At 60.6% G+C, this 57,671-nt stretch carries 47 protein-coding genes and 3 pseudogenes (1 of these 50 running past the window's edge); 26 read left to right on the top strand and 24 right to left on the bottom strand.

Annotated elements, in window-relative coordinates:
- Both BLU63_RS00250 and BLU63_RS00245 read right to left on the bottom strand, forming a co-directional pair.
- A protein-coding gene (locus BLU63_RS00250) for a MacB family efflux pump subunit (protein ID WP_083374645.1) crosses the window boundary here: on the bottom strand, positions 1 to 1,054 show its 5' portion. Its footprint begins 920 nt before the window's first position; 1,054 of the gene's 1,974 nt are visible here — the first part of the coding sequence; it begins with the start codon at positions 1,052 to 1,054; its stop codon lies beyond the left edge, outside the window.
- Positions 1,055 to 2,227, bottom strand: a complete 1,173-nt coding sequence (locus BLU63_RS00245) for an efflux RND transporter periplasmic adaptor subunit (protein WP_010458456.1) — start codon at positions 2,225 to 2,227, stop codon at positions 1,055 to 1,057. It abuts the gene before it with no gap.
- Positions 2,228 to 2,548: 321 nt separating this feature from the next.
- Between BLU63_RS00245 and BLU63_RS00240 the strand changes: the two genes are divergently transcribed.
- From BLU63_RS00240 to BLU63_RS00210, 6 genes and pseudogenes are all read left to right on the top strand, one after another.
- A complete protein-coding gene (locus tag BLU63_RS00240) occupies positions 2,549 to 3,031 on the top strand; it encodes a sigma-70 family RNA polymerase sigma factor (protein WP_042932216.1) in 483 nt (160 codons plus the stop codon).
- Between the two features lie 122 nt (positions 3,032 to 3,153).
- Complete coding sequence (locus tag BLU63_RS00235) at positions 3,154 to 4,491, top strand: lysine N(6)-hydroxylase/L-ornithine N(5)-oxygenase family protein (protein ID WP_083374644.1); 1,338 nt, start codon at positions 3,154 to 3,156, stop codon at positions 4,489 to 4,491.
- A gap of 378 nt (positions 4,492 to 4,869) precedes the next feature.
- Positions 4,870 to 5,205: pseudogene (locus BLU63_RS00225) on the top strand (cation transporting ATPase C-terminal domain-containing protein); the annotation flags it as partial.
- 103 nt (positions 5,206 to 5,308) lie between these two features.
- Entirely contained in the window at positions 5,309 to 5,719 is a 411-nt protein-coding gene (locus tag BLU63_RS00220; RefSeq protein WP_083374643.1) for a chemotaxis protein CheY, read from the top strand.
- Positions 5,720 to 5,861: 142 nt separating this feature from the next.
- Complete coding sequence (locus tag BLU63_RS00215; protein WP_042932214.1) at positions 5,862 to 6,482, top strand: response regulator transcription factor; 621 nt, start codon at positions 5,862 to 5,864, stop codon at positions 6,480 to 6,482.
- A 36-nt stretch (positions 6,483 to 6,518) separates the two neighbouring features.
- The gene (locus BLU63_RS00210) at positions 6,519 to 9,701 is read left to right on the top strand and encodes a response regulator (RefSeq protein ID WP_083377233.1); all 3,183 of its coding nucleotides are present in this window, start codon (positions 6,519 to 6,521) and stop codon (positions 9,699 to 9,701) included.
- 3 nt (positions 9,702 to 9,704) lie between these two features.
- On the opposite strand, the gene dkgB is transcribed toward BLU63_RS00210, so the two are convergent.
- Both dkgB and BLU63_RS00200 read right to left on the bottom strand, forming a co-directional pair.
- Complete coding sequence (gene dkgB / locus BLU63_RS00205; RefSeq protein ID WP_083374642.1) at positions 9,705 to 10,508, bottom strand: 2,5-didehydrogluconate reductase DkgB; 804 nt, start codon at positions 10,506 to 10,508, stop codon at positions 9,705 to 9,707.
- A 233-nt stretch (positions 10,509 to 10,741) separates the two neighbouring features.
- The gene (locus BLU63_RS00200) at positions 10,742 to 11,281 is read right to left on the bottom strand and encodes a PaaI family thioesterase (RefSeq protein ID WP_077748889.1); all 540 of its coding nucleotides are present in this window, start codon (positions 11,279 to 11,281) and stop codon (positions 10,742 to 10,744) included.
- A gap of 262 nt (positions 11,282 to 11,543) precedes the next feature.
- Between BLU63_RS00200 and BLU63_RS00195 the strand changes: the two genes are divergently transcribed.
- The 3 genes from BLU63_RS00195 (at position 11,544) to BLU63_RS00185 (ending at position 14,668) form a co-directional block, all read left to right on the top strand.
- Positions 11,544 to 12,410 carry a pirin family protein gene (locus BLU63_RS00195; protein WP_083374641.1) on the top strand — a complete coding sequence of 289 codons (867 nt, stop codon included), beginning with the start codon at positions 11,544 to 11,546 and terminating at the stop codon, positions 12,408 to 12,410.
- A 201-nt stretch (positions 12,411 to 12,611) separates the two neighbouring features.
- On the top strand, positions 12,612 to 14,054 hold the full coding sequence (locus BLU63_RS00190; RefSeq protein ID WP_010458478.1) for a mechanosensitive ion channel domain-containing protein: 1,443 nt from the start codon (positions 12,612 to 12,614) through the stop codon (positions 14,052 to 14,054).
- A gap of 173 nt (positions 14,055 to 14,227) precedes the next feature.
- Positions 14,228 to 14,668, top strand: a complete 441-nt coding sequence (locus BLU63_RS00185; protein ID WP_077748887.1) for a carboxymuconolactone decarboxylase family protein — start codon at positions 14,228 to 14,230, stop codon at positions 14,666 to 14,668.
- Here the strand turns inward: BLU63_RS00185 and BLU63_RS00180 are convergent, their stop codons facing one another.
- Together BLU63_RS00180 and BLU63_RS00175 are read right to left on the bottom strand one after the other, a co-directional pair.
- The gene (locus tag BLU63_RS00180; RefSeq protein WP_083374640.1) at positions 14,669 to 16,261 is read right to left on the bottom strand and encodes a DHA2 family efflux MFS transporter permease subunit; all 1,593 of its coding nucleotides are present in this window, start codon (positions 16,259 to 16,261) and stop codon (positions 14,669 to 14,671) included.
- Positions 16,258 to 17,379, bottom strand: a complete 1,122-nt coding sequence (locus BLU63_RS00175) for an HlyD family secretion protein (protein ID WP_083374639.1) — start codon at positions 17,377 to 17,379, stop codon at positions 16,258 to 16,260. Before BLU63_RS00175 ends, BLU63_RS00180 begins: the two co-directional genes overlap by 4 nt.
- Before the next feature lie 252 nt (positions 17,380 to 17,631).
- Between BLU63_RS00175 and BLU63_RS00170 the strand changes: the two genes are divergently transcribed.
- Together BLU63_RS00170 and BLU63_RS00165 are read left to right on the top strand one after the other, a co-directional pair.
- Positions 17,632 to 19,359 (top strand): ShlB/FhaC/HecB family hemolysin secretion/activation protein, encoded by a 1,728-nt coding sequence (locus tag BLU63_RS00170; RefSeq protein WP_083374638.1) that lies wholly within the window; start codon positions 17,632 to 17,634, stop codon positions 19,357 to 19,359.
- Between the two features lie 105 nt (positions 19,360 to 19,464).
- A complete protein-coding gene (locus BLU63_RS00165; protein ID WP_083374637.1) occupies positions 19,465 to 23,976 on the top strand; it encodes a hemagglutinin repeat-containing protein in 4,512 nt (1,503 codons plus the stop codon).
- Between the two features lie 49 nt (positions 23,977 to 24,025).
- On the opposite strand, the gene BLU63_RS00160 is transcribed toward BLU63_RS00165, so the two are convergent.
- From BLU63_RS00160 to BLU63_RS00135, 6 genes are all read right to left on the bottom strand, one after another.
- Positions 24,026 to 24,787 (bottom strand): SDR family NAD(P)-dependent oxidoreductase, encoded by a 762-nt coding sequence (locus BLU63_RS00160; RefSeq protein ID WP_010458484.1) that lies wholly within the window; start codon positions 24,785 to 24,787, stop codon positions 24,026 to 24,028.
- Positions 24,788 to 24,790: 3 nt separating this feature from the next.
- The gene (locus BLU63_RS00155; protein ID WP_010458485.1) at positions 24,791 to 25,612 is read right to left on the bottom strand and encodes an ABC transporter permease; all 822 of its coding nucleotides are present in this window, start codon (positions 25,610 to 25,612) and stop codon (positions 24,791 to 24,793) included.
- A 10-nt stretch (positions 25,613 to 25,622) separates the two neighbouring features.
- Positions 25,623 to 26,888 (bottom strand): ABC transporter permease, encoded by a 1,266-nt coding sequence (locus BLU63_RS00150; protein ID WP_010458486.1) that lies wholly within the window; start codon positions 26,886 to 26,888, stop codon positions 25,623 to 25,625.
- Between the two features lie 72 nt (positions 26,889 to 26,960).
- On the bottom strand, positions 26,961 to 28,001 hold the full coding sequence (locus BLU63_RS00145) for an ABC transporter substrate-binding protein (protein WP_010458487.1): 1,041 nt from the start codon (positions 27,999 to 28,001) through the stop codon (positions 26,961 to 26,963).
- 170 nt (positions 28,002 to 28,171) lie between these two features.
- The gene (locus tag BLU63_RS00140) at positions 28,172 to 29,278 is read right to left on the bottom strand and encodes an ABC transporter ATP-binding protein (protein ID WP_083374636.1); all 1,107 of its coding nucleotides are present in this window, start codon (positions 29,276 to 29,278) and stop codon (positions 28,172 to 28,174) included.
- Positions 29,275 to 30,672, bottom strand: a complete 1,398-nt coding sequence (locus BLU63_RS00135) for an aminotransferase (protein WP_231990929.1) — start codon at positions 30,670 to 30,672, stop codon at positions 29,275 to 29,277. Before BLU63_RS00135 ends, BLU63_RS00140 begins: the two co-directional genes overlap by 4 nt.
- 184 nt (positions 30,673 to 30,856) lie before the next feature.
- Between BLU63_RS00135 and BLU63_RS00130 the strand changes: the two genes are divergently transcribed.
- From BLU63_RS00130 to BLU63_RS00115, 4 genes are all read left to right on the top strand, one after another.
- Positions 30,857 to 31,744, top strand: coding sequence for a transketolase (locus BLU63_RS00130; RefSeq protein ID WP_010458491.1), 888 nt, complete (start codon positions 30,857 to 30,859; stop codon positions 31,742 to 31,744).
- Positions 31,741 to 32,739 (top strand): transketolase family protein, encoded by a 999-nt coding sequence (locus BLU63_RS00125; RefSeq protein WP_010458493.1) that lies wholly within the window; start codon positions 31,741 to 31,743, stop codon positions 32,737 to 32,739. Before BLU63_RS00130 ends, BLU63_RS00125 begins: the two co-directional genes overlap by 4 nt.
- Entirely contained in the window at positions 32,729 to 34,021 is a 1,293-nt protein-coding gene (locus BLU63_RS00120) for an aspartate aminotransferase family protein (protein ID WP_010458495.1), read from the top strand. Before BLU63_RS00125 ends, BLU63_RS00120 begins: the two co-directional genes overlap by 11 nt.
- 170 nt (positions 34,022 to 34,191) lie before the next feature.
- Positions 34,192 to 34,860: a GntR family transcriptional regulator gene (locus tag BLU63_RS00115; protein WP_010458497.1), complete on the top strand. Its 669-nt coding sequence runs from the start codon at positions 34,192 to 34,194 to the stop codon at positions 34,858 to 34,860.
- A gap of 196 nt (positions 34,861 to 35,056) precedes the next feature.
- On the opposite strand, the gene BLU63_RS00110 is transcribed toward BLU63_RS00115, so the two are convergent.
- Positions 35,057 to 36,238, bottom strand: a complete 1,182-nt coding sequence (locus BLU63_RS00110) for an acetyl-CoA C-acyltransferase family protein (protein WP_077748879.1) — start codon at positions 36,236 to 36,238, stop codon at positions 35,057 to 35,059.
- Positions 36,235 to 37,017 (bottom strand): enoyl-CoA hydratase, encoded by a 783-nt coding sequence (locus BLU63_RS00105; protein ID WP_010458500.1) that lies wholly within the window; start codon positions 37,015 to 37,017, stop codon positions 36,235 to 36,237. Before BLU63_RS00105 ends, BLU63_RS00110 begins: the two co-directional genes overlap by 4 nt.
- 228 nt (positions 37,018 to 37,245) lie before the next feature.
- On the opposite strand from BLU63_RS00105, the gene BLU63_RS00100 reads away from it, so the two are divergent.
- From BLU63_RS00100 to BLU63_RS00090, 3 genes are read left to right on the top strand one after another with little or no spacing between them, the layout of a single operon-like run.
- The gene (locus BLU63_RS00100; protein ID WP_010458502.1) at positions 37,246 to 38,349 is read left to right on the top strand and encodes a polyamine ABC transporter substrate-binding protein; all 1,104 of its coding nucleotides are present in this window, start codon (positions 37,246 to 37,248) and stop codon (positions 38,347 to 38,349) included.
- A 31-nt stretch (positions 38,350 to 38,380) separates the two neighbouring features.
- Positions 38,381 to 39,799: an aminotransferase gene (locus tag BLU63_RS00095; protein WP_083374635.1), complete on the top strand. Its 1,419-nt coding sequence runs from the start codon at positions 38,381 to 38,383 to the stop codon at positions 39,797 to 39,799.
- A 53-nt stretch (positions 39,800 to 39,852) separates the two neighbouring features.
- Complete coding sequence (locus BLU63_RS00090; RefSeq protein ID WP_371857860.1) at positions 39,853 to 40,689, top strand: helix-turn-helix transcriptional regulator; 837 nt, start codon at positions 39,853 to 39,855, stop codon at positions 40,687 to 40,689.
- A gap of 73 nt (positions 40,690 to 40,762) precedes the next feature.
- Here BLU63_RS00090 and BLU63_RS00085 read toward each other — a convergent pair whose 3' ends face one another.
- Positions 40,763 to 40,975: a hypothetical protein gene (locus BLU63_RS00085; RefSeq protein ID WP_083374633.1), complete on the bottom strand. Its 213-nt coding sequence runs from the start codon at positions 40,973 to 40,975 to the stop codon at positions 40,763 to 40,765.
- 179 nt (positions 40,976 to 41,154) lie between these two features.
- On the opposite strand from BLU63_RS00085, the gene BLU63_RS00080 reads away from it, so the two are divergent.
- From BLU63_RS00080 to BLU63_RS00055, 6 genes are all read left to right on the top strand, one after another.
- Entirely contained in the window at positions 41,155 to 41,715 is a 561-nt protein-coding gene (locus BLU63_RS00080) for a hypothetical protein (RefSeq protein ID WP_083374632.1), read from the top strand.
- A gap of 394 nt (positions 41,716 to 42,109) precedes the next feature.
- Positions 42,110 to 42,490 carry a DUF6124 family protein gene (locus BLU63_RS00075; RefSeq protein ID WP_042932872.1) on the top strand — a complete coding sequence of 127 codons (381 nt, stop codon included), beginning with the start codon at positions 42,110 to 42,112 and terminating at the stop codon, positions 42,488 to 42,490.
- 279 nt (positions 42,491 to 42,769) lie between these two features.
- The gene (gene srmL, locus BLU63_RS00070; RefSeq protein ID WP_083374631.1) at positions 42,770 to 43,921 is read left to right on the top strand and encodes a PheS-related mystery ligase SrmL; all 1,152 of its coding nucleotides are present in this window, start codon (positions 42,770 to 42,772) and stop codon (positions 43,919 to 43,921) included.
- Between the two features lie 242 nt (positions 43,922 to 44,163).
- Positions 44,164 to 44,664 carry a sigma-70 family RNA polymerase sigma factor gene (locus tag BLU63_RS00065; protein ID WP_010458519.1) on the top strand — a complete coding sequence of 167 codons (501 nt, stop codon included), beginning with the start codon at positions 44,164 to 44,166 and terminating at the stop codon, positions 44,662 to 44,664.
- Positions 44,665 to 44,704: 40 nt separating this feature from the next.
- Positions 44,705 to 45,679 (top strand): FecR family protein, encoded by a 975-nt coding sequence (locus BLU63_RS00060; protein ID WP_083374630.1) that lies wholly within the window; start codon positions 44,705 to 44,707, stop codon positions 45,677 to 45,679.
- Positions 45,680 to 45,787: 108 nt separating this feature from the next.
- Positions 45,788 to 48,211, top strand: coding sequence for a TonB-dependent siderophore receptor (locus tag BLU63_RS00055; RefSeq protein ID WP_083377231.1), 2,424 nt, complete (start codon positions 45,788 to 45,790; stop codon positions 48,209 to 48,211).
- A gap of 84 nt (positions 48,212 to 48,295) precedes the next feature.
- Here the strand turns inward: BLU63_RS00055 and BLU63_RS00050 are convergent, their stop codons facing one another.
- From BLU63_RS00050 to BLU63_RS00035, 4 genes are all read right to left on the bottom strand, one after another.
- Positions 48,296 to 49,447, bottom strand: coding sequence for an MFS transporter (locus BLU63_RS00050; protein ID WP_083374629.1), 1,152 nt, complete (start codon positions 49,445 to 49,447; stop codon positions 48,296 to 48,298).
- Between the two features lie 234 nt (positions 49,448 to 49,681).
- On the bottom strand, positions 49,682 to 50,338 hold the full coding sequence (locus BLU63_RS00045) for a carboxymuconolactone decarboxylase family protein (RefSeq protein WP_083374628.1): 657 nt from the start codon (positions 50,336 to 50,338) through the stop codon (positions 49,682 to 49,684).
- Between the two features lie 33 nt (positions 50,339 to 50,371).
- Positions 50,372 to 50,881, bottom strand: a complete 510-nt coding sequence (locus BLU63_RS00040) for a carbohydrate-binding module family 20 domain-containing protein (RefSeq protein WP_159454567.1) — start codon at positions 50,879 to 50,881, stop codon at positions 50,372 to 50,374.
- Positions 50,882 to 50,993: 112 nt separating this feature from the next.
- Positions 50,994 to 51,272, bottom strand: a complete 279-nt coding sequence (locus BLU63_RS00035; RefSeq protein ID WP_083374626.1) for a hypothetical protein — start codon at positions 51,270 to 51,272, stop codon at positions 50,994 to 50,996.
- Positions 51,273 to 51,363: 91 nt separating this feature from the next.
- Between BLU63_RS00035 and BLU63_RS00030 the strand changes: the two are divergent.
- Positions 51,364 to 52,144 (top strand): annotated as a pseudogene (locus BLU63_RS00030) (AraC family transcriptional regulator).
- A 46-nt stretch (positions 52,145 to 52,190) separates the two neighbouring features.
- The gene (locus BLU63_RS00025) at positions 52,191 to 53,183 is read left to right on the top strand and encodes a diaminopimelate epimerase (protein WP_083374625.1); all 993 of its coding nucleotides are present in this window, start codon (positions 52,191 to 52,193) and stop codon (positions 53,181 to 53,183) included.
- A 110-nt stretch (positions 53,184 to 53,293) separates the two neighbouring features.
- On the opposite strand, the gene codA is transcribed toward BLU63_RS00025, so the two are convergent.
- From codA to BLU63_RS32640, 5 genes and pseudogenes are all read right to left on the bottom strand, one after another.
- Positions 53,294 to 54,538 carry a cytosine deaminase gene (gene codA / locus BLU63_RS00020; RefSeq protein ID WP_083374624.1) on the bottom strand — a complete coding sequence of 415 codons (1,245 nt, stop codon included), beginning with the start codon at positions 54,536 to 54,538 and terminating at the stop codon, positions 53,294 to 53,296.
- A gap of 25 nt (positions 54,539 to 54,563) precedes the next feature.
- Positions 54,564 to 55,823, bottom strand: coding sequence for a cytosine permease (gene codB / locus BLU63_RS00015; protein ID WP_083374623.1), 1,260 nt, complete (start codon positions 55,821 to 55,823; stop codon positions 54,564 to 54,566).
- Positions 55,824 to 56,071: 248 nt separating this feature from the next.
- Entirely contained in the window at positions 56,072 to 56,905 is an 834-nt protein-coding gene (locus BLU63_RS00010; RefSeq protein ID WP_077748866.1) for an alpha/beta fold hydrolase, read from the bottom strand.
- Between the two features lie 215 nt (positions 56,906 to 57,120).
- Positions 57,121 to 57,477, bottom strand: a complete 357-nt coding sequence (gene queD / locus BLU63_RS00005) for a 6-carboxytetrahydropterin synthase QueD (RefSeq protein WP_008152165.1) — start codon at positions 57,475 to 57,477, stop codon at positions 57,121 to 57,123.
- Positions 57,478 to 57,560: 83 nt separating this feature from the next.
- Positions 57,561 to 57,671: pseudogene (locus BLU63_RS32640) on the bottom strand (patatin-like phospholipase family protein); the annotation flags it as partial.

Below are 57,671 nucleotides of genomic sequence, written 5' to 3'. Positions count from 1 at the left end.
GCAGGCTTCCCACCGCCGCGACGTCATCCAGGGTGACGATACCCCGCGGCGTTCGCGGGTTGGGTGATGAGCCACTGAGGTAAATGATGTTTGAGCCGAAGGCGCCCATTTGCGCCATGACCTGGCGTTTGCTGCCTTCGCCGACGGCCAGCATGACCACCACCGACGCCACGCCGATGATGATGCCGAGCAGCGTCAGCGCGGTGCGAAAGCGGTTGATCCACATCACCCGCCACGCCGCTTGTACGGCGTCGATCAGTTCGCCTTTCCAGGCCCCGGTCGCTTCGGCGCCTTCGGTCAGGCGCTTGCGCAGATCCACCGCTTGCAGCGCACCGGGGTTGGCCGAGGTTTGTGCTTGAGGGTTGTCCGCCGCGCTGTCGCTGATGATCAGCCCGTCGCGGATTTCGATGATGCGCTTGGCCCGGGCCGCGACTTCGCGGTCGTGGGTGATGAGGATGACCACGTGGCCCTGGCTCGCCAGTTCGTCGAGCAGGGTCATGACCTCGGCGCCGCTGTGGCTGTCGAGGGCGCCGGTGGGTTCGTCGGCGAGGATGATGTGGCCGCCGTTCATCAAGGCGCGGGCAATCGACACCCGTTGTTGCTGGCCGCCGGAGAGCTGGTGCGGGCGGTTGCCGGTGCGCGACGCCAGACCTAGGCGGTCGAGCAGGGCGGCGGCGCGGGCATGGCGTTCGGCGGCGGGCAGGCCTGCGTAGATGGCCGGCATCTCGACGTTTTCCTGGGCCGAGCCGGACGGGATCAGGTGATAACCCTGGAACACAAAGCCAAAGGCTTCGCGGCGCAGCCAGGCCAGCTCGTCGCTGTCGAGGGCGGCGACGTTTTGCCCGGCGAACCGGTATTCGCCCGAGGTCGGGCGGTCGAGGCAACCGAGGATGTTCATCAGCGTCGATTTGCCGGAGCCTGACGCGCCGACAATCGCCACGAATTCCCCGGCATGAATCGACAGGTCGATGCCGCGCAACACGTGAACTTGCGGTGAATCGCCGCCGCCGTAGGCTTTGCGGATGTCCTGCAGGTCGATCAGAGGCGTCTGCATTCAGCCGCCACTCCCGTCGGCCGTGCCGATCAGCAGGTGATCGCCTTCCTGCAAACCGTCGAGGATCTGCACCCGCAGACGATCGCTGATGCCGGTGCGCACGTCGCGCTGCTGGATACTGCCGTTCTCAGCGACGACCTGGGCAATTTGCCTATTCGCTTCAGTGCCGGCCTGCAGCGCTGCGACCGGCGCGGTCAGGGTGTTTTTTGCCTGATCCGAAACGAAGAACACCTGGGTGGTCATTTCCGCCATCAGCGCGTTGTCGGCGTTATCGACGTCCAGCAACACCGTATACAGCACCACGCGCGCGCTGCCGCTTTTGCTCGAACTGGCCGGGCTGCCGCCGCCCTGGCTAGTCTGGTCCAGTGGCTTGGGCGGCACCGGCAGAATCTGCCGCACGGTGCTGCTCCAACGCCGGTTGCCGCTGCTGAGGGTGGTGAACCAGGCGGTCATGCCGGGTTTGACGTGGCCGATGTCGGCTTCCGAAACTTCGGCCCACACCGTCATGGGCGACAACTTGGCGATGCGCAGAATCAACGGTGTTTGCTGCTGAGCGTTGAGGGTCTGGCCGACCCGGGCGTCGAGGGCGACCACGGTGCCGGCCATCGGTGCGTAAATCCGCGTGTAACCGAGTTCGGCCTGATCGCTGCGCAGGCTGGCTTGGGCCTGACGGATCTGCGCCTGGAACATGTCGATGCGCGCCTGGGTGGCACGCAGTTCGGCCTGGGCGGTTTGCACGTCTTCCTCGCGGGTCGCGCCGCCGGCCTTGAGGTTCTGCTGGCGCTGGAATTTCTGCCGGGCCAGTTCATGCTGGGCTCGTTGTTCCTGGAGCTGCGCTTTGAGGTTCTCGATGGAGAACCGGCCGGCGTCGAGCTTGGCCTGCTGGGTGGACGGATCGATCTCCACCAGCAGCTGGCCTTCCTTGACCACGTCGCCGACCTCCACATGAATCTTCTGGATCTGCCCGGACGCCTGCGCACCCACGTCGACATAACGCCGGGGCTGCAGGGTGCCCAGCGCGGTGACGCTGCTTTCAATGTCGCCACGACTGACTTGCACGGTGGCGAATTTATCCCGGCCCGGTGGGATCACTTGCCAGGCGGCGATGGCGATAACGGGGATCAGACAAAGTGCTACAAGCAGGGCGCGTCGGGTCTGTCGGGGACGTTTCATGCAGGGTTCCGGCCAATGGGTATCGGCCCGTCGTTCATCCTGCGCACGAAAAGCGGCGGCAGGCGGACGCTGTCGGGGGGCCGACAGACACGGGGAGCTGTCCTGTAAACGAGGAATGTCGCGGGGAATTTAGGTGCGGACACATACCGTTACAGGTGTAGCGCATGACTATTTATCAGGTAAGTCAAAGCAACACTTTAAATCTATATGAGAATTACTATAAATTACGCGACTCGAACTGCCACCATCTTGCCACTGCCCATTTGTGCGGTCGCGGAAGTGGCTCAAGGATAGAAACCGCACCCTGTGCGGCCGGGAGTCATGTTGGAAAACTACTATCGCGAGCTGGTGTGTTTCCTGAACGCCAGGCTAGGCAACCGTCAGGTGGCCGAAGATGTGGTGCATGACGCTTATCTGCGGGTGCTGGAGCGTTCCAGTGACACACCGATCGAGCAGCCCCGGGCCTTCCTTTATCGCACCGCGCTGAACCTGGTGATCGACGATCATCGCCGCAACGCCTTGCGCCAGGTTGAATCGCTGGACGTGCTCGACAACGAAGAGCGCTACTTCACCCCGTCCCCGCACAACTGCCTCGATCATGGCCAGCGCCTGGAAATGCTCCAGCGTGCCCTGGCGGAATTGCCGCGGCTGTGTCGCGAAAGTTTTCTGCTGCGCAAGATCGACGGCCTGTCGCACCCGGAAATTGCAGAGCACCTCGGTATCTCGCGCGCGCTGGTGGAGAAGCACATCGTCAATGCCATGAAGCATTGCCGCGTGCGGATGCGACAGTGGGACGCCCATTGATCCCTTCTCTCTAAATTTTTTTTCATTGTCCTCGTTCCTACTCAACAGACGACCTGCTGTCCTGCATCAGGTCACTTAGGCTTATTCCCCTTGTTGAGGGGTTCATCCAGAGGACACTGGAAATGACACAGGCAATTGCATCGCCCATCGTTCACGACCTGATCGGCGTCGGTTTCGGCCCTTCGAACCTGGCGCTGGCCATCGCTCTGCAAGAGCGCGGGCCAAGCCAGGGCGAGCTGGATGTTCTGTTTCTCGACAAGCAGGCGGACTATCGCTGGCACGGCAACACCCTGGTGACCCAGAGCGAGTTGCAGATCTCCTTCCTCAAGGACCTGGTGACCCTGCGCAACCCGACCAGCCCGTATTCGTTCGTTAACTACCTTAAGCATCACGGACGTCTGGTGGACTTCATCAACCTCGGCACCTTCTACCCGTGCCGCATGGAGTACAACGACTACCTGCGCTGGGTCGCCGGCCAGTTTGAAGCCCAGAGCCGCTATGGCGAAGAAGTGCTGACCATCGAGCCGGTGCTGTACAACCAGCAGGTCGAGGCGCTGCGGGTGATCTCTCGCGATACCCAAGGGCAGCAACACGTGCGCACCACCCGTTCGGTGGTGGTCAGTGCCGGCGGTACGCCGCGCATTCCCGAAGCGTTCAAGGCGCTCAAGGATGACGGCCGCGTGTTCCACCACTCGCAGTACCTGGCGCAGATGGCCAAACAGCCTTGCGTGAACAATCAGCCGATGAGCATCGCAATCATCGGCGGCGGCCAGAGCGCGGCGGAAGCCTTCATCGATTTGAACGACAGCTTCCCGTCGGTGCAGGTCGACATGATCCTGCGTGGCTCGGCGCTGAAGCCGGCGGATGACAGCCCGTTCGTCAACGAAGTGTTCTCCCCGGAGTTCACCGACCTGGTGTTCCAGCAGGCGAGCAGCGAGCGTGAGCGACTGGTCAACGAGTACCACAACACCAACTATTCGGTGGTGGACATTGACCTGATCGAACGCATCTACGGCATCTTCTATCGCCAGAAAGTCTCGGGTATCGCGCGCCACACCTTCCGTACGCTGACCACCATCGAAAAAGCCACCGCCACCGAGCGCGGCATCGAGCTGGCGGTGCGCAACAATGCCACCGGTGAAGTCTCGGTTCGTCTCTACGATGCCGTGGTATTGGCCACCGGTTACGAGCGCCAGATGCACCGCAAACTGCTGGCGCCGCTGGAGCAATACCTGGGTGATTTCGAGGTGGATCGCAACTACAAGCTGATCACCGACGAGCGCTGCAAGGCCGGCATCTATATGCAGGGCTTCTGCCAGGCGAGCCACGGTTTGAGCGACACGCTGTTGTCGATCCTGCCGATACGCGCGGATGAGATTGCCGGGTCGTTGTATGACCATGGCAAGCACCGTGGGCATAGCCGGTCGGTGGTGGATTTGTTGTTGGCCACTGCCAGCTAAATTTTCTGTGTCTGTTGACCCGTCATCGCGAGCAGGCTCGCTCCCACAATGGACCTGTGTTTGCAGGCCTGATGCGGGAGCGAGCCTGCTCGCGATGGGCCCTGAAGAACACCACAAATATTGAAAGCTGAACCCTTCCTGAAGAACCCCGCAATTCCCCCACCCGCCGCCGTTCCTTCGTTTACTCTCCAGAAATCGGGGCGTAAGCTTCGCGCGTTTTCATCAATAGCGGAGACCCTCAGTGGGGACTTGTTCGAGTGACAGTAGTCGGCCGGTTTCGATAACCGGCACCTTCCCGGCAAGATAACGCGCAGCCTGTTGCCGTTGTCTCGCCGATAAGCGAGCAGCGGAAATCCCGATCGCGGCCAGCTCTGGGCCTGGTACGTGTTCGACGGCAATACCCCGGTCCATCAAACGCTCTTCCAGTCCGGCTGGTTCGTGGTCGGGCTGCTGACCCAGACCTTGATCGTGCACATGATCCGCACGCCGAAAATCCCGTTCCTGCAAAGCCGCGCAGCCATGCCGTTGATGGTCATGACCGGGGTCATCATGGCCGTGGGGATATTCCTGCCGATGGGGCCGTTGGCGCACTACTTCAAACTTCAGGCGTTGCCGTCGCTGTATTTCGTGTTCCTGCCGCTGATTCTGCTGGCGTACATGGGGCTGACTCAGGCGGTGAAGGGTTTCTACATTCGGCGGTTTGGATGGCAGTAATGGCCGGAAACTGCGGTCTTTTAGGAAAAGTCCTACAGAAACATCTGTGCGCCTCCCGTAGCCTCGCCGCTTCAAAAATCAGCTATTCACACATGAGGCTACGATGCCGAATAAAGCCTTGCGCATCTTGATCGCCGACGAGCAACACTTTCACCGGATGCTGATCGAGCGGCTGTTCAATCAGCTCGATTATTACCGCGTGGCGCCGGTGCAGGACCTTGCTTCAATGCTGACCCTGGTCGAGTACGGTTGCGAGCCGTTCGACCTGGTGGTCGTCAATGCCGCGCTGGCGGCAGGCGAACTGGATTTGCTCAGCTATTTTCTCGATAACCGGCAGGTTCGCCACGCACTGATTTTCGACGGCCAACGGGCACAGTTGCCGACAATCCCGGCCAACCCGCAACCCAGGGTTCAGGTGAGTCACGCGGCGCTGCCTGATCTGCGCTGTATTCAGACGTTGCTGGCGATCATTGATCCATCGTCGCAGGAGCGTAATCAGCGGTACGCCGGGTGATTGCCGCATACCGTTCGTCGGTACTGTCATTTCTGACAGGTAGATTCTGCCTTTCTCCCATGCAACAGTCCTGGCGCAGCCGTTGCGTCTGCCCCGGCGTTATCCGACGGGCATTCGTTGAGTTTTTGCACAGGGAGTTGCCATGAAGAGAGCGATGATTGTGGACGATCATCCGGTGGTTCGCGCCGCAGTGAAACTTGTACTTGGGCGGGAAGGCTTCAAGCAGATTCATGAGGCGGCCAGCGTTGGGGAAGCGTTGACCACACTCCGTGAGCAACAAGTGGATCTGCTGATCCTGGATCTGGTGATGCCCGGCGGCAACGGCCTGGACCTGCTGGAGCGAATCAAGGCCTGCGACTGGAAATGCGTAGTGCTGGTGTTCACCTCGCTCGATCCACTGTTTTTCCAGGAGCGATGCATGCGCGGCGGCGCGTTGGCGTATGTCTCAAAAAACAACAGCCTGGAGCAATTGCAAAAGGCTGTGCACGCGTTGATGGCGGGCTACACCTACTTTTCGCAATTGCTGTCCAGACCGATGAACCCGCTGCAACACAGCGAAAAAAAGTTGATCGATACACTGTCCAACCGCGAGTTGACCATCTTGCAATACCTTGCCCGAGGCTTTTCCAACAAAGCGATCGCCGAAGCCATGAACCTGAGCCACAAAACCGTCAGCACCTACAAAACGCGCTTGGTCATAAAACTGGGGGTTGTGGCGGCAGTGCATCTGCGGGACTTCGCCATACGCAATAACCTGATCTGAGTGCGCCTGACCGTGCGTGTATGGCTGCTGCGCCTCATGTTGTGTCTCGTGCCGGCGGTATCGGCTATCGCCGGCGAGCCTGAGCGCTTGCAGTTGCTGGGGCGTTCCACGGTGGAGGGCTACGCGGTCGATCTGGATGAACAAGACCGGCAATGGCTGCGCAACAAGCGTGTGTTGCGCCTCGGGGTGAGCGGACCGGACTACCCGCCGTTCGAAGTGACGCGCAATCACGACGAGCTGGAAGGCATCACCGCCGATTACGCCATACTCGTTGCGCAACTGCTGAACGTACAGATCGAAGTGCTGCGTTATGTCACCCGAGAAGCGGCCATGGAGGCGCTTAGATTCGGCGAACTGGATCTGCTGGGCACTTCGAACAACTTTGAACTGGCCGACCCCGAGCTGATCCTGTCCAGCGCTTATGCTGAAGACCAGCCGATGCTGGTCACCCGACTGGACGAGCACATGCCCGTGGATCTGGCGGGTAAGCGCATTGCCATGGCCGATGATTACCTGCCGGCGCAGACCGTTGAATCGTTCTATCCCCAGGCCAGCCTGCAACGTTATCCTTCGACGCTCGATGCGCTCGGGGCGGTGGCGTATGGGCAGGTTGACGTATCCCTCGTAGACATCTTCAGCGCCAACTACCTGATCAACAATAACTACCTCAATGACATTCAACTGATGGGGCCGGCCAGCCTCGACGCTAACCCGTTCGGCTTCGCGCTGGCTCGGGACAACCTGGCGCTGAAGGACCTCATCGACAAGGCGCTGGTGGCGATCCCCATGGAGCAGCGCTCGATCATCGAGCAGCGCTGGAGCGCCGGCAGGGCGAAAGTGGCGGGACAGCAACGCGTGGATCTGAGTGAGAGTGAACAGCGCTGGCTGGATCAGCATCCGACGGTCAATGTGGGGGTTGTGGAGAATTTTGCGCCCTTGACGTTCTACGATCCCGAGGGCCGATTCAGCGGGTTGGCGGCGCAAATGCTGACGCTCATCAGCCAGCGTAGCGGTTTGAATTTCAACGTGTTGCGAGGCCAATCCCTGGACCAGCAGATCCAGCGACTCAAGGCCGGCGAGATTGACATCTTGCCCGCCATCATTCCCACGACCGAAGGCGTATCCGGGCTGCACTTTACCCGGTCCTATGCAGTCAATCCCTACACGCTGGTCAGTGCGACCACCTCCGGTAGTCCACAGACGCTGGGCGATCTGGCCGGTAAGCGCCTGGCGATTTATCCCCGTCACCCCATGCGCGCGTTCATTCAGGCACGGTCACCGCAGGTGCAGATGGTGGACGTACAAAACCCGGCCGAAGGTCTGGAGTCGGTGGCGAAGGGACAGGCCGATGCCGCGCTCAGTTCATTGTTCATGACCCGTTACCTGATTGCCCGGTATTACCAGGGACGTTTACGCATCAGCAGTACCGTGGGCGATGAACCGGCGCGCATCTCGATGGCAACCGGCCGTGATGAATCGGTGTTGAACTCGATTTTGAACAAGGCCTTGCTGAGCATTTCGCCCGAGGAAATGGACGATCTGGTCGCCCGCTGGAGCAGTGATGCGGTGGTCGATGACAGTTATTGGCTGCGCCATCGGCGAGCTATTTTGCAGGGGTTTGCGGCGGCCGGGGCGTTGTTGTTGCTGGCCTTGGGATGGATCGCCTGGCAGCGTCGGCAAATTCGCCAACGCCAGCAGTGGCTGCAGCAGTTGCAGCAGGCCAAGGACGTTGCGGACGATGCCAACCGTGCCAAAACCACTTTTTTGGCAACCATGAGCCATGAAATCCGCACACCGATGAGTGCCCTGATCGGGTTTTTGGAAATGGCCTGGAAGCGGGCAGAAGAGGGCGTTGCCGATCGCCGATCCCTTGAGGTCGCCGCTACGGCTGCTCAGCAGTTGCTGGCGTTGATCGGCGACATTCTGGATATCGCGCGCATTGAGTCAGGGCGTTTATCGCTGACGCCCGAACGTGCCAATCTGCGTGATCTGGTGGCGTCGATCTGCCGGGTCTTTGAAGGACTTGCCCGGGAAAGGCACTTGGCGTGGCGCGTCGATCTGGACCCGCGCAGCGACCGTGAGGTGCTGATCGACCCCACGCGCTTCAAGCAGGTGCTGTCCAACCTGTTGAGCAACGCGATCAAGTTCACCCGTGAGGGTGAGGTGAGTTTGACGTTAAGTGTGGTGTCCGGATTGTCAGGGCATCTGGGGGTCAATGTGCGCATTGAAGACACCGGCATCGGCATCAGCGCAGCTGACCAGAAACGCTTGTTCAGTCCGTTCGTTCAGGCCGGAAACAGCCAGCAATCCGCGAGCATGGGGTCCGGGCTGGGGTTGGTGATCAGTCAGGCGTTGTGCGAAATGATGGGGGGGCGGCTGGTGCTGCGCAGCGTCCTTGGCCAAGGCTCGCAAGTCGACATCAGCCTTTCGCTGATGGCGTTGAAGCCGTTACCACCCTGTGCATCAGTCGACAGCGGATCACCGATACCCACGCGGCCACTGACCATTCTGGTGGTTGACGATTACCCGGCCAATCGCCTGTTGCTCTCAAGCCAGCTGAGCTACCTGGGGCATCGCGTGATGGAGGCCGAAGAGGGCGAGCGAGGGCTGGAACTGTGGCGTACACACGAGTTTGATGTGGTCATCACTGACTGCAATATGCCGAAGCTCAGCGGTTATGAATTGACCGGTGAGATACGCGATGAAGAGCGCGCGTATGGCCTGCTGCCGACGCTGATCCTGGGTTTTACCGCCAATGCGCAGCCTGAGGAAAAGGTCCGGTGCCTGGAAGCGGGCATGGACGATTGTCTGTTCAAGCCGATTCGGCTGGCGGATCTGAGTAGTTGGTTGGCCGACCGGTTTGCAGAGACGACGAACGAACAACCCCCATCATCCGAGATCGATTTGAGCGAGCTGGAGCAATACGTCGGAGAAGACCGGACGTTGATCAATCAATTGCTGCGTGAACTGGCAATAACCAATCGCAACGACCGCGAACATCTGCTTCAAGCACACGCCGACAACAATCTCCCGGGTCTGCGAGACCTGGCGCACCGTATCAAGGGCGGTGCGCGCATGGTCCGTGCCCAACGGTTGATCGAAAGGTGCAAGGCGCTGGAACGTGCCTGCGCCGAAGGTCGTGCGACATCGATCGACGAAGCCGTCGATCAATTGCAGAACGCCATGCGAAGTCTCGATCAGAGCCTTGAGACAGGCTGACACTTAATCCCAGTGCGGCGCGATACCTTTGGGGCTGGTTAATCGATGGCCGCGATCCAGGCTGGCGATCAACGCCATGTCGGCTTCGCTCAACTGCAGGTCACAGGCTTTCAGATTGCTTTGCAGGTTGGCGCGTTTGGTGGAAGAGGGGATAACCGCGTACCCCGACTGCATGGCCCAGGCCAGCGTGACTTGGGCCGGGGTAGCCTGAAGACGAGCGGCGATTTGCTGGATGACCGGGTCTTTCAACACTTCGCCGTAGGCCAGGGTCATGTAGGACGTGATCTGGATGCCCTGGCGCCGGGCAAACTCAACGACCTTGCGGTTCTGCAGGTACGGGTGCAGCTCGATCTGGTTGGTCGCGATGTTCTCGGCACCGACCGCTGCAATCGCTTTTTGCATCAGCTCGACGGTGAAGTTGGAGACGCCGATCTGCCGGGTCAGGCCCAGTCGCTTGGCTTCGAGCAAGGCGCCCATGAACTCTTCGACCGGCACTTGATCGTCCGGGGACGGCCAGTGGATCAGCGTCAGGTCCAGGTAATCGGTCTGCAGTTTGCGCAGGCTTTCTTTGAGGCTGTCGATCAACCGGTCTTTGGCGAAATTGGCGATCCAGATTTTACTGGTGATGAACAATTCTTCACGGGCGATACCGCTGGCGGCGATGGCCTCGCCGACCTCGGCTTCGTTTTCGTAGATTTGCGCGGTGTCGATCACTCGGTAACCCAGCGCGAGGCCGGTGCTCACCGAATCGATGACCACTTGGCCTTGCAAACGAAAGGTACCAAGACCGAATGCGGGAATAGACATCAATGACTCCAAGGGTTGCAGTGGGAATGGACAGGAGTATCCCCGGCTGCCTCCCTGGGAAAAACCGCTGGATGGGCAAAGCAATGTTTACCGCAAGTCATGAATCGGGGGGCCGCCTGGAGGATTGAGGGTGTCTGGTCTGCCGTCTTCGCGGGCAAGCCTCGCTCCTACAGGGCGGCGTTGCGTTTGTAGGCGCGAGCCTGCTCGCGATGGCCACAACTCGGTCTCGGAATTTACCCCCGAGCCTCAAGAATCATGCAAGTCGTCGACCCCGTCGCATACAACCGCCCATCCACATCATAAATCCGCCCCTCGGCCAGCGCGGTGGAGCGGCCCAGATGCACAATTTTCCCTTCGGCCCGGACCGGTCCGCTGGCGCCGGTCAACGCCCGGACGTAGCTGATGCGCAAGTCCAGCGTCGTATACCCCTGGCCCTTCTTGAGCTGTGTATGAATCGCACAGCCCATGCACGAATCCAGCAAGGTCGCCGCGTAGCCGCCATGCACGCTGCCCAGCGGGTTGTAGTGCCGCGAATCCGGCGTGCCCTGGAAAATGAACAGCCCGGCCGACCATTCGATGGGGATGAAATCCATCAAGGCGCCGATGGGCGGTGAAGGCAGTGCGCCGTCGCCGATACCCTGGAAAAACTCGGCGGGTGACAGCGCGCTGACCTCAGCCATGGACAGGCTGCCCGGTCCGGCCAGACGCGAGCGCATGGCCTGTTCCTGGGCGATCCATTGGGCGAGGGTGGCGTCGCGGGTGGGGCTTTGCATGATGAGTTCCTCGAACGAGAGCGGATATTATGGTTGTAATTCCGATCGATATTATGTCCGAAATAAAAACTCCGCCAGCCCCGCGTGTCGAGTCGTCACACGCTATCGCCCAGGCGCAACTCCTCGCCGATTACCGGCCCTGTCGAAACCTTTGCCATCGTTCTCCAGGTAGAACGCTCAGGCTGATTTTTGCCGTCTAGTGGATTGAAGCGTTCGGTCTTAAGCTGAGTCCATTGCGTCAAACAACGAATTTGGAGGCAGGATGAAAAACATCATCGGTATTTACACCAGCCCGCGCACCCACTGGGTCGGCGACGGTTTCCCGGTTCGCACACTGTTTTCCTATGACAACCTGGCCAAACACATCAGCCCGTTTTTGCTGCTCGATCATGCTGGCCCCGCCGAATTCACCCCGACCACCGAGCGTCGTGGCGTGGGTCAGCATCCGCACCGCGGTTTCGAAACCGTGACCATCGTTTACAAGGGCGAAGTGGAGCACCGCGACTCCACCGGCAGCGGCGGCAGGATTGGCCCCGGCGATGTGCAATGGATGACCGCGGCGTCGGGGATTCTCCACGAGGAATTTCACTCCGAAGAGTTCGCCAGGACCGGCGGCACCCTGGAAATGGTGCAGCTGTGGGTCAACCTGCCGGCCAGGGACAAAATGGCCGATGCCGGTTATCAGACGATTCTCGATGGCGACATCCCGAACCTCCCGCTCAAGGACAAGGCTGGCAGCTTGCGCTTGATCGCGGGCGAGTTTGAGGGGCACACCGGTCCGGCGCGCACGTTCACGCCGATCGACGTCTGGGACCTGCGCCTCAACGGCGGCAAGTTGTTGACCCTCGACCTGCATGAAGGCCGTAACACCGCGCTGGTGGTGTTGCGCGGCACGGTTGAGGTCAACGGCCTGGAACTTATGCGCGAAGGGCAGTTGGCGTTGTTCGAACGCGATGGCCATCAGCTCAGCCTGGAAGCCAATGATGACGCCGTGGTGTTGCTGCTCAGCGGCGAGCCGATCGACGAACCGATTGTCGGTCACGGCCCGTTCGTGATGAACAGCGAGCAAGAGATTCATCAGGCCTTTGCTGACTTCCAGTCGGGCCGTTTCGGCCAGATGAGCGATTGAGCTCATTGTCTTGACGCTGGGCTGTGCCAACACTCATCCCTGTGGGAGCGAGCCTGCTCGCGAATGCGGTAGGACAGCCACCGACTCAGTGACTGTCTGACCGCCATCGCGAGCAGGCTCGCTTCCACAGTTTTTTGAGGTGTTATCAGATCCGCATTTACTCCTACACTGTGCCCATCCGTACATGGCTGGAGTTGTTTGATGCTGTCACTGCTTACCAATCACCCCTTGATCAGCGCGCTGGTCCTGATCCTGATTGATCTCGGCTTGTGGCGCTTGATCAGTGCCAACGGCAGCAACTGGAAACTGGTCGTGCGGCTGGTGATTTTTGCGCTGTTCAGCGTCTTGTTGTTCAACGAAGGCATGAACCCGCTGGAGCCGGCACCCTGGGCCGATAACGTACCGCTGCACCTGGCGGCCACGGGGTTGCAGATCGGCTGGTGGCTGTTCGGCGCGCGCACCCTGACGGTGTTGATCGGTGCAGTGATGATGCAACGGGTCGGGCACACGGGGCGGTTGCTGCAGGATCTGCTCGGTGCGGTGATCTTTCTGATCGCCGTCATCGCCGCCCTGGCCTATGTGCTCGAACTGCCGGTCAAAGGCGTGCTCGCGACCTCCGGTGCGTTGGCGATCATCGTCGGCCTGGCCTTGCAAAGCACCCTCAGCGACGTGTTCTCCGGGATCGTCCTCAACACCACCAAACCCTATCAACTGGATGACTGGATCTCCATCGACGGCACCGAAGGCCGGGTCACCGACATCGATTGGCGCGCCACGCGCCTGCAAACGTCCCAGGGCAGCATGGTGGTGATTCCCAACTCGCTGGCGGCCAAGGCCAAGATCATCAATTTCAGCCGGCCGAGCGATATGTTCGGCGTCTCGATCAGCCTGCAACTGAGCCCGCACGCGCGCCCGCAAACGGTGCTCGACGCGTTGGAGCGGGCGATGCAGGGTTGCCGTTATCTGCTGAGCAAACCGGCACCAAGTGTGGCGTTGAAAGGCTCGAGCGCCAGTGGCGTGGAGTACGAAATCAGTGGCTTCGTGGTCTCCATGGATCAGAAACGCATGGTGCGCAATCTGCTGTTCGACCTGGCGTACCGGCACTTGCAGGCGTCTGGTGTCAGCCTGTTGTCGAGCGTCGAGTCCAACGCGCCTGCCGTCCTGTCACGGCCACGGGCGTTGCTGGACAGTTCGAACATTTTCTCGACCCTGCGTCAGGAAGAGAAAGACACCTTCAGCCAGAACATGACCCTGCAAACCTTCCGCGCCGGTGACATGATCCTGCCGGCGGGTGAGGTCAGCGATCACCTGTTCATCATCGAATCGGGTGTGGTCTCGGTGCAGTTGAGCCGGGGCGGGGTCAAGTTCGAATCCGGGCGCATGGGCCCGGGCGAGGTGATCGGCGAGGGCGGGATTTTGTCCGATACCGCGCTGCCGGCGGAGTTCAGCGCCAAGACCGCCTGCAGCTTGTATCGCATCGAGAAGGACTACCTCAAACCGTGCCTGGATGCGCGTCATGACATCAGCGAAGCGATGACGGCGTTGCTGGATTTCCGCTTGCACAAGGCGCAGGCCCTGACCCAGGAAGTGCCGAAGGTGGTGGAGAAGAAAGGGTTTTTGCGCTGGTTGCGCAGTCGGGCGTAGGGATCTTCGGGGATGAGCACTGCGCGGTTCGTGAGCAGGCAAACCGCGTTTCAGCTCGCCAATCCATCATCGGCACATCCAATGGTCTCCTTGACTTTGGTGATATTGGTTATTTGTGAGAGGGGTGTGGGGGATTAACTTGGCTCCACCCCCATTTGGTATTGGAGTCCACCATGAAACCTCGCCTCGATTTCTACACCGCGTCCCCTGACGCACTCAAAGCCATGATCGCGCTGGAAGGCGCGGTTTCGAAGCTGCCGCTGGAAAAGACCCTGATCGAACTGGTCAAGCTGCGCACCTCGCAAATCAACGGCTGCGCCTTCTGCCTGGACATGCACAGCGCCGATGCGCGCAAGGGCGGTGAAGACGAGCGCCGTCTGTACACATTGTCGGCCTGGCGTGAAACGCCGTTCTTCACCCCGCGTGAACGTGCGGCGCTGGCGTGGACCGAGTCCCTGACGCTGCTGAGCCAGACTCACGCGCCGGATGAGGACTACGAACTGGCGGCGTCCGAGTTCAGCCCGAAGGAATTGGTCGACCTGACCGTGGCCATTACCACCATCAACGCCTGGAATCGCCTGGCGGTGGGTTTCCGCAAAATGCCTCAAGCCTGATCAATGAGCGTCTGCTGACGGCGCGGCCGGTGGCTGCACCTTGCGCATCAAGGGCACCATCGCCGTGGCAATGATGAAGCACACCATAATCATCAGAAAGGCGTCGCCGTAGGTCTGGGTCTGGGCTTCGCGGTAGGTCAGCAGCCAGAGTTGATGCAGGCTGGCGGTGACGCCGGCGTCGCCGCTCTGGCCGAGGGCGGCGAAGTTATTGCCGACCTGGGACAGCCATTGGTTCAGCGCTTCGTTGGTGCTGTTGAGGTTTTCCGCCAACCGGGTGAAGTGCAGGTTGGTGCGGTCGTTGAGGATGGTCGCACACGCGGCAATGCCGATGGCGCCCCCCAGGTTCCGCATCAGGTTGAACAGCCCCGAGGCATGTTTGAGCCGTGCCGGCGCCAGTCCGCCGAGGGTCAATGTCACCGCTGGCGGCACGGCCAATTGCTGGGCGATTCCGCGCAAGGCTTGCGGCAGCATCAGTTCTTTGGCCCCCCAGTCATGGGTGATCGGGCTGAAATCCCACATCGACAGCGCGAACAGACCAAGGCCGCTCATCATGATCCAGCGCAGGTCGATGCGATTGGCCAGAAAGGCGTACAGCGGAATCGCCATGATCTGGAACACTCCGGTGGAGAAAACTGCCAGACCAATGTCCAGCGCACCGTAGCCGCGCACCCGGCCGAGGAACAGCGGCGTCAGGTAAATGGTGGCAAACAGACCGATCCCGGTGACGAACGAGAAGAAACAACCGAGGGCGAAGTTGCGGTCCTTCAAGGCGCGCAAATCGACGATCGGGTTCGCCACATGCAAGGTTCGCCCGATGAAAGCCAGGCCGGCCAGGCCACTGATCCATGCCGTGGTCAAAATTGTGCTGTCGCTGAACCAGTTCCAGCGCGGACCTTCTTCGAGGGTGTATTCCAGGCAACCGAGAAACAGCGCCATGAACACCATGCTCAAGTAGTCGGCGCCCTTGAGCAGCGACAGTTCCGGCTGGTCGATTTTCACCAGCATCGGCACTGCCACCGCGACGAAAATCCCCGGCACCAGATTGATGTAGAACAGCCAGTGCCAGGATGAAATGTCGGTGATCCAGCCACCAATCACCGGCCCCAGGGTCGGTGCCAGCGAAGCCACTGCGCCGATGGTCGCGGCCGCGATCACCCGTTGTTTGCCGGTGAAGAAAAAGAACGCGGTGGTGAATACCAGGGGGATCATCGAACCACCGAGAAAGCCTTGCAGGGCACGGAAGGCGATCATGCTCTGGATGTTCCAGGCCGCGCCGCAGAGCAGGCTGGCCAAGGTGAATCCCACCGCAGAAGCGCAAAACAGCCAGCGCGTCGAGAACACCCGCGACAGCCAGCCCGACAGCGGGATCACGATGATTTCGGCAATCAGGTAACTGGTTTGCACCCACGCCGTTTCATCGGTGCCGGCCGAGAGTCCGCCGCCGATGTCACGCAGCGAAGCGGAGACGATCTGGATATCCAGCAGCGCGATGAACATGCCGATACACATGGAGGCAAAGGCGAAAACCTTGGTCGCCGTCGCCATGTTCGCGGCATTGAACGGTTGCGCGGGGGCGGCGAGGGCGCGGCTCATGGCGCGCGGGCCACGGCCGGGGTTGCAGGTTCCTTGCGAGTGTCCACTTCGGCGGTGACCGACAGGCCCGGACGCAGGTGGCCGAGCACGCCATCGGCCGGATCAAGCACGATGCGCACTGGCACCCGCTGAACGATTTTAGTGAAGTTGCCGGTGGCGTTTTCCGGCGGCAGCACGCTGAACTGTGAGCCACTGGCCGGCGCGAGGCTGTCCAGATGACCATGAAATTCCTGCCCGGAAAGCACGTCGGCATGAATAACCACCCGCTGCCCCGGATTCATGCGCGCCAGTTGATCTTCCTTGAAGTTGGCATCGACCCACAGGCCACTCGACGGTACCACCGACAGCAGTTGCGAACCGGCCTGGGCATAAGCGCCGACCCGCGCCCGACGATTGCCGATTACGCCGTCCACTGGGGCCTTCAGTTCGGTGTAACCCACGTTCAGTTGCGCCAGATCACGTTCGGCGTGGGCCTGCATCAGCGCGGCACGGGCCTGCTGCTTTTGCGTTGCGATCACGTTGAGCTGCCGCTGCGCCGCCAGCAGTTCGGCCTGGGCCCTCGAACTGAGGGCCTGAGCCGTTTTGAACGTCGCGTCGGCGCGTTGGGCGCTTTCCACCGAGACCGCATTACTGCCAACCAGTTTTTTGTAGCGCGCATTGTCGTCCCGTGAGCGAGCGGTTTCGGCGCCGGCGGCATCGATGCCGGCGCGGGCCTGGCCGATCACCGCGTGTTGCAGTTGTTCGGTGGCGTCGAGGTTGGCCAGCAACGCTTCTTCGGCGGCCACCGCGCCGTCGGCCCTGGCCAGGTCGGCGCGGTAGTCACGGGCGTCGAGGCGGATCAGCACGTCGCCGGCCTTGACCTTCTGATTGTCGGTGACCAGCACTTCTTCGATGTACCCCGCGACTTTCGGGCCGATCACTGTCACGTCGCCGCCAATATAGGCATCGTCGGTTTCTTCAATGAAACGCCCGGTGGTCCACCAATGCGTCGCGTACAGCCCGGCAAACACCAGGGCAGCGATGGCCGCCGTCAGCAAGATCAACCGTTTGAGCAGAGGAGACTTGGGTGTGCTCACCGGGACAGCGACGTCGGGTTCGAGGCTGGGCATGCTGGTCATTGAGTAAATACCTATGGGAAGCGGGTCTTTATTACGCATGTAATATGACGTAGGTAATATTTTGTGGCAAATGATTTCTGTTGCCAGTCGTCAGGGCGATGACAGCGGGAACGAACAGGAACGACAAGGAAACCAATTGTTTAAGAAATGTAAGCGTTGTAGGACGCGTCTTGCATTTGCGTAGGAACGATCTGACTATCACTCGCATTGATGGGGTGGCATTAAGCCATTTGATGATGACAGGGATGTTGAGTGCCGTATTCGTTTCGCGTTGTGCCTCGCCGTTGTTGCTCGCCTTGCACGCTGTTGTTGGCTTCGTTGTTGAGCCTGAGTGCTTCTGCACTCCAGGCGGCAGAGCCCTCCGCCCCAGGCCAGGAAGTGTTGCGCCAGCAACAACAGCAACAGCGCGATCTGCAACAGCTGCAACTGGAGCAGCGTCGCCGGCAACTGGAGCGCGGCAGCTTTGGTCCTGCGCCGGTCGCGCCGGCCGTCCCCGCCAGTGTGCCCGCCGATGAACGCTGCTGGCCCCTAAGTGGCACGCGTGTCGGTGGCGTCACCCTGATCAGCAGCAAGACCCTCGACGAGCGGATTAAGCCGCAACTGTCGTCGTGCATGGGCGTCGGCCAGATCAACCATCTGCTGGCGACCATCACCGGCCTGTATGTGGACGCGGGGTACATCGCCAGTCGGCCGTACCTGCGCAGCGCTCCGGTCGCCGGGCAATCGCTGGATATCGTGGTCGATGAAGGTTACGTCGAGTCCATCGAACTGGCCGACCAGCGCCTGCCGGTGTCCCTTGGTGGCGCCTTCCCTGGAATGCTCGGCAAGCCGCTGTACCTGCGCGATCTTGAGCAAGGCCTGGATCAGTTGAACCGCTTGCGTTCGCTTGACCTGACGGCCGACATAGCCCCCGGCTTGCAGCCCGGCGCCTCGCGGATCATCCTGCGTTCGCGCAGCAGCGGAGAGTCTCGCTGGGCGTTGGGCCTGGGCGTCGACAACCTCGGCAGCGCCAGCACCGGGCGTGATCGCGACACCCTGAGCCTGAGCCTCGACAGTCCGCTGGAGCTCAATGACGCCCTCAACGTGAGTGCCAGTGACACCCTCAATCGCGGTGATCGCTACAGCCGCAACGCCAGCGTTTACTACGCCATTCCCTACGGTTACTGGACCTACAGCGTATTCGCCAGCCATGCCGAATACCGCGCGCCGTTCAAGCTCAGCACCCTGAAATTCCACAGCAGCGGCATCACCGACCAGCTCAGCGTGCGCGCCGACCGGGTGTTGTGGCGCGATCAGAGCCATCAGTTCAGCGCCAACCTGCAACTGGCCCACAAGGACGTCGACAGTTATCTGGAGAACATTCGCCTCGGTATCCAGAGCCCGACCCTGACCGTGGTCGAAGCCGGTTTGAACCTGTTCTGGCTCAACAGCGCCGTGTGGAACCTGGACGTCAATTACGCCCAGGGCCTGCGCTGGTTCGGTGCCGATGACGATGCCCAGCGCCAGGTCAACGACCTGCCCAAGGCGCAGTTTCGCAAGTACCGCGCCGGTCTCAGCCAATGGCGAAACGGCCAGTTTGGTCAGCAGACATGGCAGTGGCAAAGCCAGTTGAACATTCAGTACAGCCCCGATCCGCTGCCGGCCATCGAACAACTGCTCGGCACCGATGATTCCGCCGTGCGCGGTTACCGGGTCAACAGTGCGTCCGGTGCCAGCGGCGCGATCTGGCGCAACACCTTGCGCCTGCCGTTGCGCAGCGATTGGCCGGTGCAAGTCACCCCGCGCCTGGGGCTGGACAACGGCTGGATCAAGGCCGACCACGGCACCCAGGGGCAACGCCTGAGCGGGGCCAGCGCCGGGGTGAACCTGAGCTGGAAAAACCTGCAAGTGGACGTCGATTACCAACGCAGCCTCAACACCCCCAGCGGTTTAAGGCATGAGCCAGAGACCTGGCTGATGCGCATGGGGTTGCAGATATGACCACCGACTCACCCGACACACATTCAGCCGTCGGACCTGTGCGCGACAGCCTCGGCAATCATCCCAACGCGCAACGTGATGCCGCACTTTTATTGAGAGGTTCCTATGCCTGAACAAACATTTGCGTTCCATCTTTCCCCTCGGGGAAAACTGCGCTGGGCGATTGCCAGCCTGTTCCTGATTGCCCATCTGCCAAACGCCCTCGCGGGTGGCGTGGTGGTCGCACCGGGCCCCGGCGGCACCGCACAACTGCAAACCCAGGGCGGAGTGCCGATCGTCAATATCGTTGCACCCAACGGCTCGGGCCTGTCGCATAACCAGTTCCTCGATTACAACGTTGATCGCCAGGGCCTGGTGTTGAACAACGCCTTGCAGGCCGGGCAATCCCAACTCGCCGGGCAACTGGCCGCCAACCCGCAGCTCCAGGGCCAGGCCGCGAGCGTGATCCTCAACGAAGTGGTCAGCCGCAACGCCTCGGCCATCAACGGTGCCCAGGAAATCTTCGGCCGCGCCGCCGATTATGTGTTGGCCAACCCCAACGGCATCTCGGTGAACGGCGGCAGTTTCATCAACACACCGAACGCCAATCTGGTGGTCGGCCGTCCCGAATTGAACGACGGCAAGCTGCAAGCCCTGAGCACCCGTGAGGCCTCCGGGACGTTGCAGATTCAGGGCGCGGGCCTGCAAAACCATGAGGGCTCGATCAACCTGATCGCCCCGCGCATCGACAGCCAGGGCAGCCTCAACGCTCGGGATCAGCTGAACCTCACCGTCGGCCGCAATCAGGTGGATTACGCCTCGGGCCAGGTGAAAACCGTGGACCCGGCCGGCAACACCACCGACCACCGCATCGACGCCAGCCTGTTTGGCGCCATGCAAGCGGGGCGCATCAACATCGTCAGCACCGCTGAAGGCGCCGGCGTGCGGGTCGGGCCGGTGCAGGTCGCGGGTCGCGAGGGCGTGCAGATTCACTCTGCAGGGGATTTGAGCATCAGCGGCCAAGCCGTCCCCGACAGCCTTGAGGTAATCCGGGCAGGCGTTCGCAGCAGCCAGGGTGACGTCCGCTTGCACAGTGGCAAGGACCTGACCCTGGCCGCCGCCGACGTCAGTGGCCGTGACGTCAAACTCGACGCCGGACGCAACTTGACCTTGAGCACCGTCGAAAGCCGCCGTCTCCAGGAGACGCGCGAAAACTGGAACAACAGCACCATCGGCATCACCTGGGAAACCTACGACCGCACGCAGACCGACAGCGATTCACGCCAGCACGGCAGCCAGATTCTCGCCAGCCGCGACGCGCAATTGTCGTCCGCTGGTGACACTGAACTGAAAGCGGCCAAGGTCAAAGCGGCGAACAATCTGACCGTGCAAAGCGGCGGCGATCTACGCCTGAGCGCCGCCACCGAAAGCCACACCCAGACCGATCAGGGCAACCACCGCAAACACTTGTGGAAAGCCGATTGGAACACCAGCAGCGAAGAGCAGCGCAGCATCACCAGCCACTTGGAGGGCGGCAACATCGCCCTGCAGACCGCCGCGTTATTGCGTTCCGAAGGGGCTGAGTTGAGCAGCGCCGCTGACATCCACCTCGCGGGCAAACAGGTGGAAATCACCAGTGCGAGCCGCACTCAGCGCACCAGCGACAACCGTTACTCGGGCGATCTGGTGGGCGGCGGTTTCTTTGGCAAGACCGGCGACGCCGATCAGGGCAAGACCCAGAACCAGGGCAGCAAAATCAACGCGGCCGGCAAGTTGATCGTCAAGGCGGACGACGTGCGGATCAGCGGCAGCCAGGTGCGCGGCGGTACCGAATCGAGCGTCATCAGCGACAAGGGTTCGCTGGTGATCGATGGCGTACAGGACACTTCTCACACCAACAGCCACGACAAGGACAGCAAGTTCTTCGGCATCACCAAGGACGAAACCCGGCAGAACGCCAAGGACAGCAGCACGGTGCGCAGCGAGCTGACCTCGGACAGCAACCTTGGGCTCAAGAGCGCCAAGGACATTGAGGTGGCCGGTTCCACGGTCAAGGCTGGCGGCAACCTGAGTGCTGACGCGGCGGGGGATGTGAAGGTGCATTCCGCGCAAGACACTCGCGACAGCAGCACAACCACCGAGACGCGTGGCTTCGATGCCTACGCCAGGGAAAACAGTCCGGACGCCGGGCAGTATCGTGCCGGTGTGCATTACGAAGGCAAGCAGAAAACCGTGACCGGCAACGACATCAAGCAGCAGGGCTCAAGCCTCAGCGGCGGCACTGTGCAACTGGCGGCGGGCGGCGACCTGACGCTCAAAGGCTCCGAGGTCAACGCCACACACGGCGACGCGACGCTGACCGGCAAGAACGTCTCGCTGCTGGCCGAGCAGAACAGCCACAGCACCTCGACGGATAAAACCGGCACCAGCGGCGGCTTCTACTACACCGGCGGCCTCGACCGCGCCGGCAGTGGCATCGATTTCGCGCACACCTCCTCGCAAGACACCACTGGCACAACCACCGCGCAAACCAGCAGCGTGCAGAGCAGCGGCAACCTGAACATCAACACCGGCAAACTGACCACCGAAGGCGCGCGTCTGGATGCCGGCAAAGGCCTGAATGTCGCTGCCGTCGAGGTAGACAATCGCGCTGCGCACAACACCGACAGCAGCACCCACAAAGACAGCAACTGGTCAGCGGACATCGGCGCCAACGTCGAGTACAAGGACATCGCCCGGCCGATCGCCGGAGCGGTCAAGGATGTGCTGGCCGGCAAGGTGCCGGACAAGGATGCGCTGGCCAACCTCGGTCAACCCAACGTCGGCATCGGCGTTGCGATCGGTCATCAGAACGCCAGCCATACCGAGCAAACCAGCACCGCCGTGGTCAGCCAGTTCAAGGGCGGCACCGTGGAGATGAACGTGGCCGGGACGTTGCAGGACCAGGGCACTCAGTACCAAGCGAGCACGGGCAAGGTCAACATCAACGCCGATACCTTGGTGGCGACCGCCGCGAATAACACCCACCGCAGGACCGATCAGGCGCTGGACGCCAAGGCTGATGTGCGGGTCTACACCAAGACCGGTGAGGACGTGAACGTCGCCGGCAGCGGTGCGGGTGGCAGCAGCCAGACGCGCAAGGACACGTCCACTGCTGTCGTCGGCAGCTATGCCGGCAGCAAAGGGGTGACCATCAATCTGCGTGGCGATGGCCAGTTCGAAGGCAGCCATTTCGATGGCGGGCAGGGCGGTGTCTCGATCAAGACCGGCGGTGACCTGGCGCTGAATCAGGCCACTGACCGCCAGAGCAACGACACCTCCAGCCTACGCGGCAACGGCTCGTTGAACGTCGGCACTGCACCGGGCACCAACGGCACCAATGTCGATCTGGGTGCGGGTTTCCAGCTCGATCACACCGGCAAACAAACCCGGGACAGCCAGGCGCAGGTGTCGAGTATTCAGGGTAAAGGTCCGGTGCTGTTGAGCAGCGGTGGCGATCAGATCCTGCAAGGGACGAAGGTCGACACGCGGGGCGGCATTGACCTGAAGGCTGGCGGCCAACTCGATCTGCAAGCGGCAACCGACACCCACACCGCGACCGGCAGCAACCTCGGCGGCGGCCTCAAGGTGGGCGGCAGCAAAACCAGCACGGAGATAAGTGCTGACCAGGGCGGCAACGTGAGCGGCAATTTCAACATCGGTCGGGTCAACGAAACGACACGGACTTTGACCGGTGGACAGCTCAACAGCCAGGGCAACATCGCCCTCGGTGGTGACGCGATCCACCTGCAAGGCACCCAGGTCAGCGCCCCGAGCGTCAGCCTCGATGCGCAGAGCGGCGGCATCCTCCAGGCGTCGGCCGAGTCCACACAGAACCGCACAAACTGGAATGTGGCACTGAATGCCGGCGGCAACCTGAGCAACAGCACACCGGTCGTCGCGGATGAAAAGCACGTCGCCACAAGTGATCACGGCTTCAATGCCGGGGCCAAGGTCGGCGTGGATTACCTGCAAGGCACGATCCAGCAGAACAGCCAGATCAAGGCTGACAACGTGGTGTTGAACAGCGTGGGTGATACTCGTCTGGCGGGTGCGCGGATTGATGCGACGACCGTCAGCGGCAAGGTCGGCGGTGACCTGAGCGTGGAAAGTCGCCAGGACAGCCAGACTAGCGCCAAGGTTGATGTTGACCTCGGCCTGACAGGCAAGAAGGTTGCACCAGCCGACAAGGACAAAGTGGCCGAGAACACCAAACCGGGCGGGACTGACTACAAGCCGACACTGAAACTAGATGGCGGTTACGCGCATAAGGACAGCGTCGGCCAGGCTTCCGGTATCAGTGGCAGCCAGGGTGTAAGTCTAAAGGTGGGCGGCGCCACGCAACTGAGCGGTGCACGGATTGCATCGACTGACGGCCGCGTGGGGCTCGGTGGTTCCAAAGTCACCACTGCCACCGTGAGCAACCGTGATTACGGGATCAACGCCGGTCTGGATTTGCCTGAAAAGGCAGAAGGTGAAGCCGGTAAACCGGTCGTTACAACCCCGGGTGAGCACAGCATCAAACTCGGTCCGGTCACCCTGGGCGGTCATTACGACAGCCAATCGTTACAAGCTGGGATCGACGAGAAAAATATCTAGGCTCCGCCTTCCCTGTGGGAGCGAGCACGCTCGCTTCCCCATTTGATTGTTAGCGGGAAACTTGCGGTGCGTGACTCGGAGGGGTTCTCAGCCCTGCCGTTTCACCACCGTCCACCGTCAACACCGTACCGTTGACGTAGCTGGACGCTGGCGACAGCAACCAGCAAATCGCCTGGGCCACTTCTTCGGGCGCGGCCAGGCGGCCTACGGGAATCCTTGCGGTCAGGGCAGCCAGACGAGGTGCGTCCTTCATGATCGCGTCCATCATGCGCGTGGCGATCTGACCGGGGCACACCGCGTTGAACCGTACGCTTGCGCCATATTCCAGGGCCAGCGCCTGCGTCATGCCAATCAAGGCCGCCTTGCTGGCGCAGTAAGTGGCCAGTCCCTCTTCGCCGGTCTTGCCGGCGATCGACGACACATTCACCACCGCTCCATGACCCGCCTGCAAGCCGGGCAAGGCGTGCTTGATGAAGAAAAATGCCGAGCGGGTGTTGACCTCGAACATCGTGTCCCATTCCAGTTGTGAGGTCTGTGTGAGCGCCTTGCGCCCGGCCATGCCGGCGTTGTTGACCAGACCTTGCAAGGAGCCGTTACCCAGTTCCAGTGCGCGGTAGACGACGCGTTGACAGTCGGCCTCTTGCCGCACGTCGCCCGCCACGAACGTGCTGCCCGGCAGGCGCTGGGACAGCTGCTCTCCCGCATCGACGTCACGTCCAGTGAACACCACTGACATGCCCTGGCCGATTAACTGCTCTACGGTGACGGCACCGATGCCCTGGGTGCCGCCGGTCACGATGTACATGCTCATAGGTTATTGCTCCTTGAGTTGGCGGGCGTTGCGTTGTGCTCGCAAGGTCAGCCAGGTAGTGGTCATCAGCCCGACAATGCCCACCAGTAGCAACAATGTCGACATGGCGAGAATCGAGGGGTCGATGGTGTCGCGTATGCCATCGAACATTTGCCGGGGCAAGGTCCGTTGGCTGGGGCCGCCGATGAACAGCACCACGACGATTTCGTCGAACGATGTCATGAAGGCGAAGAGTGCGCCCGATATCACACCAGGTGCGATGATTGGCAAAGCAATACCCGCGAAGGCCCGCACAGGTGAGGCGCCGGACATGGCGGCGGCCTTGAGCAAGGTCATGTCGAAACCCTGCAGGCTGGCGGCAACACTGATCAGGACGAAAGGCGTGGCCAGGACGGTGTGGGCCAGAATCAGACCGAACAAAGTACCTGTCAGGCCCAGTTTGCCGAAGAGAAAATACATGCCCAGCCCGGAGATCACAGGTGGGAAAATCATCGGTGAAATCAGCAGGCCGAGCATTCCGCTGGCGGCTGGCAGGTTGCGGCGTGCAAAGGCCAGCGCGGCCAGCGTTCCGAGCAATGTCGCCAGCAGTGTCGAGGCGATGCCGACCCACAGGCTGTTGCTCAGCGCTTGCATCCAGGGACCGCTGGTGAATACCCGTTCATACCATTGCAGGGAGAGTCCCGGGAGCGGGTAGGAGAGGAACGTGCCACTGCTGAATGAAATCGGTACCACCGCCAACAGTGGTGCGATCATGAAAATGCTCATCAATAGACCGAACAACACATGAGCCTTGCGGGCGAGGTAAGCCTGTATGAAATGGTTCATGGGAGCTCCTTCAGCGCAGGCCGGCAATCTGGCGAATACCCACCAGGCGCGCGGCCAGCAGGTAAATGACCATGACACAGGAAATCAGCACCAGCCCGAGTGCCGAGGCCATGCCCCAATTGACGGTGGTGTTGGTATAGAACGCAATGAAATAGCCAAGCATCTGTTCGCGGGCACTGCCCACCAGGGTCGGCGTCACGTAGTAACCCGCCGCGACGATGAACGTGAGCAGGGTGCCGGAACCGATCCCCGTCAAGGTCAGGGGCAAGTAGACCTGCATGAACCCGCGTATGGGATGAGCGCCGAGTGAGGCTGAGGCGCGCATGAAATGGGGCGGGATATTTTTCATCACGTTGTACAGCGGCAGCACGCTGAACGGCAGCAGGATGTGCACCATCACGATGTACACACCCGACAGGTTGAAAATCATCGGCAGCGGGTGATCGATCAGGCCGAAGCGCAGCAGTAACGTGTTGACGATGCCTTTGTCCTGCAGTACCACGATCCAGGCCGTGGTTCGTGCCAGCAACGAGGTCCAGAACGGCAGCATGACCGCCAGAAACAGCAAGACTTGCAGGGCCGGTGAAGCCTTGACCATCAACGCGGCAAACGGAAAGCCCAGCAACAGACACAACAGCGAGACTATCAGGGCGATTTTCAGGGTCTTGAAGGTCAAGTCCAGGTACACCCGCTGGCTTTCTTCGACCGGCGCGACACCTTGATCCGTTTGCTTCAAGTCCAGGGCGGCCAGCAGGTAATACGGCGTATAGGCCGGGGACGCGCGGCGAAAGTCCTCCCACACCTGTGGTGAAATCCAGCGTTCATCGATGGCGGCCAAACGCTCTCGGGCGCTCTGGCTTTCCGGGTTCGCCAGCGGCGTTCTGTAGGTCCGTGCGGTGTTCATGACCAGGAAGCGATAACCACTGTTCTCGTAGTTGAGGCGTCGTGCCGCCTCACCAATGACTGCATTGCTCGGGGCGTTGATAAAGTCTTGCTCGAGCGCATCGAACACCCGGTCAGTTGGCAGCGCCGTTGAATCCTTCGCCGGCTCGTCGACCATCGTCCTGATGGCCGTGGGGAACGCTTGTAGCAGTTCGGGATTGCTGACGGCCCGGTAGAACATCATGCCGATCGGCAGAGCGAAGAAAACACAGGTGTAAGCCAGCAGCGGCAAGAGCAGCAGCATCGAAACCCAGCGCTTGCGGCGACTGGATTGATAATGGGCGACGGCCAGCGTGTCGACGCAAGCCGGTGCATCTATTGAGGAAACGGACATAGTGAAACCCACCTTGATAAAACCATACTCGAACCGCGCCTCCGTCATCGGCGGCGCGGTCTTGAGGCCTGTTTACTGTGCGACCCAGCGGGTAAACCGGTTCATCAGGTCTTCCTCGTAGTTGACCCAGAACGGTGTATCGAGCAGCAGGGCATCTTTCATGTTGGCCGGGGCGTTGGGCAACGCGCTGGCCGTCTTCTCATCCATGGCCGCTATGGCCTTGCTGTTGACAATGCCGTAAGGAATCGCGTGGGCGAAATCGCTTTGGGCCTTGGCACCGAGGATGTAGTCGAGGAGTTGATAACTGGCGGTTTTGTTCGGGGTGTTCTTGATGATGGTCCAGTAGTCCATGCTGTACAGCTGTTGCTGCCAGATCAGTGGAAAATGGTTTCCCTGTTGATTGGCGATGGCGATCCGGCCGTTGTAGGCGGCACTCACGGCGATGTTACCGGCGGCCAGCCATTCCAGCGGCTGAGCGCCGGTTTCCCACCATTGGATGTAGGGTTTGATTTGGTCCAGTTTGGCAAATGCACGGTTCTGTCCCGCCGGGGTCGCCAGCAATTTATAGACGTCGGCCGGTGCGACACCGTCGGCCATCAAGGCAATTTCCAGGGTCATGCGTGCCTGTTTACGCAAGCCGCGTTTGCCTGGCCATTTCTGGACGTTCCAGAAATCAGCCCAGCTTTTCGGGCCGTCGGCGCCAAATTTTTTCGGGTCGTAGGTCATCACTTCGGACCAAACAAACGCCCCCACACCGCACTCCGAAAAGGCCTCGGGATTAACCTCGGGCGCATTCTTCAATTGTTTGTGATCCAGGTCTTCGAGCAGGCCCTGTTCGCAGGCCAATTCCATTTCGTTCTGGTCCATCTGCACCAGGTCCCACGTGGGATTACCTGACTCGACCATCGCTTTCTGTTTCGCCAGGCCGCCGCCGTAGCTGTCTTGAACCACCGGTTTGGCGCTTTGCGCGGCAAACGGTTTGAACCAGGCCTTGTCGAAAGCCTCCTGCGTGGCGCCACCGAAACCGACCACCGTCAGGTCGCGGGCCTGGGCGAGGGGGCCGGTCAGTGCCAGCGTGAGTACAAGGGCCAAGCGTGTTGAATGTGAGTGCATGGTGCAACTCTCCTGCTGAAGGAAAAGCAAATAGGGATTAGCGGGTGTACCGGCAGGAAAGCGGCTCAGGTCGAGTGATCGAAACTGTGCATAGTGATGACCTTCTTATTGTTGTGGGTGTGGTGTGTTTCGGTGGTGACAAGGGTTTTGGGTCAGGCGCGGAGCGGTGCTCAACCCTGCGCGAAAACCCGCGCGTCTTCGGGGCGCCAGCTAAAACCGATGCGCTGACCGTTGTTCAAGCCCTTGATGGCCTCATCGTTGGCGGTTTTCACAATCAGCGTGTCGTCGTTGTCCAGTTTCAAGTGAATGCGCAGGTGATCGCCCAGGTAGACACGGTCGGCCAGAGTTGCCTGATAGCTGTTCTGATTGATCGGGGACAGTCGGATGTTCTCCGGACGGATCAGCAGCTCGACTTTTTTCGAGGCGCCGATTGGCATCGTCACGCCCATGCCACGGGCCTCGAAACCAGCGTCAAGTGCGATCTCGACCTCATGCCCATGGCGTGCAACGAGACTCCCGCGCAATACATTGTTTTCACCGATAAACGTGGCCACGTAAGCGTTTTCAGGATGCTCGTACAGCGAAACCGGATCGCCGATCTGGGCAATATCACCTTGATGAAACACGGCTACCCGGTCGGACATGGTCAAGGCTTCGCCCTGATCGTGGGTCACGTACACCACCGTGACGCCGAGTCTTCGATGCAACTGTTTGATTTCGTACTGCATGTGCTCGCGCAGGTTCTTGTCGAGAGCGCCGAGCGGTTCGTCCATCAGGATGACCTGTGGCTCGAATACCATGGCGCGGGCAAGGGCGACGCGTTGCTGCTGGCCGCCGGACAACTCCGTGGGGCGCCGTTGCTGCATGTCATGCAACTGGACCATCTCGATCGCACGCTTGACCTTGCTCTGCACCTCGATGCGATTGAGTCCGCGCATTTTCAATGGATAAGCCAGGTTCTCGGCCACGGTCATGTGCGGAAACAGCGCGTAGTTCTGGAATACCATGCCCATGCCGCGTCGGTGTGCCGGGACGTTCTGGATCGGTTTGCCCATCATGCGGATTTCGCCGCGGGTCGGGGTTTCGAAGCCGGCAAGCATCATCAGCGTGGTGGTCTTGCCCGATCCGGACGCACCGAGCAGCGTCAGGAATTCTCCTTGCGCGATGGAGAGATTCAGGTCCTTGATGATCAGCGTCTTGCCGTCATAACTCTTTTGCACATGGTTGAGGTCGATCAACGCACCGGATGAGTCGAGGGAATGGGCGAGGCTATTCATGAGCAGTGTCCCGTGGCGTGATTGACGTCGTTCAGCGCGTCCGTCAGGCGGCTGACCAGTTCGCGCAGCTGTGTCGGTTCAATAATGAAAGGTGGCGCCAGGGCGATTGAATCGCCCATGTTGCGCACGATCAGGCCGTGCTTGCGTGCCGCCAGTTCGACCTGCGCGCCGATCGCCACCTGCGCCGAAAACGAGCGTCGCGATGACTTGTCAGCCACCAGTTCCAGACCCGCAACCAGCCCGATGCCGCGGATTTCGCCAACCAGAGGGTGGTCGAACAGTGGCGCCAGTTCGCCGTGCAGAACCTCACCCAACTGGCGGGTGCGGGCAGGGATGTCCAGCTCCTGGTAGATGGATAGCGTCTCAAGGGCGACGGCGGCGGCCACCGGGTGCCCGGAGTAGGTGAAGCCATGTCCGAAGCCGTTCAGTTGCTGGCTCTGTTCTTCAAGCACTCGGTAGACCGGGCCGCTGACCACGGTGCAGGAAATTGGCTGATAGCCCGCCGAAAGGCTTTTGGCGCAAGCCATCATGTCGGGTGCAAAGCCCATCGTCTGATGGCCGAACCACTGACCGGTACGACCAAAGCCACAAATGATTTCGTCGGCCAGCATCAGAATGTCGTAACGGGCCAGCAGTGCCTGTACCGCGGAAAAATAGCCGGATGGCGGGACGATCACGCCGCCGGCTCCCATGACAGGTTCGCTGATGAAGGCAGCGATGGTGTCTGCTCCTTCAGCCTCGATGCGTCGCTGCAAGTCGGCGACCAAGCGTTCGCAGAAGGCGGCCTCAGACTCACCGGGCAAGCCATTACGGTAGTAATGGGGGCACTCGACATGAATCACCTGGTCCAGCCGCAAGCCGAATGCAGCGTGCATGTTTGGCAACCCGGACAGCGTCGCCCCCATCACCGTGGAGCCATGAAAACCTTTCTGGTGGGCGATGATTTTGCGCTTGTGCGTATTGCCCCGCGCCCGGTGCCAGGCCCAGGCCATTTTGATCATCGAGTCGTTGGCTTCCGAGCCCGAACAGGCAAAAAACACTCTCGCATCCGGTAGTGGCGCGAGGGTGGCGATGCGTTCGGCTAGGCGTGCCGTCACCGCTGGAACCCGATGATTGAAGGTGTGGTAGTAGGGCAGCACGTCGAACTGGCGTTGTGCGGCGTCGGCCAGTCGACGATTGGAAAACCCCAGACTGGCACACCAGAGACCGGACATTCCTTCAATGTATCGCTGTCCGTGTTCGTCGATGACGTGGATGCCATCTCCGCGTTCGATGACCATCGGGCCTTGTTGTTGATGGCGCCGCAGGTTGGTCTGCGAGTGCAGGTGAAAGCGTTGATCTGCCTGGGCCAGAACGCTGGCTGCGGGGGTGTTTTCGTGCGGCACGAGTGGCATCTCCGAGAGCTGAAATCAATATAACTTATAAGATCGCAAAATTCGGCCTAGTCTGGCCGGGGCATTCCTGCCTGTTGGAAAAAATAACGCCAACGGCTTGTTGTTGCAATATATATCTTATAAGTTGTAAGAAGGAGGCCGTGAGAGCGGTCGCCTTTCTAACAACCATTCAGGAAATGCAGCCATGTCGATAGCCGCTCCACCCCCCATTCCCGTTCCGGTCGAGGACCTGAGTCCCGGGCACATCGCCCACCTCAAAGAGCGCGCGCTGTTTGTACGCCTGGAAACCGTGCGCCTGATTTCCATCGCCAAGGTGGGGCACTACACCTCGGTGTTTTCCTGTGCTGAAATTTTCTCGGCGCTGTATTACGACGCCATGCGCTTGCGCCACGGCGAGCCCAAGTGGCCAGGTCGTGATCGCTTCTTGATGGGCAAGGGACATGCCGCAGTGGGGCTGTATCCGTTACTGGCGGACTGGGGCTTTTTCGACAAGGCGCTGCTCGACGGCTATACGCGCCTGGGTAATCCGTTAGGTGATCACCCGGATATGCGCAAGGTCGCGGGGGTCGATTTCAGTTCCGGTTCCATTGGTCATGCATTGTCCGGCGGACTGGGCATGGCGTTGGGTGGACGGCTGCAGAACAATCCGTTCGATGTGTATGTGCTGCTTGGCGACGGCGAAATGCATGAAGGCCAGGTCTGGGAAGCGGCAATGGCGGCTGCGCATTACAAAACATCGAACCTGATCGCGATCATCGACCGAAACGGTTACCAGCTCGACGGCAAGGTCGACGACATCATCGGAATTGAACCGCTGGGCGACAAATGGCGCGCTTTCGGCTGGGACGTGCATGAGGTCGACGGGCATGACGTCGCCGCCGTGGCTCGTCTGTTGCGCCAGCTGAAAGCCGATACGCAACGCGAAAAGCCAGTCTGCGTGATCGCCTTGACCGTCAAGGGCAAAGGCGTCGAGTACATGGAAACCGAGCCCGGCTGGCATCTTGGCTGGTTGGCCGAGGAAGACGAATTGCTCGCTATCGAAGAAATCAAATCCAAAGGAGGTGTGCAATGAGCTCGCCCGTCAGCGCCGATACCTGGCAGTACCGGCAGATCAACGCTCGCGCCCCCGGCCTGAACTATTTGTCTGATGCGTTGATCGACCTGGTTGACGCCGGTCACAAGATCGCCGTCGGCACCGCTGACCTCCAGTACTCCAACGGCTTGAGTCGCTTCGCTCAGCGCCACCCCGAACTGTTTATCCAGTTCGGTATCTCCGAGCAAAACATGGTCACCGCGGCGGCGGGCATTGCCACCACCGGGAGCATGCCGTTTGTGGCGACATTCGCTTCATTCCTGGCCTTGCTCTGCTGCGAGCAGATTCGCATGGATGTGGCCTACAGCGCACTTCCGGTGCGGCTGATCGGACACCATTCGGGAATCAGCCTCGGTTTCTATGGCACCTCGCATCACGCCACCGAAGACCTGGCAATCACCCGCAGCATCGCTGATCTGACGGTCGTCGCACCCGCCGATGGCCCACAGTTGGCGGCGGCGATACGTGCCTCGATCAACCATTCGCAACCGATTTACTTCCGTATTGGTCGGGGCCAGGAACCTAACGTTTACCCCGATGACGTGGTGTTCGAGTTTGGCAAAGCCATCGTTCATGAGCGGGGTAGTGACCTGACCCTGATCGCCACCGGCAGCATGCTTCACCCGACGCTGGAAGCCGCGCAGGCCTTGCGCGCCAGTGGTTTATCGGTCGGGGTGATCGATATGCACACCATCAAACCGCTGGATCGTGATGCGGTGCTGCATGCGGCGGGCGAAAGCGGGTTGTTGATGACCGTCGAAGAACACAACGTGCTGGGAGGGCTGGGCGGTGCTGTGGCGGAAGTGCTGGCCGACACGGGTCAAGGGACGCGTTTGCGGCGTCACGGGATCGAAGATGAATACAGCCTCATTGCCCCGCCGACCCATCTCTATCGCCATTACCGGCTGGATGCCGTGGGTATTGAAGCCGTTGCCCGGGAGGCACTTGCCCCAGGAGTCGATCATGTTGCTTGACGCCAATCAGTCCTTGCATGAACGGGCTCGGCAGGTGTTGCCGGGCGGCCATCTGAGCCCGAGCCGCAAACTCGGTCAGCCTTATGCGTTTGTTCGTGCAGAAGGTCCGTATCTGTACGACGCCAACGGCGACCGTCATACCGATTTCCACTGTGGTTTCGGCGCGCATGTGCTCGGGCACGGCAATCAGGCGATTCGTCAAAAGGTTGCACACGTCAGCGAACGCCTTGACCTGATCGGCGCCGGCATTACCGATCTGGAAGTCGAGACGGCGCAAGCGCTGGTCGAGTGCATTCCCTGCGCCGAGCAGGTCGCGTTTTGCAACAGCGGCTCCGAAGCGACTTATCACGCCTTGCGCCTGGCGCGGGCCGTCACCGGCGCCAAACGGATCATAAAATTCCAGGGCGGATATCACGGCTGGCACGACTATGTGGCGATGAACGGCCAGACATCCCGTGAGCGCATGGACAGTTTCGACCCGATGTCTGACGGTATTCTGCTGGATGCCGCGCAGTACACGATCATCCTTCCGTATAACGATGCCGAGGCGGTGGAGCGTTACCTCAAGTCCAATCCGGGGGAGGTCGCGGCGATCATCGTCGAACCGATTGCCCACAACATGGGCTCGGTGACGGCATCGACGGCATTTCTGCGGGCGCTTCGGCAATTGACCGTCGAGCACGGCGTGATTCTGATTTTCGATGAGGTCATCACCGGCTTTCGTCATGCGCTGGGCGGCTATCAGTCGATCGTCGGCGTGACACCGGATCTGGCAACCTTCGGCAAGGCGGCTTCATCAGGTTATCCCGTGGGCTTGGTCGCCGGCCGTCGGGATCTGTTGGAGCGCGTAGGGCAGTCGGGCGACCGGGGCGTGTTCATGGGCGGAACGTTCAATGGAACGCCATCGACGCTGGCGGCGGTGCTGGCGACCATCGAGGAGCTTTCTCGCGAAGGCGTCTACGAACGCCTGTTCGCCATGGGCGACTATTTGCGCGGGCAGCTCGACGGCATTATCCAGCGGCTGGGCATTCCCGCTCAAAGTGCCGGATATGGGTCGGTCTGGCTGATGTACTTTTTCGAGGGGCCGTACAGCCAGTACCGTGATTTGTTGCGCAACGATGACGCGCTGGACCTGGCGTTTCGCAAGCGTTTGATCGAGCAGCGGATGATTTTTCAGCCATTACCCCTCAAGCGCCTGTACCTGTCGACCTCGCATACCACAAAGATTCTCGATGAAAGCCTCGACGTCATCGAAAACGCCCTCAAGGCGCTGATTCGCTAGGCCGAGCAACGGAGAGCGGCACGCGCAGTGCCGCTCTTTCTGCATATGATTCCCAAACCGCTGTAGAGCGAGGTTGAGTGTTACTTATAGGATATAAGACAATGTATTTCAGATTTTTGGCGCAACCCCGACAGGCTGCGCAATAAAAAGCATTATCCAGGAGTTCGACCGTGCAGATTCAACCGCTGGAACAAGGCAACCTGTCCGCCCGCGCCTATTACGCCATTCGCGAAGGACTGATCGCCGGCAACTTCCGGCCCGGCGAGCGGCTGGTCATGCAAGACCTGGCCGACAAGCTTGGCACCAGCGTCACCCCAGTCCGCGAAGCCTGCCTGAGGCTGGTCAGCGAGCGCGGTCTCGAGTTGCGTTCGGGCCGTTTTGCCATGGTTCCGGAGCTGACCATGAGCCGGTATTTGGAGGTGCGCACGATCCGCATCGCACTGGAAGGCCTGGCCGCTGAGCTCGCCACGCGCAACGTTACGCCGCAGGACCTGACTCGGCTGGAAGAACTGCATGCCAGTTTTCAACAAGCCGACCAAGCCAACGACGGTCCGCAAGCAATGCATTTCAACCGTGAGTTCCACTTCACGGTCTACCGGTTGGCGGCAATGGACATGCTGACTGCCCAGATCGAAGGGTTGTGGGTTTCCATGGGGCCGATCCTCAATCTGTTTTACACCAAGGGGCATAACACCTACATCGGTGCCGACGAGCATCTGGTACTGATCGAAGCCCTGCGCGAGAAAAAGCCGGCCAAGGCGCGCAAGGCCATTGCTGAAGACATCATGCGCGGTGGTGTCAGCATCATCGGCTTCATTACCGAAAGCGAAGGCAAGTAATCCGAGATTGAAGTAGATAACCCACCAGTTCCTCGATACGGACCTGGGGAATGTTGGCCGCACGGCACGGCGACGTGTTCTGGGAGTTAATCCAGGGCGTGGGGAAGGGGCGGGATTGATGGATTGCGACCAGTTGCCGAAGGAAATCATCAAGCAGCAGCGATGCCCGGCGTTGCACCGGACATCGCGCTAACACTCAAACTCGCTCAAAAATCGCCGCAATCCCCTGGCCACCGCCAATGCACATGGTCACCAACGCATATCGTCCGTTGATGCGCTGCAGTTCGTGAATGGCTTTGGTGGCAATCATTGCGCCGGTCGCGCCCACTGGGTGACCGAGGGAAATACCCGAGCCATTCGGGTTGACCTTGGCCGGGTCTAGGTCCAGTTCCTGGCTGACCGCACAGGCCTGGGCGGCGAAGGCGATGTTGGCTTCGATCACGTCCAGGTCAGCCACGGTCAGGCCTGCGCGTTTGAGTGCCAGGCGTGTAGCGGGAATCGGGCCCAGGCCCATCAGTTCTGGCTCAACACCGGCGTGGGCATAGCTGACCAGGCGAGCGAGCGGGCGCAGGTTGTTGACCTGCACCGCGCTGCCGGTGGCCATGACCAGTGCCGCAGCGCCGTCGTTCAGGCCCGAGGCATTGCCGGCCGTGACTGAACCGTCCTTCTTGAACGCCGGCTTCATCTGCGCGAGTTGTTCCAGGGAAGTGGAACGCGGGTGTTCGTCGATGCTGAACAGCGTCGTTTCCTTGCGGCCACGGATTTCGACCGCTGCGATCTGCTCACTGAAGTAGCCATTGGCGATGGCGAACGCCGCGCGTTTTTGATCTTCCAGGGCTAGGGCGTCTTGCATGTCGCGGGTGATGCCGTTGCGCTCGGCAATGTTTTCGGCGGTGATGCCCATATGGATGCCATGGAACGGGTCATGCAGGATGCCCAGCATGTAGTCGATGGCCTGGACGTTGCCCATGCGCGCGCCCCAACGGGCGGACGGCATCAGGTACGGGCCGCGGCTCATGGACTCGGCACCGGCGCCGATGGCAATCTCGGCGTCGCCCAGCAGCAAGGTCTGGGCCGCGCTGATGATGGCTTGCAGGCCGGAACCGCAGAGGCGGTTGACGTTGTAGGCGGGGGTTTCCTTGGGGATACCGGCGTTCATCGCGGCGACCCGGGAAATGTACGCGTCGCGGGTCTCGGTCGGGATCACGTTGCCCATCACCAGATGGCCGATTTGCGCCGGGTCCACGCCGGAGCGCTCCAGGGCGGCCTTGACGGCCGTGGTCGCCAGATCGGCCAGCGGGACATCTTTGAGCGAGCCACCAAAGGAGCCGATGGCGGTGCGTGCGGCGCTGACAACAAATACGTCTGGGGTGTTCATGAAGGCTTTCCTGTAGATGGGTTCTTTTCAGTGCTGCGATTAACCAGTGCGTTCAACGCTGCCTGCGCTTCAGGGGTGGTCAGGCGCTTGATGAACAGCAAGTTCTCCTGGCGAATGGTGGCTTGCAGTTCCGGCATGGACGTCTGCTTGAGCAGTTGCCGGGTCTGACGCAGGGATTCCTGGGGGAGCGCCAGCAGGCGACGAGCCATGCGCTCGGCGGCCGCCAGGCACTGTGGCCCGTCGTCGAACAGTTCGTTGGCCAATCCGCACGCGACGGCGGCGGCACCGTCCAGGCTGTCGCCCCACAGCAGCAAGCGCGCCGCCCGGGCATGACCGAGCAGGCGCGGCAGCAGCAGGCTGGCGCCGAACTCCGGGCACAGGCCCAGGTTCACGAACGGCATGCGTAACCGGGCATTGCGCGTGACCAGCACCTGATCGCAATGCAGCAGCAGGGTGGTGCCGATGCCGATGGCCGCTCCGCAGACCGCCGCGATCAACGGTTTTTGCAGGTGGATCACCACGCGCATCAGGCGAAACGCCGGGCTATCCAGATCGGTCGGCGGATGCTGGAGAAAGTCCGCCAGGTCGTTGCCACTGGTAAAGCAGGTGTCGCCACCGGTGACAATGATCACGCCGATTTCAGCGTCTTCATCAGCGGCCAGCAACAGATCGGCCAGCTGCGTGTACATGCGATTATTCAGCGCGTTGAGCTTGTCGGGGCGGTCAAAGGTGAGCGTCAGTACACCTTCGTTTCGTTCTTGTTTGATCAGGTCGTTCATGTACGTGCCCTGGGTGATCGCTATGAACGGCACTCTAAGCGCGGGACCGGCGCCGGATCTATGACAAAACCAGTCAACGAAACTGCCGCTTTTTGCCATGTCGGCCGTCGCGAGCGCCACAAACCGGCCCACACACCCATTCGGGGTATGGCGCGGTTGGCTGAATCGACCAATAGTGGATTCATCCGCTCATCCAGATCGGAACTCGCTTGATAAGGTGAATTTGCTATGCGCAAGGCCTTCTTGGTGATGCTTGGTGCGTTGATTGTGCCGCTGTCGGCAGCCGTCCACGGCGCCGAAGTGGACGATAGCCACACGCTGCGGCTGTATAACTGGGCGGATTACATTGGCGAAAAAACCATTGCCGACTTTCAGAAAGCCACCGGCATCCGGGTGATCTACGACACCTTTGATGCCTATGAAACGGTTCAGGCCAAGTTACTCACAGGTCACTCCGGCTATGACCTGGTGGTGTTGAACGCCTCCCTCGCACCACCGCTGATCAAAGCCAAAGTGTTCCAGCCGCTCGACAAAAAGTTGCTGCCAGGCTGGGCCAACCTGGACCCGAAAGTCTTGCAGGACTTGCAGGGGTTCGATGCAGGCACGCTGTACTCGGCGCCCTATACCTGGGGCAGCAATGGCATCACGTACAACGTCGACAAAATCAAGGAGCGCATGCCGGACGCGCCGATTGGCTCGTTGGCGATGATCTTCGACCCTAAAATCGTCTCGCGCTTCGCCGATTGCGGCGTGACCCTGGTCGATGCGCCCACTGAAGTCATTCCACTGGCGCTGAAGTACCTGGGGCGCGACCCGCGAAGCGCCGCGCCGGAGGACCTCAAGGCCGCCCAGGATTTGCTGCTGTCGGTCAGGCCGTACATCCGCAAGTTCGACTCGGTCAACTACCTGACCAGCCTGCCCAATGGCGATGTGTGCATGGCCATGACCTGGTCCGGCGATTACGCGACCGCCATGGCTCGCGCCGAAGAAGCCAAACTGAAGATCAAGCTGGCCTATTTCATTCCCAAGGAAGGTTCGCTGATCTGGTTCGACAATCTGTACATCCCCGCCGATGCGCCCCACGTGGCCAACGCCCACACGTTCCTCGATTACTTGATGCAGCCACAAGTCATGGCCGACGTGACGGACTTCATTCACTACGCCAACAGCAACGCGGCGGCCACACCGTTAGTGCACGCCGATGTGCGCAATAACCCGGCGATTTATCCCGATGACGAAACCCGCCAGCGGCTGTTTCCGCAAAAAACCCAGGATGCAAAAGAGATGCGTGCCATGACCCGGGTCTGGAGCACGGTGAAGAGCGGGATTTGATCGTTTACCCATTTTGGTTTGAGGTTTTTGTATGGCTACTCCAACTCAGAAAATGCTGTCGAGCGTTGATAACGCCCATTTGCTCAAAGCTGATAAAGCCCACTACATGCACGGCTATCACATGTTCGACGAACACGCCGAACAGGGCGCGCTGAACATTGTGGCCGGTGACGGCGCTTATATTTACGACACCCAGGGCAACCGCTTTCTCGATGCGGTGGGCGGCATGTGGTGCACGAACATTGGGTTGGGCCGAGAGGAAATGGCGCTGGCGATTGCCGACCAGGTCCGGCAACTGGCGTACTCGAACCCGTTTTCCGACATGTCGAATAACGTCGCCATCCAGTTGTGCGAGAAACTCGCCAGCCTTGCCCCCGGTGACCTCGATCACGTGTTCCTGACCACCGGCGGCTCCACCGCCGTGGACACCGCTTACCGGTTGATTCAGTACTATCAGAACTGCCGTGGCAAACCGGAAAAGAAGCACGTCATCGCCCGTTTCAACGCGTATCACGGCTCGACCACACTGACCATGTCGATCGGCAACAAGGCCGCCGACCGTGTGCCGGAATTCGATTACGCCAACGACAAGATTCACCACGTCTCCAACCCAAATCCTTACCGGGCGCCGGATGGCATGGACGAGCCGCAGTTTCTCGAGTTTCTGATCAAGGAGTTCGAAGACAAGATCCTGTCCATCGGCGCAGACAAGGTCGCGGGCTTTTTTGCCGAGCCGATCATGGGCTCCGGCGGCGTGATCATTCCGCCCAAGGGTTACCTGAAACGCATGTGGGAAGTCTGCCAGCGCTACGACATTCTGTTTGTCGCCGACGAGGTGGTGACGTCGTTCGGGCGCCTGGGCAAGTTCTTCGCCTCGTATGAGGTGTTCGATGTTCAGCCGGACATCATCACCACGGCCAAGGGGCTGACGTCGGCTTACTTGCCGTTGGGCGCGTGCATTTTTTCCGACCGTATCTGGAAAGTGATTGCCGAGCCCGGCAAGGGCCGTTGCTTCACCCACGGCTTCACCTACAGCGGCCACCCGGTCTGCTGCACGGCGGCACTGAAAAACATCGAGATCATCGAGCGTGAACACCTGCTGGAGCATGTCGACGTGGTCGGCGCGTATCTGGAACAGCGTCTGGCCACACTCAGCGACTTGCCGCTGGTGGGCGATGTGCGCTGCCAGAAATTCATGGCCTGCGTGGAGTTCGTGGCCGATAAACGCACCAAGGCGTTGTTCGCCGACGAGATCAACATCGGCGAGATGATTCACTCCAGGGCGCAGGCCCGGGGGCTGCTGGTGCGGCCGATCATGCACCTCAATGTCATGTCGCCGCCGCTGATCCTGTCTTGCGCTCAAGTGGATGAAATCGTCGAGACCCTGCGGGTGTGCATTCTTGAAGTGGCGGGCGAACTTGAGCAGAACGGCCTGTATTTCGGCCAATGAGTTCGTCGAATCCGCGGTTATCAGGTGCCGGTTCACCCGCTAGACTGCGGGGCATGAGCAAACCAAACGATGACACATTGATCGCCTTGCCCTTCGGCGCCTTGCATAAATGGCACGGCGAAATGCGCCAGGCCTTCGCCCATATCGATGAGCCCGACGCGCTGAGCTTTTTGGCGTCGGCCTTCGGGCATCTGGTGGCTATCGAATCGGTGATGATCAGCCTGGAACACAAGGACCGCCCGCCACAATTGTTGTATCAGCGGGGCATCCCGGAAAAATACCGGGAGTCGATCATCGACCGCTATTTTTCCGGGGGCTACCTGCTCGACCCGTTTTGCCTGGCGGTGGAGCAGGGGCTGGCCGAAGGGTTTTATCACCTGGAGGACATTGCCCCGGACAACTTCTTCGACAGTGAGTACTACAAGACTTACTACTTGAAGGCCGGGAGTTCGGAGGACAGTTTTTACATTGTCGATACCGGCCATGACACCCAGGTGTCGGTGAGCCTGTTTCAAGGCTTCGGCGGGGAAAGTCTGCGGCTTGAACAGCTGAACCTGCTGCGGGCGGTTGAGCCGCTGGTGCGCGAATTCATCCGCGAGTTCAGCTGCCGGGGCTTGCAGCTCAGCGCCGTCAATGAGGGCGTGCGTGACGATCTCAAACAACGTGTGCAGTCCGCCTTCGAGCAGTTCGGCTGCGACTTGCTGACCGAGCGCGAGCGGGAAGTGGCGCACATGGTGCTGCGGGGGCACTCGGTGAAATCCACGGCCAGCCAGATGAGCATCTCGCCGGAGACGGTGCGCATGCACCGCAAGAACCTTTATCTGAAGTTGAACATCGGTTCACAGTCGGAATTGTTTGCGCTGTTTATCGAGTGGCTGCGCAAGCACTGATCCAACCGCCAGCCGCTCCCACAAGGCATCACCATAGAAGACGGGATGAGCAATTAGCCGGGTCTTCGAACCACTACGGATCTGACTTTTTATCTACCTGGGGAGCCAAGGGGCTATCCAGCACCCAATGCATTTTCTGAAAGGCTTTGCGCTCGCGCGCGACCGCAGCGTCCCATTCATCCCCGAACGCTTTGCCCGAGCGGACCAGCTCCATGACCGCCGCCGTTGCGGCGGTCAGTTCGAGGCGGGCCTGGCGCAGGTCTTCGTTGAACTTCTCAATCGTCATCCATGCACTCTGAAAGTCGTTGCAGGCGTTTGTATGACCGGGAAGCAGATTTTTTCGGCCAGATTTGAGGGTCGATTGGTCGCAAGTCATCGAGGTTCAACTAGAATTTTAGACGTCGGAAGGCAGGTTGCAGCCGCGCTCAAACAACAAAAACAGTGCAAAACAAGGGGCATCCAACCTTGAAAATTTCAGCCCTCTGCGCTACCGGGAGCCTGTTGGTTTCGACTGCGGTGTCTGCCACCGGGATTATTCCTGTCCTCGACCTGGACTTCACACGACCGGCTGTCGAGACCCTGAAAAAAATCGGCATCAATGACGCGTGCATTATTGCCGCCTCCAACCCTGCAGCGTTCACCTACTGCCGGGAAGGGTCATCAACGCTCTGGAAGTATCAGGCGCTCGATCTGGAGCAACAGGCGTCGATCCTTAAAGGCGAACAGCGACCCGCCACGGATTTCGGGCGAATCACCGTGGTGGAAGTTGACAGTGCCGCCTGCCTGGAAGACACCCCTGCGCCTTTGATCAAGCCGGCTATTACTCGCGGGTTAGCCTTGGGCGTGATCTTGCTGTTTTTGTTGATCGGCTTTCGATACACCTACCGGGCGATCATGCCCCTCCGCGATGACCACAAAGTGCTGTCGGACGCGTCCTTGCAACGATTGACCGGATACTTGCCGGCAAAGGCGCTGGGAGCGTTTGGTATTGCCGCTGCCGTGACGCTGGTTTACTGCTTCTGGTGACATCACCGGTAACAGCGTTCGTCCGACAACTCGATCAACTGTGGGAGTGAGCCTGCTGCCTGTTTGGCGTGCATGTTTAAAGGCGTTTAAGGTTACTTCCTGAAAGCTACAGCGCCTTGCGCCATTGCCTACGACTACGCCAGAATCCGCCGGCTTGTGCGCTTTTGTCCCCCTCGGTAACTTGGTCCCCGTCACTGATTCCCAGTGATCGGGTTTAGTAGCCCGAAGGTTTGAAGGCTGCACAAGCGTCTGTCAGACAGGTGTTCCAATGCCTGTCCCTGATGGTGGCTGTGCGCAGGGCGCCCTCGGGCGCGCCGGCTTTGCCTTCTTTCCCCGGTCTACTAACCTGCGTACAGCCGCCACCCCTTGTATTAGTAGCGAGGTGTGGCTGCCCATTAAGGAAGAAAGGCATAGGTGCAAAGTTACTCCAAACCCGCCAGACACTGATCCGGCATCCCCCTACGAATCACTCGATTCCAAAAAACTCCACGAAGCCGCCGAACGCGCCCTCGACCATTACCTCAACCCCGCCGCCCTCAAAATCCCGGTCATTCGAAAACCGAGCACCATGTTCATGATTGCACCGGACATCAAAGACGAAGACCTGCTGGCGCACACCTGCGAATCACTGGCCTCGGCCAGCGTCATGACTGCTGATTTCGCGGCGTACCTGGAAGGCCCGCATCGGCATACGGCGCTGGGGATCCAGCAGATCATCATGCAGGCGGAACTGGCGGTGAACCGGATGATGGATAACGTCGACGTGCCCCAGTAAGCAGCGTAATACCGCGTCGTCGTTCTTCGCGAGCAGGCTCACTCCCACATTAAACCGCGTCCGCCCGGACAACTCGGTCAACTGTGGGAGTGAGCCTGCTCGCGGTGGCATCACCTCGGTCTCAAGTGAGCCGATATCTACACATCAACTCATGCAGGGTTTGCACGTCCTTGAAGTAAGACTGTGCTGTCAGCTCCTTCTGATTTTTCCTGTTCGTCGGCTATACACACCAACGGCTGTGTACCTTGTCGGCAAGGACTCAATTTTGAGAGAAACAGCATGGAAACGTCTTCAAGGAAAACCGTTACGGACAGCGTTCTGGAACAGGCCCTGTTAATGGTTGATCTAACCGAATCAAACAATCCCGACCATTCCGTCCGGCTCCTGCTAACTGAAATACTCCAAGGACTTGCCGAAAAAGGTTGGCCTCAGGCTCAACTGCAAACGGGGCCGCGAATTGTCTCCGCCGAGGAAAATTACGGATTACTCGGCTATGACCCGGCAGAGGTCACGCTAGGGAGTGAGCACACCCGTTGGGTCGATGAATACTCGCTGTTGAGAACACAAACCACCAGCCAGATTCCGGCCGCGCTTCAGCGAGCGGCTCAAGTGCGGCAACCGGGGCAAACGATCTTGCTGGCCGCGCCGGGTATAACTTTCCGTCGTGATAGCCGGGATCGTTGGCATTGCGCGGAGCCACATCAGATGGATGTCTGGGTATTGGGTGATCCGGAGCTGTCGACGCATGAACAGCTGTTGCGTCTGGTCGGCGACATCCTCAAGTCTGCTGTTCCTGAAAAATCCTGGGTCTACAGCGACAGTCCGCATCACTACACGGAGGGTGGAATCGAAGTGAATGTGGTGAATGACGGTGCTCCGGTTGAAGTACTGGAGTGCGGCCGTATAGCGAGGTCTTTGTTGGAGCGCTTGAAGATTGATCCGCAGCGTCATGGAGGGTTGGCGCTTGGGATGGGGCTGGATCGGCTGACGATGTTGCGCAAAGGTATCCCGGATATTCGCTTGCTGCGAGATCAGAACGTACGAGTGCAGGCGCAGATGCATGATCTGAATCCATGGGCCCCGGTATCACGTTTGCCATCGATTGCTCGTGACATTTCGTTGGCGGTTACGCCCGGGCTGAGCGAGGAGGTGTTGACCGAGAGAATGTTGCAGGCGGCGGGTGACTGTTCTGATTGGATCGAGGAGATGCAGATCAAGGGGCGTTGGGCATTCTCGGATTTACCCGCGCAGGCGATTGAACGACTCGGGCTGCTGCCGGGCCAGGAAAATGTGCTTTTGCGCGTGGTGCTGCGTGATTGTTCGCGATCGATCACTACTGCGGAGGCGAACGCTTTGTATGCGGACATTCAGGCGGCGATGCATGAAGGAGCGCCGGGGGCTGGTTATCGAATGGATCTGCCAAAAGCCTAAAACTAACCTACCCGCGTATTCATTGATGCGTCGCGTCATCGTTCTTCGCGAGCAGGCTCACTCCCACATTAAACCGCGTCCGCCCGGACCACTCGGTCAACGGTGGGAGCCTGCTCGCCATAGTGGTCTTTCAGGCGACATCATTCCTGGGTGACTAACGGCAAACCTGGCGATGTGGAATCCATTGCTTCCCATTAATAGGAAGCATTACTATTCACGCCCCGTCTCCACAGCACACCGCAATGACCCCCAAGTTGCCCCGCAGACACGGCTTTTTCGAGCATTACGAAGAGTTGGTTGGCACCTGGACCCGTCGCCTGAGAAATCGTCAGCAGGCCGAGGACCTGGCGCACGACACCTTCGTGCGGGTGCTTGAGTCCGATTCGTCGGCGGTGGAACAACCTCGGGCCTATTTGCACCAGACCGCGCGCAATATCGCGGTGGATGGTTATCGGCGTGAGGACCGGCGGGGCGCCATGGAGTCGGAGGCGGTTGATCACAGTGGGTCGTCGTCCGGTGACCCGGAGCATTTCATGCAGGCGATCCAGTTGGCTGATTCCATCGAACGGGCGCTCTGCGAGCTGCCGGTCAACTGCCGAAAAGTCTTTGTCTGGCAGAAGATCGAAGGCCTGACCCAGGCGGAAATCGCCGAACGCCTGGGTCTGTCCAAGAACATGGTGGAAAAGTATATGATCCGCACCTTGCGGCATCTGCGCGACCGCCTCGACGGACTGCACCCATGATCGGCCGCACTTTCTCATCCCCAGCCAAACAGGAACTTCCATGATGGATACTCGTGATTGTGCGTGCGGGCAAACAACGGTGCGCGACGATGCGGTGCGCTGGTTTGTGCGTTTGCAGGAACCGGCCGTGGACGTCGAAGCGTATCGGCGTTTCGAAGCCTGGCTGGCTGAACATCCCCAACATCGCGACGAATTCCAGGTGCTGCAGGGCTTGTGGACGGCCGCCGATCTGCTGCCCGCCAAGCGTCTGCAAGCCCTGTGCGAAACGCCGCCGGCACGTCGCAAGCGTCAGCCGCTGGTGCGTTATGCGGTGGCGGCCAGTGTGCTGGCCGTGGCGCTCGGCTTGGGGTTGTTCAGCGGGTTGAATCACCCGACGACCTACACGGCCGACTATTCCACGGCCTTGGGCGAGCGTCGTCATGTGGCGTTGCCCGACGGTTCGGTGATCGACCTGAACAGTCGTAGCCGCGTTCTGGTGCGTTATGAAAAGGACAGTCGCGGTATCGAACTGATGGAAGGTGAGGCCCTGTTCAGCGTCGAGCATGACAGCCGCCGGCCCTTCGTGGTCGAGGCGGGTAGCGGCAAGGTGACGGTCACCGGCACGCGTTTCGATGTGCGCCGCGAACTGACCGAAACCCGGGTGGCGGTGGAGCAGGGCACGGTCAAGGTTCAGGGGCAGGGACCTGATGTGATCAGCCTCACCGCCGGCCTCGGCACTCGTGTCGATGCCAAAGGCGTGGTTGCCGCCGCTTATGCGGTCAATCCGGCGGAACTGACCGCGTGGCGCAGCGGCAAACTGGTGTTCAACAACGCCAGCCTTGCCGATGTCGCCGCAGAAGTCTCGCGCTACCGCGAGAAGCCGCTGACGGTCGGCAACGACAAAGTGGGCAATCTGCGCCTGACCAGCGTGTTCAAAGCCGACAACACCGACGCGCTGCTCAAGGCCTTGCCGAGCATTCTGCCGGTGGCCGTGCGGACCCTCGATGACGGCAGTCAGGAAATAATTTCCAATTAATTTCCAAACCAATTCAGGTTTTTTTTGAGTTCTTCGTCTTCTTGTCCAACTGCAACTGGTTTGCATTAACAGCCGCACACTCTTGCGATCTACAGGACAATGTTCGACGTGAAGAAAACCACCGCTAAAAACAATAAGTCACCTTGGCTGCGGCTTGCGCTCGCGCTGGCCGTCAGTGCCGCGCTTCCCCAGGCATTTGCCGCCGACGGCATTCATATTCCCGCGCAACCGTTGGGCCAGGCCTTGAGTGAGCTGGGTCAGCAAACGTCGTTGCAGGTTTTCTTCAGTCCTGAACTGGTGGCCGGCAAACAGGCCCCCGCCGTCGACGGCGACCTCTCGCCGGAACAGGCCTTGCGCCAATTGCTGCAAGGCAGCGGCCTGCAATACCAGATCGATCAAGGCTCGGTGACCCTGATGCCGGCGCCGACTTCCGCAACGGCCGGCCCGATCGAGCTGGGCATGACCGACATCAAAGTGGTCGGCGACTGGCTTGGCGATGCCGACGCGGCGGTGGTGCAGAACCATCCCGGCGCACGTACTGTGATCCGCCGCGAAGCGATGGTCGAGCAAGGCGCCATGAACGTCGGCGACGTATTGAAGCGCGTGCCCGGCGTGCAAGTGCAGGACGCCAACGGCACCGGCGGCAGCGACATTTCCCTGAACGTCGGCGTGCGCGGCCTGACCTCGCGCCTGTCGCCACGCTCCACCGTGCTGATCGACGGCATACCGGCAGCCTTCGCGCCCTACGGCCAGCCGCAGCTGTCCATGGCGCCGATTTCCTCCGGCAACCTCGACAGCATCGACGTGGTGCGCGGCGCCGGTTCCGTGCGGTATGGACCGCAGAACGTCGGTGGCGTGATCAACTTCGTGACGCGCGCGATCCCGGAAAAAGCCACCGGTGAAATCGGCACCACCCTGGAAACGTCCCAGCACGGCGGCTGGAAGCACATCGACACCGCATTCCTCGGCGGCACCGCCGACAATGGCATCGGCATGGCGCTGTTGTATTCCGGCGTGAACGGCAACGGTTACCGCGAGCGCAACAACGGCAATGACATCGACGACGTGATGCTCAAGACGCACTGGGCGCCCACCGATGTCGACGATTTCAGCCTCAACTTTCACTACTACGACGCCAGCGCCGACATGCCCGGCGGCCTGACCCAGGCACAGTACGACGCCAATCCGTTTCAGTCCGACCGCAATAACGACAACTTCAGCGGGCGCCGCAAGGATGTCTCGTTCAAGTGGACGCGGCAGCTCGATGATCGCACTCAGGCCGAAGTGCTGACGTACTACACCGACAGCTTCCGTGGCAGCAATATTGCGGCTCGCAATCAGCAAACCCTGGGCTCGTTCCCGCGCACGTATTACACCTTCGGTATAGAACCGCGGGTGTCCCGTGTGTTTGACGTCGGCCCGACCACCCAGGAAGTCAGTGTCGGTTATCGCTACCTCAAGGAGGGCATGCACGAGCAGGCGAGCCGCCTGGCGCTGGTCAACAACGAGCCAGTGATTCGTCCTGGTTCGGACGGCCATGTGTACCAGGATCGTACCGGCGGCACTGAAGCCAACTCGGTGTACGTCGACAACAAAATCGACGTCGGTAACTGGACGATTACGCCCGGCATCCGCTTCGAACACATCAGCACCGACTGGCACGACCGCGCCGTGCTCGACACCGCCGGCAGACGTGTACCGGAGAAAAACCGCAGCATCGAAAGCAACGAGCCACTGCCTGCCCTGAGCGTGATGTATCACCTGTCGGAGGAGTGGAAGCTGTTCGCCAACTACGAAACCTCGTTCGGCAGCCTGCAGTATTTCCAGCTGGGTCAGGGTGGCACGGGGGATGAACCCGCCAATGGCCTGGAGCCGGAAAAGGCCAAGACTTATGAAGTCGGCACGCGCTACAACAATGAGGTGTGGGGCGGTGAGTTGACGGCGTTCTACATCGACTTCGATAAAGAGTTGCAATACATCAGTAATGACGCGGGCTGGACCAACCTCGGCGCGACCACGCACCAGGGCATCGAGGCGTCGGTGCACTACAACATGGCGGCACTGGACCCACGGCTCGACGGCCTGACCGCCAACGCCGGGTTCACTTACACCCGCGCCGTGTATGAAGGTGAAATTCCAGGCTTCAAGGGCCGTGACCTGCCGTTCTATTCGCGCCAGGTGGCGACCGCCGGCCTGCGTTACGACATCAACCGCTGGACCTACAACCTCGACGCGTTTGCCCAGTCCAAGCAGCGCTCACCGGGCGTTGCGGTGAACGCCGATGGCAGCTTCACCAACAACTACATCACCGAAGGCTCTGCTGATGGTCAGTACGGCGACATTCCGGGCTACGTAACCTGGAACGTGCGCGGTGGGTATGACTTCGGCGCGCAGTTGTCGAATCTGAAGCTCGGGGCCGGGGTAAAAAACATCTTCGACAAGCAGTACTTCACCCGCTCCAGCGACAACAACTCGGGGATGTACGTCGGTGCACCACGCACGTTCTTTGTGCAGGCCAGCGTCGGGTTCTGATAGCCCGAGTCGCCTTCATTCGCGGGCAAGCTTCGCTCCTAGGGACCACCGAACCTGTAGGAGCGAGGCTTGCCCGCGAAGCTTTCAAACCTTCAACACTTTCCCGCCAATGGCTACCGCCACCAGCAACACCGCCATCAACCCGAAGGCAAAACTCAAGCTGCTGCCATGGGCGATAAAGCCGATCACTGCCGGGCCCGCGAGAATTCCCGCGTAGCCCAATGTGGTAATGGCCGGCACTGCAATGTGCTCAGGCATGACCGTCTGTTTCCCGACCGCGGTGTACAGCACCGGCACGATGTTCGAGCAGCCCGCACCCAATAACGCATACCCGACCAGCGCCGCCTCCCAGGCCGGCGCAAACGTCGCCAATGCCAAACCCGCCGCCGCCATCAGGCCGCCGAACACCATCACCCGCGTCGCGCCCAGGCGTCGGACAATCCGGTCCCCGGTCAGCCGTCCGGCGGTCATGGTCAGCGCAAACGCGGCGTAACCGAGCCCCGCATACGCCGTGTCAATCCCGCGTTCCTGCGCCAGGAACACCGCGCTCCAGTCGAGCGCCGCGCCTTCGGCCAGGAACACGATGAAACACATGCCGCCAATAAACAGCACGATGCCATGGGGCACGGCAAACGCCGGTCCCGAGCTTTCGCTGCCGTAAGGCAACAGGTGCGGCGCGGCTTTGAGCAAGGCCAGCACCAGAACCACGATCACCACCGCCATCGCCCCCAACGGCGACAGACCCAAGCCGAGCAGGGCGCTGACACCCGCCGCGCCGACAATCCCGCCGAGGCTGAACATCCCGTGAAACCCCGACATCATGTTCTTGCCGCTGGCCCGCTCGACGATCACCGCTTGCAGGTTCACCGTCGAGTCCACCGTGCCCAGGCCCGCGCCGAACATGAACAGAGTGGCGATCAATGCCGGTATTGACGACACGGTGGCCAGCAACGGCAACGCCGCGCAAATCAACAACGTCCCCCCGGTTGCCACCCGACGGCAGCCGAAACGCGTGGCGAGCAGGCCAGCTATCGGCATCGCCAGAATCGAGCCCACCCCCAGGCACAACAGCAACAACCCGAGCGTCCCTTCGTCGAGCCCGGCCCGTGCCTTGGCATAAGGCACCAGCGGCGCCCAGGCAGCGATGCCAAGACCGGCAATGAAAAAGGCGATGCGGGTGGACATCTGCTCCAGGCGTCCGGGAACAAATGAGGCTTGGGTATTGAGGCTGGTCATATCGATCCTTGGCAAAAAAACGTCGCACTCCCAAAGGGACAGTGACTGACCCATAGGGTTCGGCGGCGTCCACAGCGGTTTGCGGTCAGGCAGGGCGACATCCTTGCATAGCCTGACCCTCTGTCGCGAGCGCAGGCCGCGAGTTAATTGCCTGTGCAGGCGACAACGTGTGGATGCTGAAGGTTTGCAGCGGTATTTTCCGACGCACTGACTGTGGTCACGAACGGTTGTCGATCAACGAGCAATAAAACGTGTCACCGAGACGATCTGCGTTCCTTGCACTTGAATGTGCAAGAGCGCGGCAGGAAGGGAGGGCTCGTCGTCGAAACATTCAACAATGACGGTGCTGGCCGTTGTCGCCTGGATCGAAAGGCGCAGCGAGCGGCGTAACAGGCGTTTGATCGCAGCACTCAGGGGGACGGCTGATTTGCCATTGCGCACTTGCTCACAAAACGCCAGCGCTACCTCGCGCGGTGTGGGGGGAGGCGGCGAAACAATTGCGGCTTCGTCAAACAGTCGATTGAGCTGATCGGCCGCAGCCACCGCTCTCGGAAAACCGGCGAAGGCTGAAGCCTGCAGCAATATTCCCGTCAGTTCTGCCGGTGCGAGCCCCGAGGCCAGCCCCGTCTTGAAATGCACACTCAACGGTGGCCCGACCATGCCCGCCGCGACAATCGCAGCAAACGACACCGCTTCACGCAGACGAGGATCCAAGTCAGAACGGTCATGCAAATAACCGTAAACAACACCGACCGCCAGTTCGCCCAGGGCCGGAACCGTTCTGAACAGTGCTTCCAGGCGAGTCGCGCCGTCAGGAACCAGGTCGATGAAGGATTTCCGGCCCTCGCTGTATAGCGTTTCCATGGGAGAGATCGGGTATCTGCGGCTCATGTCGTGCCCTCTTTTCAGACCTGCAACGCCAATCTAGAAGGTGCCTCTTGTCTCGCTCTCGGTGCCGCTGGTGAAGCTGACGTTTGGTCCTGGCTGCCAACGCACGGCGTGCGACGCGTCGTTATTGCGCTCGATGCATTTCCACAGGATGTCCTGATCCGCCGGCACATCAATCGAACCGTTCCATTGGTTCTGCGCAGGCCTGTGGGCCAATTCCACGGCATGACGAGGATCCCAGGCCCCCAGTTCCAGCGACGAGCCCACGGCATAATCGTCGCGCAGCGTGATGAATTCGGCGTTGAAGGTTTCGAACACGCGCGGGTTGTCGGTCTTTAGATCGGCGTTCCCATCGAGGAAGGTATCGCCCTTATCGCAGGCGCCACAATCATGGCGGCATTCGCTCCGGCCTCTGAGGAACAGCGGTTCATTGCGATTTTTTTCGGCCAAGTGGTTGGGTACGACGTCGTAGACCAATTTGACGCCTGCAGTTACTCCGCCGAGTACCAGGGCAATGAGCAGGGACACTAGGGAAGCCCGTTTCATGACCTTCCTCCGAACGTGCATCAGGAGCTTCACTCTGGCCCGGGGGCGAAGGCTTGTCTGCTGTCATAACTGACAGATCTGGCAGACTTGTTCGCAATAAGTGGCGAGGGATTTATAACTGAGTGACTGGAGGAACGCCCGGCTCTTGCTCACACAACGCCCGGACCAGTGGGTCGCGCACCTGCATCAGTTCGAACAGGCCCAGGGCACGTAGCGCCGGCAACGCCTGGAGAATGTCTTGCGTGGCGGCCGTGCGTTGATCCTCGGGTGTCTGGGGATCGATCAGCATCCGGGCATTGATCAGAAAGGCCCCGACCGTGCCTTTGCGCACGACAGTTCCATTGAATTGGCCTTGGTTCAGATCGTCGGGAAGCAGCTCTTCGGCGCGCATGGTTGAGACTCCGGTGAATGAGTGCCCAGACTAATCCGTTGCTCATGGCTAAACTGCGCTATCCGGGTCATTCGATAACGTGAAACTGCCAATGGCTGAACCGCTGATATCTATTGAACAGGCGCAATCCAACGCAGGGCCGCTGGTGATTGCCTCGGTCCTGGACAGTCCCATTGAGCGCACCAGCGCTCCCCACCGGCATGCGCGCGGGCAACTGTTGGGCGCGCGGCGCGGGCTGTTGACGGTGGAGGCCGGCAGATCATCACTGGGTGGTGCCGGCGACCCATGCGGTGTGGATTCCACCCGACTGTGTGCATGGCTTGCGCTCCCACGGCCCCTTCCACGGCTGGAGTGTCTACGTGGTCGCGCCGGCCTGTGTCGTATTGCCCGGACAACCCTGCATCATCGCAACTTCAGGTTTGCTTCGTGAGGCCGTCGACCGGGCGGCGACCTGGAGCGAGGGACCGCTGGATCAGCGACAGGAGCGGATCGCTCAATTGATTGTGGATGAGGTCGCCGCGCTGCCCGCCGAGCCCTTCGGTCTGCCGCTGCCACTCGACCCGCGTCTGCGGCGGATCAGTCAGGCGCTGGCCGACGACCTCGCCGACAACCGTTCGCTCACCGAGTGGGCGCAATGGGTCGGTTTGTCTGCCAGGACCCTGGCCCGGCGCTTCGTCGATGAAACCGGCTTCAGCTTCAGCCAATGGCGCCAGCGCGCACGCTTGCTGCGAGCGCTGGAGTTACTCGCCGCCGACGTACCGGTGACCACCATCGCCCTGGAACTGGGCTACGACAATATCAGCGCGTTCATTGCGATGTTCCGGCGAACGTTTGGCGTGACGCCGGGGCGGTATTTCATCGCAGGCCGTTGACGCCTACAGTACGGGCTCTTTTCAAGCTGACTTTCAGGACCGATCCATGACGCCGTTCTACGATGCTCGAGGCAATATCTACGCGGTGGTGACGCCCGACGAGGTGCGCGGTCGCGGTATCGATTTGCCGGACCAGGCTCGCGACGCTGCGCAGATCCGCGAGCACTGGGCATCGGCCGCTATCGAGGCATTCTGCAGTTGGGCGCCCGGTTCACAGCCATCGGGCAGCAAAGACCATCGCTGCGACGGGCTGCTGGTGGGGCCGTTTCAATCCTCGCCGCCCTTTGATCTGTTGATCGTCAATACCGACGGCACCCTGGCCGAGCGCAGTGGTAATGGGCTGACGATTTTTTCCCAGGCGCTCAGCGAGCAAGGATTGATGCCCGAGGAGCAGGCGTGCCTGCTGCGGGTTCATCACGACAAGCGCGATGCGGTTTCACCGGTGGAAACCACTGTGGACGCCGCTGAGGTCGACGGTGTTCAAGGGTTCTGGCTGGATTTGGGCAAGCCTTCGTTCGGGCCGCAAGCGGTGGGTGCGCGCGAGGCTGAACGCGTGACGCTGAACGAGCGCGAAGTCAGCCATGTGCAGCCGTTGTCGGCGCTTGATCCTGCCTGGAACCGCAGCCAGTTTGTGCGCATCGGCAATCCCCATTGCGTGACGCTGCTGACGAATGCCGACGCGTTGCCCAGCAATGAGCAGATGCGAGAATCGCCCTTGGCTCAAGGCTTGATGCGTATCGCCTATGCCGCGCCGACCGGGGCTGGGCATCCGTGTCCGGCGGGGGTGAATTTGCAATGGGCGATACTTGAGTCAGAGGGGAGAGTGGTGGCGCGGGTGTTTGAACGCGGGGAAGGGCCGACGGCGTCGTCAGGCACCAGCGCCAGTGCGGTGGCGTGTGCGGCGTGGCGGGTGGGTTGGGTGACGGCGGGTGAAGTGAAAGTCGTCATGCCGGGCGGCACGGCGCCGGTTTTGTTGGAAGAGTCGGAGGGGAAATTGAGTCGGGTCAGGCTGTTTGGCACGGCGCGGTTGATGGGTTGATTATTAGATAGCCATCGCGAGCAGGCTCACTCCCACAGGGGCGTGAGCCGATCACGAAACCCTGTGGGAGCGAGCCTGCTCGCGAAGAGGCCCGCCCAGTCAGCGAAATTTCAGAGCTGACCCGCCCATTCCACCACCGGCATCGTCCGCTTCATCAACACCTTGCCGTCGCGTACCGAATACAACGGCAACCCCTGGCTGCGAATCACCTCGTAGTCACTGTCCGCCGACAGAATCAGCAAGTTCGCCGGCCGTCCGGCCTCCAGCCCATAACGGTCCCCAAGGTTCATGGCCTTGGCGCTGTTGTCGGTGACCAGGTCCAGCGCACTTTGCAGGTTGCGATACCCCAGCATGTGGCAGATATGCAGCCCCGCTTCCAGCACCCGCAGAATGTTGCCGTTGCCCAGCGGATACCACGGGTCAACGATCGAATCCTGGCCGAAGCACACGTTCATCCCCGCTTCCAGCAACTCATTGACCCGGGTCACGCCGCGGCGTTTCGGGAAGGTGTCGAAGCGCCCTTGCAGGTGAATGCTTTCGGTGGGGCAGGAGACGAAACTGATCCCCGAATGCCCGAGCAGACGGAAGAGTTTGGCGCAGTACGCGTTGTCGTAAGAGCCCATGGCCGTGGTGTGGCTGGCGGTCACCCGCGAACCCATACCACGGCTGCGGGCTTCTTCGGCCAGCACTTCCAGAAAGCGTGAATGCGGGTCGTCGGTTTCGTCGCAATGCACGTCCACCAGGCAGCCGGTGCGCTCGGCGAGGTCCATCAGAAACTTCACTGAGCTGACGCCCTGATCGCGGGTGTATTCGAAATGCGGAATGCCCCCCACCACATCGGCGCCCATACGGATCGCTTCTTCCATCAGCTCCCGGCCGTTGCGGTAGGACTCGATGCCTTCCTGCGGGAACGCGACGATTTGCAGGTCGATCAGGTGCCGGCTTTCCTCGCGCACTTCAAGCATTGCCTTGAGCGCGGTCAGTTGCGGGTCGGTGACATCGACGTGAGTGCGCACATGCTGGATGCCATGGGCGGCGAGGGTCTGGATGGTTTTCTTGGCGCGTGTCTTGGTGTCTTCCTCGGTGATGGTGACCTTGCGTTCGCCCCAGCACTCGATGCCCTCGAACAGCGTGCCACTCATGTTCCAGCGTGGCTCGCCAGCGGTGAGGGTGGCGTCGAGGTGAATGTGCGGCTCGACAAAGGGCGGCACCACCAGGTTGCCGCCGGCGTCGAGGTCGTCGGGCCCCAGGGTGGGGGCTTCGGTCTGACGGGCGATGGTGCGGATCAGGCCGTTTTCCAGGTGCAACTCATGCAGGCCTTCTTGGTTGCGCAGGCGGGCGTTGATGATGTGCATCAGGCGAATCCTTTTATAGATCTTGTTAGGGAGCTTCAGCGGCACGGGCACCCAGTACGCTGGTCAATAGCACATACGTTAGCGCGGCAGCGGCAATCCCTACCAGTGGCGCGATCCAGGGCGAGCTGAATGCGGCGACGGTGCCGACGGCATAGGCGGTCAAACCGGGCCAGTTGAACGCCGGCAATCGAGCATCGGCCAGACGAGGATATTGACCACGATAGCGGTAGAAGAAATCCGCCATGATCACGCCGCCTATCGGCGGAATCACCGTGCCCAGCAGGATCAGATACGGCACAAGCATGTCGTACATGCCCAGCAGCGCGAGCAAGGTGCCGATCACCGCGCCGGCCAGGGTCACGGTTTTGCGGCGGCCGGTGCGCAACAGGTTGCAGCCGGCGACGGCGAAGTTGTAGATGGTGTTGTCCTGGGTGCTCCAGATGTTGAGCAGCAACATGGCCATCGCGGCCATGGCGAAACCTTGCAACAGCAGCACTTCGACCACGTCCGGTTGCTGGTAGACGATGGCCCCGTAGGCCCCGATCAACACCATCAAACCGTTGCCGATAAAGAAGCCGATCAGGCTCGCCAGCACCGCGACCCGGGCGGAACGGGAGAAGCGCGTCCAGTTGGTGGCCTGGGTGGCGCCGCTGACAAAGGTGCCAAAGACCAAAGTAATCGCGGTCGACCAGTCAAGCGTTCCCGTCGGAACCACCGCGAGCAGCCCATCGAGCCCGCCGACCTTCACTGTGGCGACCCACATCGACAGCATCAGCAGCAACATCATGGCGGGCACCGCGATGTACGAAAGGATTTCCAGCCCGCGATAACCGACATACGCCGTGGCGCAAAATGCCAGGCCGAACAGCACCATCAGGCCCAGAACGGTGCCCTCGCTCAGTTCGAAATACTTGCCCAGCACCACGGCGGCTGTGGCCGTGCCCCAGGCGTACCAGCCGATCTGGGTAAAACCGAGGATCAAGTCGCTGAGCTTGCTGCCCACTTCACCGAAGCAGAAACGCCCCATCAGCACCGAATTGAGGCCGCTCTTGAAGGCGATGTAACCCAGGCTTGCGGCGTAGATACCCAGCAGCAGATTGCCGACGATAATCACCGCCATCATCTCGCTAAAGCTGAACGCCACGCCGAGCTTGCCGCCGGCGAACATGGTGGCGGTAAAGAAGGTGAATCCCAGCAGCACCATGGCGGTGGAGGCGAGGCCTTTGCGGGCATGCATCGGTACTTCGCTGAGAGGGTAATCGTTGCCCGGATCTTTTTGCGTCATGTGGCGTTCCTTGCTGAATGGGTGACGCGGGAGGGGTTGCAGTGGTCGTGCCAATGGCTGGATATGCAGTTACTTATAGTCGAGGCGGAGAGTTTGGCGCGGGAGGGGCACAAATGCGGTGCACCTGAAGGAATATGGAGCCCATGTGGGAGCGAGCCTGCTCGCGATTGCGGTGTATCAGTCGATATCTACATTGCCTGACACACCGCATTCGCGAGCAGGCTCGCTCCCACAGGGATTCGGTTTCTTCAGGAGGGCTGGATTAAGGGCAGGAACCGCAGTAAAGCCGCGACGATGGCCTCGGGCGCATCCTCCTGAACCAGGTGCCCGGCATTGGGAACCGGATGAAATTGCGACCCGGCGATCATCTGATGCAGTGCCCGTCCACGCTCGATGGGAATCCACTGATCCTCCTCGCCCCACAGAATCTGCACCGGGCAACGCACCGTTGGGTACAACACCTCCGCCTCGCGGGTGTAACGCTCGTCCATCTGCGCAATCTGCCGATAGAACGCCGCTTGCCCGGGATCGCCCAGCCACGGTTGTACATACGGGTCGAGCTCTTCATCGGGGATGTCGCGCTTGATCGCCCCGCGAATATATGCCGGCACAATCGCCTGTTGAATGTAATCGGGCAGTCCGCTGAACGCCGCTTCATGCTGGCGTACATGCTGCACGAACGGCGAACCCCAGGGCGTCAACGCCACCGGATCAATCAATGTCAGGCTGCGGTAATCCTTGCCGTTGAGCAGGTGCGCGCGTAGCGCGGTGGCACCGCCGAAGTCGTGGGCGACCACGTCCGGCCGCGCCAGGCCCCAGTGATCGAGCAAGCTCGCCAACAGGTCGTTCTGTACCCCCAGCGATACGTCGCCGGTGATTTTCTCGGATTGCCCATAACCCAGCAGGTCGAAGTAATGCACCCGGTGGGTGGTGATGAAATGTGGAGCGATGCGGTGCCACACGTAAGACGAAAAGGGCGTGCCGTGCACAAACACCAGTGGCGGGCCGTCGCCGCGCACGGCGTAGCGAACGGAATGCCCGTTGAAGCGATAGGTCTGAGCCAGCGGCCAGTCAGTCCTCATGGGATGTCCTCTTGGCATGTTCGAGCCAAAAAGCATAGGCATAAAAAAACAGCCAATGAAGGCTGTTTTTTGTATCACTGACGAAACGCATTGCTCCTTGTGGGAGCGAGCCTGCTCGCGATAGCGTCGGCACACATGGCATCAATGTGACTGACAGGCCGCTATCGCGAGCAGGCTCGCTCCCACAGGGGAATTGTGTTGTCGTTTAGAGCGGGTTACTCGCCGTGATAGATACAGCCGCTGGTGCACGTCTCGTGGATACGGATCGCGCTGAGTTCCGGCAGCAGGGGCTTGAGTTCCTTCCAGATGAACTTGGCCAGCACTTCGCTGGTCGGGTTTTCCAGGCCGGGAATATCGTTCAGGTAGTTGTGGTCGAGGCGCTCGTACAACGGCTTGAAAATCGCCTTGATTTCCGAGAAGTCGCGAATCCAGCCGGTGTGCGGATCGAGGTCGCCGCTCAAGTGGATCGCCACTTTGAACGAGTGGCCGTGCAAACGGCCGCATTTGTGGCCTTCCGGTACGTGAGGCAGGCGGTGGGCGGATTCGAACGTAAACTCTTTGAAGATTTCCACAGTGATTTCAGCTCTGTCAGGTGGCGATCGCCGCGGCGATGTGGCAGGCGGCGAGTTTACCAGAGCGCCGGGCAAAACACTGACTAAAGGGTCAGCAAGCGCTCGCCGAGGCGACCATTGGCGGCCAGTTCGAGAAACTCGTCACCCAGGCGACGGCTCGCGTCCATCGTTGTACGCCAGTATTTCTGCCGGCT

Origin of the sequence: Pseudomonas mandelii (assembly GCF_900106065.1) — a bacterium.
GTDB lineage: Bacteria > Pseudomonadota > Gammaproteobacteria > Pseudomonadales > Pseudomonadaceae > Aquipseudomonas > Aquipseudomonas mandelii.
This window is presented reverse-complemented; position numbering and strand designations above follow the sequence as displayed.

Bases quoted from the DNA above. Each gene is read 5' to 3' on its own strand.
- BLU63_RS00245 (WP_010458456.1), bottom strand. From the start codon at position 2,227: ATGAAACGTCCCCGACAGACCCGACGCGCCCTGCTTGTAGCACTTTGT.
- BLU63_RS00240 (WP_042932216.1), top strand. From the start codon at position 2,549: ATGTTGGAAAACTACTATCGCGAGCTGGTGTGTTTCCTGAACGCCAGG.
- BLU63_RS00235 (WP_083374644.1), top strand. From the start codon at position 3,154: ATGACACAGGCAATTGCATCGCCCATCGTTCACGACCTGATCGGCGTC.
- BLU63_RS00220 (WP_083374643.1), top strand. From the start codon at position 5,309: ATGCCGAATAAAGCCTTGCGCATCTTGATCGCCGACGAGCAACACTTT.
- BLU63_RS00215 (WP_042932214.1), top strand. From the start codon at position 5,862: ATGAAGAGAGCGATGATTGTGGACGATCATCCGGTGGTTCGCGCCGCA.
- BLU63_RS00210 (WP_083377233.1), top strand. From the start codon at position 6,519: ATGTTGTGTCTCGTGCCGGCGGTATCGGCTATCGCCGGCGAGCCTGAG.
- dkgB (WP_083374642.1), bottom strand. From the start codon at position 10,508: ATGTCTATTCCCGCATTCGGTCTTGGTACCTTTCGTTTGCAAGGCCAA.
- BLU63_RS00200 (WP_077748889.1), bottom strand. From the start codon at position 11,281: ATGCAAAGCCCCACCCGCGACGCCACCCTCGCCCAATGGATCGCCCAG.
- BLU63_RS00195 (WP_083374641.1), top strand. From the start codon at position 11,544: ATGAAAAACATCATCGGTATTTACACCAGCCCGCGCACCCACTGGGTC.
- BLU63_RS00190 (WP_010458478.1), top strand. From the start codon at position 12,612: ATGCTGTCACTGCTTACCAATCACCCCTTGATCAGCGCGCTGGTCCTG.
- BLU63_RS00185 (WP_077748887.1), top strand. From the start codon at position 14,228: ATGAAACCTCGCCTCGATTTCTACACCGCGTCCCCTGACGCACTCAAA.
- BLU63_RS00180 (WP_083374640.1), bottom strand. From the start codon at position 16,261: ATGAGCCGCGCCCTCGCCGCCCCCGCGCAACCGTTCAATGCCGCGAAC.
- BLU63_RS00175 (WP_083374639.1), bottom strand. From the start codon at position 17,379: ATGACCAGCATGCCCAGCCTCGAACCCGACGTCGCTGTCCCGGTGAGC.
- BLU63_RS00165 (WP_083374637.1), top strand. From the start codon at position 19,465: ATGCCTGAACAAACATTTGCGTTCCATCTTTCCCCTCGGGGAAAACTG.
- BLU63_RS00160 (WP_010458484.1), bottom strand. From the start codon at position 24,787: ATGAGCATGTACATCGTGACCGGCGGCACCCAGGGCATCGGTGCCGTC.
- BLU63_RS00155 (WP_010458485.1), bottom strand. From the start codon at position 25,612: ATGAACCATTTCATACAGGCTTACCTCGCCCGCAAGGCTCATGTGTTG.
- BLU63_RS00150 (WP_010458486.1), bottom strand. From the start codon at position 26,888: ATGTCCGTTTCCTCAATAGATGCACCGGCTTGCGTCGACACGCTGGCC.
- BLU63_RS00145 (WP_010458487.1), bottom strand. From the start codon at position 28,001: ATGCACTCACATTCAACACGCTTGGCCCTTGTACTCACGCTGGCACTG.
- BLU63_RS00140 (WP_083374636.1), bottom strand. From the start codon at position 29,278: ATGAATAGCCTCGCCCATTCCCTCGACTCATCCGGTGCGTTGATCGAC.
- BLU63_RS00135 (WP_231990929.1), bottom strand. From the start codon at position 30,672: ATGCCACTCGTGCCGCACGAAAACACCCCCGCAGCCAGCGTTCTGGCC.
- BLU63_RS00130 (WP_010458491.1), top strand. From the start codon at position 30,857: ATGTCGATAGCCGCTCCACCCCCCATTCCCGTTCCGGTCGAGGACCTG.
- BLU63_RS00125 (WP_010458493.1), top strand. From the start codon at position 31,741: ATGAGCTCGCCCGTCAGCGCCGATACCTGGCAGTACCGGCAGATCAAC.
- BLU63_RS00120 (WP_010458495.1), top strand. From the start codon at position 32,729: ATGTTGCTTGACGCCAATCAGTCCTTGCATGAACGGGCTCGGCAGGTG.
- BLU63_RS00110 (WP_077748879.1), bottom strand. From the start codon at position 36,238: ATGAACACCCCAGACGTATTTGTTGTCAGCGCCGCACGCACCGCCATC.
- BLU63_RS00105 (WP_010458500.1), bottom strand. From the start codon at position 37,017: ATGAACGACCTGATCAAACAAGAACGAAACGAAGGTGTACTGACGCTC.
- BLU63_RS00100 (WP_010458502.1), top strand. From the start codon at position 37,246: ATGCGCAAGGCCTTCTTGGTGATGCTTGGTGCGTTGATTGTGCCGCTG.
- BLU63_RS00095 (WP_083374635.1), top strand. From the start codon at position 38,381: ATGGCTACTCCAACTCAGAAAATGCTGTCGAGCGTTGATAACGCCCAT.
- BLU63_RS00090 (WP_371857860.1), top strand. From the start codon at position 39,853: ATGAGCAAACCAAACGATGACACATTGATCGCCTTGCCCTTCGGCGCC.
- BLU63_RS00085 (WP_083374633.1), bottom strand. From the start codon at position 40,975: ATGACGATTGAGAAGTTCAACGAAGACCTGCGCCAGGCCCGCCTCGAA.
- srmL (WP_083374631.1), top strand. From the start codon at position 42,770: ATGGAAACGTCTTCAAGGAAAACCGTTACGGACAGCGTTCTGGAACAG.
- BLU63_RS00065 (WP_010458519.1), top strand. From the start codon at position 44,164: ATGACCCCCAAGTTGCCCCGCAGACACGGCTTTTTCGAGCATTACGAA.
- BLU63_RS00060 (WP_083374630.1), top strand. From the start codon at position 44,705: ATGATGGATACTCGTGATTGTGCGTGCGGGCAAACAACGGTGCGCGAC.
- BLU63_RS00050 (WP_083374629.1), bottom strand. From the start codon at position 49,447: ATGACCAGCCTCAATACCCAAGCCTCATTTGTTCCCGGACGCCTGGAG.
- BLU63_RS00045 (WP_083374628.1), bottom strand. From the start codon at position 50,338: ATGAGCCGCAGATACCCGATCTCTCCCATGGAAACGCTATACAGCGAG.
- BLU63_RS00040 (WP_159454567.1), bottom strand. From the start codon at position 50,881: ATGAAACGGGCTTCCCTAGTGTCCCTGCTCATTGCCCTGGTACTCGGC.
- BLU63_RS00035 (WP_083374626.1), bottom strand. From the start codon at position 51,272: ATGCGCGCCGAAGAGCTGCTTCCCGACGATCTGAACCAAGGCCAATTC.
- BLU63_RS00025 (WP_083374625.1), top strand. From the start codon at position 52,191: ATGACGCCGTTCTACGATGCTCGAGGCAATATCTACGCGGTGGTGACG.
- codA (WP_083374624.1), bottom strand. From the start codon at position 54,538: ATGCACATCATCAACGCCCGCCTGCGCAACCAAGAAGGCCTGCATGAG.
- codB (WP_083374623.1), bottom strand. From the start codon at position 55,823: ATGACGCAAAAAGATCCGGGCAACGATTACCCTCTCAGCGAAGTACCG.
- BLU63_RS00010 (WP_077748866.1), bottom strand. From the start codon at position 56,905: ATGAGGACTGACTGGCCGCTGGCTCAGACCTATCGCTTCAACGGGCAT.